General features: G+C 47.3%; 30 protein-coding genes and 1 pseudogene. 29 read left to right on the top strand and 2 right to left on the bottom strand.

Annotation, left to right across the window (positions count from 1 at the left end):
• Window positions 1–101 precede the first annotated feature (101 nt).
• The 11 genes from fabD (at window position 102) to HMPREF1548_RS23930 (ending at window position 10,456) form a co-directional block, all read left to right on the top strand.
• Window positions 102–1,007 carry an ACP S-malonyltransferase gene (gene fabD / locus HMPREF1548_RS23985; RefSeq protein WP_021639287.1) on the top strand — a complete coding sequence of 302 codons (906 nt, stop codon included), beginning with the start codon at window positions 102–104 and terminating at the stop codon, window positions 1,005–1,007.
• A gap of 66 nt (window positions 1,008–1,073) precedes the next feature.
• Window positions 1,074–1,814, top strand: coding sequence for a 3-oxoacyl-[acyl-carrier-protein] reductase (fabG, locus tag HMPREF1548_RS23980; RefSeq protein ID WP_021639286.1), 741 nt, complete (start codon window positions 1,074–1,076; stop codon window positions 1,812–1,814).
• Between the two features lie 41 nt (window positions 1,815–1,855).
• Complete coding sequence (fabF, locus tag HMPREF1548_RS23975; protein ID WP_035323730.1) at window positions 1,856–3,091, top strand: beta-ketoacyl-ACP synthase II; 1,236 nt, start codon at window positions 1,856–1,858, stop codon at window positions 3,089–3,091.
• Between the two features lie 12 nt (window positions 3,092–3,103).
• Window positions 3,104–3,544 (top strand): 3-hydroxyacyl-ACP dehydratase FabZ, encoded by a 441-nt coding sequence (gene fabZ / locus HMPREF1548_RS23970; protein WP_021639284.1) that lies wholly within the window; start codon window positions 3,104–3,106, stop codon window positions 3,542–3,544.
• A 20-nt stretch (window positions 3,545–3,564) separates the two neighbouring features.
• Window positions 3,565–4,650 carry an NAD(P)H-dependent flavin oxidoreductase gene (locus HMPREF1548_RS23965; RefSeq protein ID WP_021639283.1) on the top strand — a complete coding sequence of 362 codons (1,086 nt, stop codon included), beginning with the start codon at window positions 3,565–3,567 and terminating at the stop codon, window positions 4,648–4,650.
• A 97-nt stretch (window positions 4,651–4,747) separates the two neighbouring features.
• Window positions 4,748–5,710 carry a beta-ketoacyl-ACP synthase III gene (locus HMPREF1548_RS23960; protein ID WP_025487832.1) on the top strand — a complete coding sequence of 321 codons (963 nt, stop codon included), beginning with the start codon at window positions 4,748–4,750 and terminating at the stop codon, window positions 5,708–5,710.
• 246 nt (window positions 5,711–5,956) lie between these two features.
• Window positions 5,957–6,862: a transporter substrate-binding domain-containing protein gene (locus tag HMPREF1548_RS23950; RefSeq protein WP_021639280.1), complete on the top strand. Its 906-nt coding sequence runs from the start codon at window positions 5,957–5,959 to the stop codon at window positions 6,860–6,862.
• Window positions 6,863–7,097: 235 nt separating this feature from the next.
• Window positions 7,098–7,850 carry an amino acid ABC transporter permease gene (locus tag HMPREF1548_RS23945; RefSeq protein ID WP_021639279.1) on the top strand — a complete coding sequence of 251 codons (753 nt, stop codon included), beginning with the start codon at window positions 7,098–7,100 and terminating at the stop codon, window positions 7,848–7,850.
• Window positions 7,840–8,583: an amino acid ABC transporter ATP-binding protein gene (locus tag HMPREF1548_RS23940; RefSeq protein WP_021639278.1), complete on the top strand. Its 744-nt coding sequence runs from the start codon at window positions 7,840–7,842 to the stop codon at window positions 8,581–8,583. The genes HMPREF1548_RS23945 and HMPREF1548_RS23940 overlap by 11 nt, the downstream gene beginning before the upstream one ends.
• A gap of 248 nt (window positions 8,584–8,831) precedes the next feature.
• Window positions 8,832–9,443, top strand: a complete 612-nt coding sequence (locus tag HMPREF1548_RS23935; RefSeq protein ID WP_021639276.1) for a spore maturation protein A — start codon at window positions 8,832–8,834, stop codon at window positions 9,441–9,443.
• A 485-nt stretch (window positions 9,444–9,928) separates the two neighbouring features.
• Window positions 9,929–10,456: a spore maturation protein gene (locus tag HMPREF1548_RS23930; RefSeq protein ID WP_021639275.1), complete on the top strand. Its 528-nt coding sequence runs from the start codon at window positions 9,929–9,931 to the stop codon at window positions 10,454–10,456.
• Window positions 10,457–10,545: 89 nt separating this feature from the next.
• Here the strand turns inward: HMPREF1548_RS23930 and HMPREF1548_RS23925 are convergent, their stop codons facing one another.
• The gene (locus HMPREF1548_RS23925) at window positions 10,546–11,919 is read right to left on the bottom strand and encodes a sodium-dependent transporter (protein ID WP_021639274.1); all 1,374 of its coding nucleotides are present in this window, start codon (window positions 11,917–11,919) and stop codon (window positions 10,546–10,548) included.
• A 397-nt stretch (window positions 11,920–12,316) separates the two neighbouring features.
• On the opposite strand from HMPREF1548_RS23925, the gene HMPREF1548_RS23920 reads away from it, so the two are divergent.
• From HMPREF1548_RS23920 to HMPREF1548_RS23840, 18 genes and pseudogenes are all read left to right on the top strand, one after another.
• Complete coding sequence (locus HMPREF1548_RS23920; protein ID WP_035323717.1) at window positions 12,317–13,261, top strand: type IV pilin protein; 945 nt, start codon at window positions 12,317–12,319, stop codon at window positions 13,259–13,261.
• A pseudogene (locus HMPREF1548_RS30965) lies at window positions 13,258–13,401 on the top strand (type II secretion system protein); the annotation flags it as partial. The gene HMPREF1548_RS23920 and the pseudogene HMPREF1548_RS30965, both read left to right, overlap by 4 nt.
• A 1,818-nt stretch (window positions 13,402–15,219) precedes the next feature.
• Window positions 15,220–23,793: a hypothetical protein gene (locus tag HMPREF1548_RS23915; RefSeq protein WP_286138209.1), complete on the top strand. Its 8,574-nt coding sequence runs from the start codon at window positions 15,220–15,222 to the stop codon at window positions 23,791–23,793.
• A gap of 23 nt (window positions 23,794–23,816) precedes the next feature.
• Window positions 23,817–24,413: a hypothetical protein gene (locus HMPREF1548_RS23910; protein ID WP_021639271.1), complete on the top strand. Its 597-nt coding sequence runs from the start codon at window positions 23,817–23,819 to the stop codon at window positions 24,411–24,413.
• A 20-nt stretch (window positions 24,414–24,433) separates the two neighbouring features.
• Window positions 24,434–24,823, top strand: coding sequence for a type IV pilus modification PilV family protein (locus HMPREF1548_RS23905; RefSeq protein WP_157065732.1), 390 nt, complete (start codon window positions 24,434–24,436; stop codon window positions 24,821–24,823).
• On the top strand, window positions 24,820–25,413 hold the full coding sequence (locus tag HMPREF1548_RS23900) for a prepilin-type N-terminal cleavage/methylation domain-containing protein (RefSeq protein WP_021639269.1): 594 nt from the start codon (window positions 24,820–24,822) through the stop codon (window positions 25,411–25,413). The genes HMPREF1548_RS23905 and HMPREF1548_RS23900 overlap by 4 nt, the downstream gene beginning before the upstream one ends.
• A gap of 382 nt (window positions 25,414–25,795) precedes the next feature.
• On the top strand, window positions 25,796–26,293 hold the full coding sequence (locus HMPREF1548_RS23895) for a prepilin-type N-terminal cleavage/methylation domain-containing protein (protein ID WP_051358471.1): 498 nt from the start codon (window positions 25,796–25,798) through the stop codon (window positions 26,291–26,293).
• A gap of 24 nt (window positions 26,294–26,317) precedes the next feature.
• Window positions 26,318–26,767, top strand: a complete 450-nt coding sequence (locus HMPREF1548_RS23890; RefSeq protein WP_021639267.1) for a hypothetical protein — start codon at window positions 26,318–26,320, stop codon at window positions 26,765–26,767.
• Between the two features lie 120 nt (window positions 26,768–26,887).
• Window positions 26,888–27,586 carry a prepilin peptidase gene (locus HMPREF1548_RS23885; protein ID WP_021639266.1) on the top strand — a complete coding sequence of 233 codons (699 nt, stop codon included), beginning with the start codon at window positions 26,888–26,890 and terminating at the stop codon, window positions 27,584–27,586.
• A gap of 55 nt (window positions 27,587–27,641) precedes the next feature.
• On the top strand, window positions 27,642–28,844 hold the full coding sequence (locus tag HMPREF1548_RS23880; RefSeq protein WP_021639265.1) for a type II secretion system F family protein: 1,203 nt from the start codon (window positions 27,642–27,644) through the stop codon (window positions 28,842–28,844).
• A gap of 145 nt (window positions 28,845–28,989) precedes the next feature.
• Complete coding sequence (gene pilM, locus HMPREF1548_RS23875) at window positions 28,990–30,447, top strand: type IV pilus biogenesis protein PilM (protein ID WP_035323711.1); 1,458 nt, start codon at window positions 28,990–28,992, stop codon at window positions 30,445–30,447.
• A gap of 12 nt (window positions 30,448–30,459) precedes the next feature.
• Window positions 30,460–31,167 carry a type II secretion system protein M gene (locus tag HMPREF1548_RS23870; protein WP_035323708.1) on the top strand — a complete coding sequence of 236 codons (708 nt, stop codon included), beginning with the start codon at window positions 30,460–30,462 and terminating at the stop codon, window positions 31,165–31,167.
• Window position 31,168: 1 nt separating this feature from the next.
• The gene (locus HMPREF1548_RS23865) at window positions 31,169–32,848 is read left to right on the top strand and encodes a GspE/PulE family protein (protein WP_021639262.1); all 1,680 of its coding nucleotides are present in this window, start codon (window positions 31,169–31,171) and stop codon (window positions 32,846–32,848) included.
• A gap of 19 nt (window positions 32,849–32,867) precedes the next feature.
• Window positions 32,868–33,914 (top strand): type IV pilus twitching motility protein PilT, encoded by a 1,047-nt coding sequence (locus HMPREF1548_RS23860; RefSeq protein WP_021639261.1) that lies wholly within the window; start codon window positions 32,868–32,870, stop codon window positions 33,912–33,914.
• 115 nt (window positions 33,915–34,029) lie between these two features.
• On the top strand, window positions 34,030–34,494 hold the full coding sequence (locus tag HMPREF1548_RS23855; protein WP_021639260.1) for a restriction endonuclease: 465 nt from the start codon (window positions 34,030–34,032) through the stop codon (window positions 34,492–34,494).
• A gap of 34 nt (window positions 34,495–34,528) precedes the next feature.
• Window positions 34,529–35,230: an ABC transporter ATP-binding protein gene (locus tag HMPREF1548_RS23850; protein ID WP_021639259.1), complete on the top strand. Its 702-nt coding sequence runs from the start codon at window positions 34,529–34,531 to the stop codon at window positions 35,228–35,230.
• Complete coding sequence (locus HMPREF1548_RS23845; protein ID WP_021639258.1) at window positions 35,224–38,280, top strand: ABC transporter permease; 3,057 nt, start codon at window positions 35,224–35,226, stop codon at window positions 38,278–38,280. Before HMPREF1548_RS23850 ends, HMPREF1548_RS23845 begins: the two co-directional genes overlap by 7 nt.
• Before the next feature lie 406 nt (window positions 38,281–38,686).
• Entirely contained in the window at window positions 38,687–39,136 is a 450-nt protein-coding gene (locus HMPREF1548_RS23840; RefSeq protein WP_025487814.1) for a MarR family winged helix-turn-helix transcriptional regulator, read from the top strand.
• A 263-nt stretch (window positions 39,137–39,399) separates the two neighbouring features.
• Here HMPREF1548_RS23840 and HMPREF1548_RS23835 read toward each other — a convergent pair whose 3' ends face one another.
• Window positions 39,400–41,274 (bottom strand): DUF885 domain-containing protein, encoded by a 1,875-nt coding sequence (locus tag HMPREF1548_RS23835; protein WP_021639254.1) that lies wholly within the window; start codon window positions 41,272–41,274, stop codon window positions 39,400–39,402.
• Between the last annotated feature and the right edge of the window lie 134 nt (window positions 41,275–41,408).

Below are 41,408 nucleotides of genomic sequence, written 5' to 3'. Positions count from 1 at the left end.
ACAGCAAACCCTGCCCGGCAAGGGGACGGTTCAACAAACTCCCGAGAGGCCACCTCCCCAAGCCACCAAGAAATTCAGGCCTTCTAAGAGAGGAAGGGAATATGGGCAAGACAGCATTTATTTTTCCGGGGCAGGGTTCCCAGTATATAGGCATGGGAAAAGATTTTTATGAGCAATTCCCCGTAGCCAGAGATGTATTTCAGGCGGCTTCAGAGGCATCAGGGCTGGATGTGGCGGCTCTTTGTTTTGAAGAAAATGAACAGATTAACATTACGGAATATACACAGATCGCCATGCTAACCGTGGAGACGGCGATTCTGAAGGTACTGGAGGAGATGGGCCGCAGGCCGGATGTGGCGGCAGGCCTGAGCCTGGGAGAGTACGCGGCCCTGGCAGCAGCGGATGTGATGGACTTAAAGGATTTGTTTTACTGCGTTCGCCAAAGAGGGATTTTCATGCAGGAGGCGGTTCCTGTGGGCGGAGCCATGACAGCGGTTCTGGGGCTGGGCAGTGAAACCATAGTACAGGCTTGCGGGGAAATTGATGGCATGGTAAGCGTTGCCAATTATAACTGCCCCGGCCAGACCGTGATTACCGGAGAAGAGGCGGCCGTGAATGCGGCGGCTGAGAAGCTGAAAGCCATGGGAGCAAAGCGCTGCGTGCCCCTGAAGGTAAGCGGGCCGTTCCATTCCCCGATGCTTTCCGGCGCGGGAGAGAAGCTGGGGGAGGTTCTGGAAAAAATCACGCTGAAGAAAATTGCGGTGCCCTATCTTTCCAACGTGACAGCGGATTATGTTACGGATACGGCACAGATAAAAGAACTTTTGGTAAAGCAGGTATCAAATTCCGTCAGATGGCAGCAGTGCGTGGAACGCATGATTGCAGACGGCGTGGATACCTTTGTGGAAATCGGGCCGGGAAAATCCCTGTCGGGTTTTATGCGTAAAATCAACAGGGATGTAACCGTTATTAATATAGAGAAAAAGGAAGATCTGGAGAAGCTGTAAGGAAAATGGACAGTTCCTATCCTGATAAGCTATTGCAGTTAACTAAGAAAGACGGGGAAAAGTAGAATGCTGGAAGGAAAAACAGCGCTGGTGACCGGAGCGGGACGGGGAATCGGAAGACAGATTGCCCTGACGCTTGCGGAAGAGGGCGCAGATGTTATTGTAAACTGTAACGCAAGCTGTGAACAGGCGGAGAAAACAGCAGAAGAAATCAGAAAACTGGGAAGAAGGGCGGAGGTGCTTCAGGCTTCCGTGGCTGATTTCCAGGCCTGCGGGGATATGGTGAAGAAAGCGCTGGAGCTTTTCGGGCACATTGATATCCTGGTGAACAATGCGGGCATTACCAGGGACAATCTGGTGATAGGCATGAAGGAAGAGGATTTCGATGCGGTAATTGATACCAATTTGAAGGGAACCTTCAATACTATCCGTCATTTGTACCGTAACTTTATGAAGCAGAAGAGCGGCAGGATTATTAATCTCTCCTCGGTTTCCGGCGTGCTGGGAAATGCGGGGCAGGCAAACTATGCCGCCAGCAAGGCCGGTGTGATCGGCCTGACCAAGAGCGTTGCCAAGGAGCTGGCCAGCCGGAACGTGACGGTAAATGCGGTGGCTCCGGGATATATTGAAACGGATATGACTGCGGCAATGAGCGAGGATGCAAAAAAAGCGGTAATATCACAGATCCCTCTGAAAAGAGTGGGAAGGCCGGAGGATGTGGCGGCTTTGGTAGCTTTTCTGGCGGGAGAGGGCGGCGCTTATATTACCGGCCAGGTCATTTCCGTTGACGGGGGAATGGCGATCTGAATTATTTTTAATCCCGCGGGAGCGGGAGGATGGGAGCAGATATGAGCAGAAGAGTAGTGGTAACAGGAATGGGCGCGATTACACCCATCGGACTGTCCGTAGAGGAGTTCTGGGCAGCGGTTAAATCAGGAAAAACAGGCTTTGCACCGATTACGAAATTCGATGCATCGGAATATAAATGTAAGCTGGCGGCGGAAGTGAAGGGTTTTGACCCCAAGAATTATATGGATTTTAAGGCGGCCAAAAGAATGGAGGCTTTCTGCCAGTTTGCGGTGGCGGCATCCAAGGAAGCGATTGCGGATGCGGGACTGGATATGCAGCAGGAGGATCCCTGGCGCGTGGGCGTGGCTGTCGGCTCCGGCATCGGCTCCCTCCAGGCGATGGAGCGCGAGCACAGCAAGCTGCTGGAGAAAGGGCCTAACCGTGTGAATCCCTTTCTGGTGCCCATGATGATCAGCAATATGGCGGCTGGAAACGTATCCATCCAGTTCGGCCTGAAGGGCAAGAGCATCAATGTGGTTACGGCCTGTGCGACGGGAACCAACTGCATCGGGGAAGCATTCCGTACCATCCAGTACGGGGATGCGGACGTGATGGTGGCGGGAGGCGCGGAAAGCAGCATTTCCCCTATCGGCGTTTCCGGTTTTACGGCGCTCACAGCCCTCAGTACCTGTGAGGATCCTTCCAGATGTTCCATTCCCTTTGACAAGGAAAGAAGCGGCTTCGTTATGGGAGAGGGCGCGGGTGTTGTCATCCTGGAGGAGCTGGAGCATGCCAGGAAAAGAGGCGCCAGAATCTATGCGGAGGTAGTGGGCTACGGCTGTTCCTCCGATGCATTTCATATCACCTCACCTGCGGAGGACGGCTCCGGGGCGGCAAAGGCCATGGAATGCGCGGTGCAGGACGCAGGCGCGGCGCTTACGGATATTACCTATATCAATGCCCACGGCACAAGCACCCACCTGAACGATCTGTTTGAAACGAGGGCGATTAAGCTGGCCTTCGGGGAGCAGGCTTCCCGCATCCGCATCAACTCCACCAAATCCATGGTAGGGCATCTGCTTGGCGCGGCAGGGGCGGTTGAGTTTATTACCTGCGTGAAGGAATTGCAGGAGGGCTTTATTCATGCTACAGTAGGGTATCAGATACCGGATGAGGAATGTGACCTCAATTACTGTAAAGAGCCTGTGGAGGAAGAATTTACCTATGCGCTTACCAACTCCCTGGGCTTTGGGGGGCACAACGCGAGCCTTCTGGTGAAAAAATTCGTGGAGTAGGAGGAAAGCCTTATGCAGCTTTCAACAAAACAAATTATGGAAATCATCCCCCACAGACAGCCTTTTCTGCTTCTGGATACCATTGAGGAGCTGGAGCCGGGCGTGCGCGCGGTGGGAAAAAAATGCGTGACCTATAACGAGCCTTTTTTTGCGGGCCATTTTCCAAAGGAGCCGGTGATGCCGGGAGTGCTTATCATGGAAGCGCTGGCGCAGGCGGGGGCAGTGGCGATACTCAGCCAGCCTGAAAATAAAGGAAAACTGGTGCTGTTTGGCGGTATTGATGGCGCCCGTTTCAAAGGCAAGGTGGTTCCGGGTGACGTGCTCATGCTGGAAACAGAAATTATCAAGGTAAAAGGCCCGGTGGGCGTGGGCAGTGCAAAGGCCACTGTCAACGGAAAGCTGGTGGCAAAGGCGGAGCTGACCTTTGTTGTCACTGCGCCGGAAAAAGCCTGAGAAGGGACCGGAAAAGTAAAATGATCAAGCAATTGCAAATCGGGGATTTAACGGCGAGGTTTCCTGTGATACAGGGGGGCATGGGCGTGGGAGTCAGCCTTTCGGGGCTGGCCGGCGCAGTGGCCGCGCAGGGTGGTATCGGCATAATCTCCACGGCACAGATCGGCTATCGTGAGCCGGATTACCAGGTAAATCCCCATACCGCCAATCTGCGTGCGGTAAAAAAGGAAATCCGGAGAGCTAAGGAGCTGGCGGCCGGCGGTATTGTGGGCGTAAATATTATGGTGGCCACAAAAGGCTATGAGGATTACGTAAAGGCTGCTGCGGAAGCCGGCGCGGATCTGATTATTTCCGGCGCCGGACTGCCTGTGACGCTGCCGGAGGCCGCCTCCGGCGTACAGCGGGAGGACGGGGAAATCCGCCAGGCAAAGCTTTCTCCCATCGTCTCCAGCGTGAAGTCGGCAAATGTCATCATGAAATACTGGATGAAAAAGTACAATTACCTGCCGGATTTGGTGGTGATCGAAGGGCCTCTGGCCGGCGGCCATCTGGGTTTTGACAGGAAACAGCTTGAGGATATCGAAGGGATGCATTATGAAGAAGAGGTCATGCGTATCCTGGAGGCCGTAAAAGCCTTTGGAAGGGCCGGAAACAGGGAAATCCCGGTAGTAATGGCCGGAGGCGTCTATACGGGCGCAGAAGCCCGCAAATGGCTGGATATGGGACTTGACGGCGTCCAGATGGCCACCCGGTTTGTGACGACGGTGGAATGTGATGCCCATCCTGCCTTTAAACAGGCTTATATCAACGCGGAAAAGGAAGATATCGTGCTGGTAAAGAGCCCGGTGGGGATGCCGGGACGCGCCATCCGCAATGCATTTTTGGAAAGAACGGCAAAAGGGCCGGTTCCCCATGGCAGATGCCATGGCTGTATTAAAACCTGTAAACCGCAGGAGACGCCCTATTGTATTACGGAAGCGCTGGTGAATGCGGTAAAGGGAGATGTGGATAACGGTCTTCTTTTCTGCGGAAGCAACGCTTACAGGGCACAAAGGATAGAAAGCACGGCGGATATTTTTGCGGAGCTTGCGTCCGCTTTTGAATAAAATGGATTGACACTGTCAGGTACACTGACGGTATATCAGACAGGAATATGGCCCCTTTCGGCCGTATGCCCGCCGCGGCGGGCAGATGGGAGCAGATATGACGAGCAGAATAATAGGAACGGGAAGCTGCCTTCCGGAAACCATCATAACCAACGACTGGCTTTCCGAAAGAATGGACACCTCGGATGAGTGGATTACCAGCCGGACGGGGATACGGGAGAGACGGCTTGTCAGGGAAGAAACCACTGCGGATATGGCGGAACAGGCTTCCAGGCTGGCCCTGGAGCAGGCGGGAATTGCACCGGAGGATCTGGATTTGATTGTGGTAGGCACGATTACGGCGGATCATGTGACTCCTTCCGCGGCCTGTGAGCTGCAGGCGCGTCTGGGGGCAAAAAAAGCGATGGCTTTTGATATTAACGCTGCGTGTTCCGGATTTTTGTTTTCACTGGAAACTGCGGATGCGTTTCTTGGAACAGGGCGTTTTCAGAACGCTTTGGTCCTGGGGGCGGAAACTCTGTCAAGAATTATGGACTGGACGGACAGGAGCACCTGCGTCCTGTTCGGAGACGGCGCGGGCGCTGCGGTGCTTGCCCGGGAGGAAACAGGGATTTTAAGCTTCGATCAGGGCTGCGACGGTGTCAGGGGAAGCGCGCTGGTCTGCCGCGGCAGAGGGAATAACAACCCGCTGGTGGCAACCGGAAACGAACCGGATTATGTGCATATGGACGGCCAGGAGGTCTATAAATTTGCGGTGACCACGGTTCCGGCATCCATACATAAGGCTCTGGAACAGGCGGGACTGCAGGCGGAGGATATCAAATATTTTTTCCTGCACCAGGCGAATCTGCGGATTATCCAGTCCGTAGCGAAAAGACTTCATATTTCTGTGGATAAGTTCCCGGTAAGCCTGGATCATTGTGGAAATATCTCCGCGGCCAGCGTGCCGATCCTGCTGGATGAGATCAACAGGAAGGGATGCCTTTCCCGCGGGGATAAAATCGTGCTCTGCGGCTTCGGCGCCGGGCTTTCCTGGGGGACAGCAGTGATGGAGTGGTAAGCAGTGATGGAGTGGTAAAAAATACAGCGATGAACGCGCGGAACGGTTATAAAATTTATAACTATTCAGTTGATGCGGCGGGAAATGGAAAAGTTGAAAGAAACCTTTTCCGTTTCCTGCCTTTATTTTGTGAAAAATACCGCTTGTGTTTCAAGATAAATATGTTAATATAAATTATAATTAATGTATATTTATACAGTTTTATTTTTGTAAGGCGCGTAAAAGCGCGAGGAGGAGAGAGTAATTATGAAAAAATTTTTAGCAACAGCACTGGCTGTATGCATGACGGTATCCCTTGCCGCATGCGGAAGCAGCGCACAGGGAACTACAACTACAAGCGAAGCAGCACCTGAGGCTTCCAGCGCAGCAACAGCCACAGAGGCGGCAAGTGATGCGGCGCCGGAATCCACCGCAGCAGCGGAGACGACGGCAGCAGCAGAGGGCGCAGTGGCAAGTGTTGATGATCTTCCCGGAAAGTCCATCGGTGTCCAGCTGGGAACGACAGGCGATATTTTTGCATCCGATTACGAGGAACAGGGTTCCACAATAGAACGCTTCAACAAAGGAAACGACGCTATCCAGGCGCTTCTGCAGGGAAAGATTGACTGCGTGATGATCGATGAGCAGCCCGCAAAGGCATTCGTAGCCAATACTACAGGACTGAAGATTCTGGAAGAGCCCTTCGCAGAAGAGGATTATGCCATCTGTGTTTCCAAGGACAACGCAGAGCTGACCGCCAGCATTAACGAGGCGCTTGCGAAGCTGAAGGCCGACGGAACGCTGGATAATATTGTAAAGAACTATATCGGGGATGACACCAAGGGACAGTTCCCTTATGAATCTCCTGCTGACGTGGATCGTTCCAACGGTACTCTGGTAATGGCAACCAACGCTTATTTTGAGCCTTATGAATTCTATCAGGGAGACAAGGTGGTTGGAATTGATGCTGATATGGCACAGGCAGTATGCGACGTACTGGGCTATGAGCTGAAGATTGAAGACATGGAGTTTGACTCCATTATCAATGCAATCCAGTCCGGCAAGGCTGATATCGGGGTTGCGGGCATCACAGTTACAGAGGATCGTCTGCAGAGCGTTGACTTTACCGATTCCTATGCGAGCTCCAAGCAGGTTATTATTGTGAAAGAGTGATAATGGCATGGCGCGGTAAATGCGTTGAGTTAATGAAAATGATTTGGGAGAGGATTTTTCTCCCGGGCAGAGTGTGTATGATACAGGCGGACCCATGAAATACCATGGGCCCGTTTGTTGCGCATCAGCCAGACCTTATCAGCGTGTCTGACAACGCGTGGCTGGTGTACAAGTTAGTGCAGTTTTTTGATGGGTAGTAAAAATATACTAAGGAGAAATGGCGGAGGGTATTTAGATGCAAAATTTTTTGGATCAGTTTTATCTGAATTTCATTAAGGACGACCGTTGGAAGTATCTGACGGACGGACTGAAGACTACGCTGCTGATTACTTTTTTTGCAGTGATTCTTGGTCTGGTTCTGGGCTTTCTGGTGGCGATTGTCCGTTCCAGCGCAGTGAAGAGCGGGATAAAGAAGCCTGCGAAAATCAAGGAGAAGGGTGTTTATTTTAGGAAGCTGCTGGGCTATTATCTGTTTAAGCTTGTGGATTTTATCTGCCAGCTTTACCTGACGGTAATCCGCGGTACGCCTACGATGATTCAGCTGCTGATTATGTATTATGTAATTTTCGGAAGCGTTACCATAGATAAAAGGGTGGTGGCGATTCTGGCCTTCGGCATCAACTCCGGCGCATATGTGGCGGAAATCGTGCGTTCCGGCATTATGGCCATTGATATCGGGCAGTTTGAAGCCGGCAGAAGCCTGGGCTTTGGCTATCCGGCAACCATGTGGCATATCATTCTTCCCCAGGCGCTGAAAAATGTGCTTCCCGCGCTGGGAAATGAAATTATCGTGCTCCTCAAGGAAACCTCCATCAGCGGTTACATCGCCCTGACGGATCTGACCCACGGCGGCAATGTTATCCGGAGCCAGACTTATTCCGCATTCATGCCCCTGATTGCCGTTGCAGTGATTTACCTGGCAATCGTATCCCTGCTGGCGGCAGGTGTTTCCAAACTGGAAAGGAGGCTGCGTACAAATGAACGCTGACGGACAGATTTTATTTGAGATCAGGGACCTTTGCAAATCCTTCGGGGATATCTCGGTCCTTAAAAATATCAGCACCACCATATCCCAGGGCGAGGTAGTGGTGATTGTGGGACCCTCCGGTTCCGGCAAATCCACCTTTCTTCGCTCCCTGAACCTGCTGGAGGAGCCTACGGCAGGGCAGATTCTTTTTGAGGGAAAGGATATCACCGATCCCAAGGCCAATATTAACCTGTACCGGCAGCATATCGGTATGGTATTCCAGCATTTTAACCTGTTTCCCCACAAGACGATTCTGCAGAACATGACGCTTGCGCCCATCCAGCTGCTGAAACGTCCGAAAAAGGAAGCTGAGCAGGAGGCCATGCAGCTTCTGGATCGGGTCGGTCTGACGGAAAAGGCCAATGCCTATCCTTCTCAGTTGTCTGGCGGGCAGAAGCAGCGTATCGCCATCGTGCGTTCCCTGTGCATGCATCCGGATGTGATGTTGTTTGACGAGCCTACCAGCGCGCTTGATCCGGAAATGGTCGGAGAGGTTCTGGGAGTTATGTCGGATCTGGCAAGGGACGGCATGACTATGGTCATTGTGACGCATGAAATGGGCTTTGCCAAGGAAGTGGGAAGCCGTGTCCTGTTTATGGATGACGGTATTATCAAGGAAGAGAGCGCGCCGAAGGAATTCTTTGACAATCCGAAGAATCCAAGGCTGCGGGAGTTCCTTTCCAAGGTGTTGTAGGCAGCAGCGGGGCTCTTTGGCGGGACAGGAAGCTGTCTGGTTATGGAAAAAGCCTGGTTATGAAAATATCTGGTTATAAAAATGTCTGATTATAAAAATGTCTGTTTTTGAAAATAGGGATGCCTGTATAAGGAAATGCCGGCGGGAGGCCGGGGCCTTATGCAGGCATTTTTTATGCTTCGGGGAAATATAATGGTAGAAAAAAGGCGGCTGCGCGGACAACGGACAGCTGCGAAAAAAGGGTTTATATGCTGAATTATATTTGGGCGGTTATGATTGCCATAGGGGTTATTTACGGGGCCCTGACGGGCAATATTGAGGCGGTGGCAAACGGGGCGCTGGAGTCCGCGGGTGAGGCGGTACAGCTGTGTATAACCATGGTGGGCATTATGGCGCTTTGGGTGGGGCTGATGGAGATTGCCAAGAATTCAGGGCTGATTGCCTCCATGACAAGGGGGATTCAGCCGTTTGTCAGTTTTTTGTTTCCCAGGCTCCCTAAGAACCATGCGGCAAGGGAGTATATTTCCACCAACATTATTGCCAATATCCTGGGACTGGGCTGGGCCTGCACGCCTGCGGGGTTGAAGGCCATGGAGGAGCTGCAGAAGCTGAATGAGGAGGAGTGCAGGAAAACAGGGAAGTCGCCACATACGGCGAGCAATGAAATGTGTTCCTTTCTTATTCTGAATATTTCATCCCTGCAGCTGATTCCGGTGTCGATTATTGCATACAGGAGCCAGTACGGGAGCGTGAACCCTACGGCGGTGATCATGCCGGGACTGATTGCCACTTTATTTTCTACGATAGTGGGGGTGATTTTTATTAAGGTGATGGACCGGGGGAGGAAGGGGAGCGGGTGATTCTGCTCAAATATTTTTCAGGGATTTCAGAACCTTTAGAATTCTGTCCTGCTCTTCCGGGGGAAACTGATATTTCCGGCGGGAATCCGGTTCAGATAGCTTAGTTCAGTGTGGAGTGATATGCCGGAGAGTATAATCCGGAATCTTTAGAAATTCATGCTGAAAGCTTGTAAATATACAGATTATTTTAGAAATTAATAAAATTATAAAGTAAATTCTGAATATAATTTATAATACTTTAAAATATACTGAGAATTCTGCAAAAGAAGTATTACGATAAATGCAGATGACAGGTCTTTCATTAGTCTATAATAATATGATGTTTATTTACGATATAAGCAGGGGTTTCTGACATATGACCAGGGACTGGCTGGGAAGAGCAGACTGAAAACTGTTATAGGGACAGCAGGCATAAAACATCGAATCATGAACAGGCCGGAGGTTGCATATATTGTTTAGAGAATGACTGCTGAGGTATGCCGTCTATGATGAATGCACTGGCGAATCTGTCAAATATTATTATTCCGGCATTGATATTTTATATTGTGGCGTATGGAGTGATTCACCATACAAATGTATATGAAGATTTCATCAAAGGAGCGGAGGATGGCTTTAAGACGGTAATCCAGATTATGCCCACACTTATCGGGCTGATGATGGCGGTGGGGATCCTGCGGGCATCCGGGTTCCTGGAATTTTTCGGCGGGCTGATCGGGAAGCTTACGGAGCCGATGGGGCTGCCTGCTCCTGTTGTGCCGCTGATTTTTATCAAATTGTTTTCCTCTTCGGCTGCAACGGGACTGGTGCTGGATATTTTTAAAAATTATGGTACGGATTCTTACATAGGCATGATGACATCTATTCTGATGAGCTGCACGGAAACCTGTTTTTACACTATGAGTGTGTATTTTATGGCGGCAAAGGTTACGAAGACCAGATATACCTTGGCTGGTGCGCTGACGGCTACGGCGGCGGGAATTATTGCCAGTATTGTATTGGCAGGGATAATTTGAAAATAAGTTTTTCATTACAAAAGGAACAGGCGGCCCTGTTCCTTTTATGCTCTCAAATATAATAAACGAAATGATGTTTTAAGAAAATGTTATTTAACAAACTTCTGTACATAGCCCATGATAAAGATGAACAATACGATGGCGGGCAGGATGAAGCTTACATAAATACGCGACCACTGAGGGAATTTCACGCCTTTGCCGGAATCAGCTTCCTTAATGAAGTTCTTCCAGCCCCAGCCATAGCGGCTGGTACAGAACAGCAGGTATCCCAGGCTTCCCAGGGGAAGCAGGTTATTGGAAACGATGAAGTCTTCCAGATCCTGAATCGTGGAGCCTGCGCCCAGCGGAGCAATTGCGCTCCAGATATTAAAGCCGAAAACACAGGGCAGGGAAAGCAGAAGGATTAACACGAAGTTGACCGCAACAGCTTTTTTCCTGGTCCATCCGAATAAATCGATGGAAAAGCTTAAAATATTTTCAAATACGGCTATGATGGTGGACAGGGCAGCGAAGCTCATGAAGATGAAGAACAGGGTGCCGAAAATACGTCCGCCGGCCATCTGGTTAAAAATATTGGGCAGGGTTACGAACACCAGTCCGGGGCCTTCTCCGGGATTTACCTGGAAAGCGAAGCAGGCAGGGAAGATGATCAGCCCGGCCAGCAGGGCCACGATGGTGTCCAGCGTGCAGATACGGATGGACTCACCGGTAAGGGTGTGCTCCTTGGCAATATAGCTTCCGAAAATAGCCATGGCGCCGATGCCTAAGCTCAGGGTAAAAAATGCCTGTCCCATGGCAGCGAAGACAACCTCAAACAGGCCATATTCAGTTATTTTATGAAAGTCAGGTATCAGGTAAAAGCGGACGCCTTCGGCTGCGCCGGGCAGGGTAACGCTTCTGATACAAAGGATGATCAGGATAACAAACAGGGAGGCCATCATGAATTTGGTTACGCGTTCCACACCCTTCTGCAGGCCGAGGCTGCATACGAGGAAGCCGATGATTACCGTGACGATCATCCAGAAGGTCATGGAACCGGGCTGTCCGAGCATACCGTTAAAAACGCCGCCCACTTCATCCGGTGTGAGGCCGGTGAACTCCCCGCGTATCATTTTAATGACATAAGCGAGCATCCAGCCGCCTACGGTGGTATAGAACATCATGAGGAGATAGTTGCCTGCAATGGCAAGAATGGCCATGAAATGCCATTTGCTTCCCTTTGGCTCCAATACGTGGAAGCTGCGGGCAGCGGATTTCTGGCTGGCGCGGCCCACTGAAAATTCCATTACCATGATGGGAAGGCCGAGTATTACAAGAAAGACAAGATAGATGAGCACGAAGGCGGCTCCGCCGTATTTTCCGGTAATGTAGGGAAAACGCCATACGTTTCCCAGACCAACGGCACAACCGGCTGAAATGAGGATAAAGCCCAGCCGGGATGAGAACTTTTCTCTTTTTTCCATAAGTTAATTCCCCCTAGAAAATTGTGTGTACTTTAAACAGCATATAAGAGAAGGTGGGGGAAGTCAATAGGGAATTATATCAGTCTGGCAGTAGTTTCTTCGATTTTATTTTATCTAATATGATTACTAAAATATAATAAATCTACAGGATGCTTATTTTCATGATTGGTCTATTGTTTTTTCTATAAGATTAAAGGGATTACCGGGATATACGGCTTGTAGATGCAATCTTCATGTGATATTATTAACTAAGCTTATTTTTTTTATAATTTTTTGTATTTTCTGTATGTTGATACGTTTTGGATGGACAGTGGGAATAAGCAAAATGCATTATTATATAAGAGATTGGAAGAATGACCGTTGTTCGATTGTACATTTTATGTGGAAGGATATACACATGGATAAAAAGGGATTTACATTAATAGAGATGATTGTTGTAATAACGGTTATTGGCGTTCTGGCAGCAATAGCGGTTCCATCATTAATGGCATATATAGATAAAGGAAAAGCGTCTGACTGTGAAATTAACAGGAAGGCGCTGGTTTTGAAGCTTGAAGCAGAACGGGCGCAGTCACCCGGGGCATCGATGGAAGAAATCATTAAAAACAATCCGGAAATACAGTGCCCTGCTGGCGGAATATATACAGCGGTAGATAAGGATACAGTAAAGTGCAGTTATCCGGGGCATGGGCAGGACGGTACGTTCCATGAAGAGGGGGAAACCCAGAATATTGAAATTGGGGAAATTGTGCCTACGTTGACCGAGGAGGAGAATTCTACGGAAGACGTGCAGGAGAGTAGCTCTGCAGAGGGAACAGAAACGGAAAATAATGGGAAACCAGGTGGATTAACAGGAGATAGATGTATTTTTTTGTCACAGGGGTCACAGAAAAAGCAATCGAGTCTCCTGGTAAAAAGTATAGCAGATTTTGCTGAGGATTATCATAAAAAACATCCAAATGCGGAGAAGGTAGAAGAAGGTGACTTTACGGATAATGTATTATGGATTTATGAGGAAGAAAATATATACTATTTTAATCCGGGAAACTGTATTTCTATTACATATTCTAATTCTGAGGATGGTGGATATTCATATCAAGTCAGTATATCTGAAGGAGTGATTCCAGTTACGGCAGATTCAAAAGTTGTGACCGCAGCTGAAATTGGTAATGCGGTGAAAACAGGCGGTATTAGTATTAGTAAAGGTACAATAATTGAAATGGAGAACGAAAAAACCTATTATATTTGCGTCAATGATAAATTTATTAATAAACATAACTGGAAAGGTGAAATAAACAATGATGGAAACAATTCATTGTGTCCACTTACAAATTGTAAATGAACTTTTACCATGCAGGAAAGAGGAGTGCTATGTTTAGCAGAAATGGAAAACAGCGTAAAAAAATACTAAAGATAAATTCCAATGGTTTTACTTTAGTGGAAGTAATAGTCACAATTGTTATTTTGGGGATTTTATTAGCAGGAGGTTTTGTCAGTATTATATCCTGGCAGCACAATGCCCTGTATAACAAAAACAATGAGTACGCTCAGACGATATTTTCTGCGGCACAGTCTGCTCTGGCCCATATGGATGCGGGAGGAAATCTCGGGGAACTGGAAAATTACATAGATAATGGTGGTGAAAATTCCGGAACTGTGCCGGATAGCGCCTTTGAATTAAAAAATAGTCGTTCACTTTCCTATCTTGATATAACTATGGATATGACGGAGGACAGGCTTAAAGAGTCCCAGCTCTATCAGCTTCTGAAAAATTATGTTTATGATAAGGGGATTTTTAATGCAGCAATCCATTTGGAATTTGATGTATCTGATGGTACCGTTTATTCTGTAAGCTATTGTGATAAGGCAAATACATTTGATTATTCAGATAATACCGGTTCAGATGGCCGGACAATGGGAATTAATTTACAGGTTCGTAGAGACGAAGGACAGCGCAGAAAACAGCTTATGGGTTATTATGATACCGATCTGTCCCAGGAGGCTCCTCCCGGGGTTTTCGGTAAACCGTCTATAAGGAAGGTTATGCTGGATAACGAAGAGGCGCTTGTTCTCAGATTTTCCCTCGCTTCGAAGAACCAGCCCTTTATTCTTGATTATTCTTATAGAATAGAACTATTTGATGATAAGAACGGCGGAAAGAAAATATCCTTTATTATTAATGGGAATGATTTGGCGGATTCTGATGGGAATGCCGCAACAACCCATATGGTAAAAACCGAAATTTACAGATATTCTGATGAGGGTGCTTCGGAGGAGCCGGCAGTACTGCCTATTGAGCTTACTATTAATGAAGAAGGTGAAATCTGTATTATTTTGGATGGAGTGGATTATGAAGCGGCGGATATTCTGGATAAGTCACTTCAGAGCAGACCATTTTCCATGAGTTATGCTAATTATAAGAATACATATAGTTTTCTGCGGTTTACCTCTCAGATGACGAAGGAGGAGGACGTAAAGACAGGTATTAATATAGATACACCTTCCATATATGCTAAGGTATCGGCGTTTACCGAGTCTTATGAAGGAAAGCAGATGATATCCAACAGTGAAAATCCTTTTATGGGAAGCCGGAAGGATTCCTCTGACAAAAGGGAGGTTGACTTTACCATAAATAACGCGCGCCATCTCTATAACATAAGATACATGGAGAAGCTTTGCGAGAGAAAGGTAATAAGCTATACCCAGAAGGAAGATTTTACCTGGAGCGGAGAGGATGGTATTGTTGAAGACAGGAAATTGTTTGATACAAAGCTATTAATGCCTGGAATAACATCGGCAGTGGTAGAACCGGACGGAGGAGATTTGGTTAAAACGGATCAGGAGGAAGGGGTGGAAGTTGAGGACCCACCCAAGCCTAAGAAAAATATAGATTATGCGCCATTTCCTGCGATTCCGTATTTAGGAAAAAACAGCACTTATACTGCTGCCGGCAGCTTGTTGAGTGCGGATAAACAGATCCATAGGCTGACGCTTAGAGAGACAAAAACTGCGGGGGAAGGAGATCTTACGGCTGTAAAGCGGTACGCCCTCGGTATTTTCCGGGTTAATTACGGTGAGATAAGCAGACTAAAAATTACAGATGTAAGGGTTGACGGAAAAAGCTATACAGGAACTGTCTGCGGCTTAAACCAAGGTGTCCTTCAGAATATTTCCGTTTCAGAAAGCCAGAAGGATATCAGGGAGATGACTGGCCGCAGCTATGTGACGGGAGTAAGATATGTTGGCGGAATTGCCGGAAGTGATTTGCTTAATGTCGCCAGTGACGAAAATACGGAAGAGGTGATACTGCCGACGGAGGACTATAAGGAACTCAGCAATGCCGCACAAGTATCAGGCGGATATTGTGTTGGTGGAATTGTGGGTGCGAGCGGAGTTGGATCAGAACCGGGGGGAGGAAAAACCACACCGGATAAGGCCGGCTTTATAGACTGCAGTAATACAGGCAGAATTTTGGCCGCGGTAAAAGCTGGTGCCAATGAAAAAGCTGTCTATAAGTATTTGGGCGGTATCGTGGGCTATAAAAAAGGCGGTGCGATAACAGGCTGTACCTCTGTCATGGGGAAAGAAACCCTTGCGGATTTGGAGCATTATGGATTGGTGAATTTATATCCGGATGGGATCCAGGATGTTGAGGGGGATAGTACTTTTATTGGCGATTATATAGGCGGAATAGCCGGATACTGCGAGGATGAATGCCAGGTTTCGAAATGCGAAACCACAGGAGGCATTATTCGGGGAAACCGTTATATCGGAGGCATCATAGGGGGATGGACCTCTGAAGGAGCTCAGGAGAGTATTTTAGATGGGGATGGCAAAAGCAGCGCTGCTGTTGTGATCGGCAAACAATATGTCGGAGGCATTGTAGGATTCAATGCGGCGATTGATAAGGATGGGAAGCCGTTAGAGACAGCACAGAAGAATTTGATTATTCAAAACTGGGAAAATAAAGGCATTGCATATGCTTTCTCGGAATATGCCGGTGGTATTGCAGGCTATAATACAGGCAGTCTGCTTAATTGCTATTCAACACTGGAGATTCCTTCCACAAAATGGGAAACAATATTAAACAATATTAAGAAATGGAATGAAGAAGATGGCCTGGGAGGTAACTATACCGGAGGAATAGCCGGATACAATAACGGAATAATTAAGGCTGAGGATCAAAAGAAGGTTTCCGTTATTGTTTTAGGCAATAATTATACAGGCGGCCTTGTAGGGTATAATGATATTGATGCACAGATGGGGCTTTTATCAAATTATGTCCTGGAGGGCGGTCTGATAGAAGGAAACTGCTTTGTAGGCGGCCTGATAGGCTGTAATACATCAGCAGATATTTATGCGTTTACTCCGGAAAGTTCCGAAGCTGGAGTGATGACTGCCTCTCCGAATCTCGTTAAAGGTAATTGGTTTACAGGAGGCTGCGTTGGAGGAAATCTGATAGCAGCTGAAAAGACAGTTTATTTGCAGTGCCAGGTTTCCAATCAGTTTGGACGGATCAGCGCTTTGGATTCCACAGGGAAAAGCGGAGGTTTTGCAGGAGGCTATATCGGTTATAACCGACTGGTGAGAACTGGTGATAAGGAAAAAATAAAAGAAGAAACACAAAGGCTTTGTACAATTACAGAAATAGAGGACGGAGAGGAAAACAAATCCGGAAAGGTTTTGAAACAGCTTGAAAATGACAGCGGAGTTAATTCGGCGGGTCTTGATGAAACTGCGCCTGGTATAATAATTCTGGATACGACCAATGGATCTTATAATCGAAATTCCTATAATCAAGGCAGCGGAAAACGGATCAGCAATGTTTCGGAAATCAGCGCCGGTATAGCGGCAGGCGGTATTATAGGCGGAAATGATATCCAGTCAAAGCTTGAAATCCAATACGCTACCAATCTGTCCGCAGTACGTTCCCTTGACAGCTTTACAGGTGAAGAAAAAACTTCTTTGAAAAAAGGTGAAAATGGAGAATATGAACCTGCTAAGATAACTTATACAAGTGAAACTGATACCTATCTGAGCAGCAATGGAGAAATAGTAAAATATTCTTATACAGGAGGGATTATCGGACGCGTTTCCCAGGGAGTAACGCTCAAGTATTGCTATAATGGCGGAAGGGTTACCGCAGAGGGTGGAGCAACCTATTCCGGTGGCCTGGCGGAAATCAGCGAAGGAACGATAATAGGCAGCGCTGCACAGTCTTTGGGTGATACGGACTCTTCTTACATAGGCGGCATTGTAGGCAGAAATGAAAAGACGGGAAAAATTCTGGATTGTACTCTTGCCTCATCTGCTATTTTTACAGGAAAGGCAGCAGTTGGCGGCCTGACGGCGGAGAATTACGGGGAAATCAGTACGACAGAATCACAAAAGAAAGAAATCTCCGGGAAAATAACACTGTCAGATATCAGTGGCGGAGGGGTCGCCGGCTTTAATGCAGGGACGATAAAGGGCTTTACTCTTGTAAATCTGGCAATAGAGGGGGCCGGAGGTATCGGAACCGCATCCTACATTGGAGGTATTGCAGGTATTAATTATGGACCGGTAAACGATGTGGATATGAAGACCGGAGCTGTTGTCAGCATTAAGGGGAGAAGCTATGCGGGCGGTTTCCTGGGGTATATGAGAAATCTTACGAATGCTCCAATTTCTTTCGGTATTGTTGATGGTGGTGCTGCTGATTATCTGGTAAGCCTTGCTGAGGTAACGGTTACTGGCAGCGAAGAGAATGGCGATTATGTGGGAAATGCCGGAGGGATCATTGGTTATACGGATGGGGATGTTATTATTTCCCGATGCAGGAATCAGGGGAAGGTGGATGCCAGCAGAGGAAATGCAGGAGGAATTACTGCGTATAACAGTGGAAGGATTGTGAATTGTTATACAGATGCAGATGTATTCGCAGGAAAGGGAATCTGCGGAGGAATCGCCGCGGTTAATGCATCCGGTTCAATGATAAGCGGCGGTGGAATAGAACCTCAAAAAAATGTTACAGCGATTACAGGAGGGACCTATGCGGGAGGTGTCGCAGGAAAGAATGCAGGCCAGATAGCCTATTATATGGTAAAAAAGACCGTTGTAAAAAATCCTTCTGATAGCACAAATGCGGCCTGGCTGGGCGGAATTGCAGGTTTGAATGAAGCAGGCGGAACAATTGGAGAAACAAAGGAGAACAACAATTCCTGTTATTTTCAGGCAGGGGATGATAATGGTAATTATGTGGAGGTAATATCTGCTTCCATGAATTGCCGGGTCGGAGGAGTCGCTGGAGAAAACCAGGGGCGTATTGATGGTGTCCGGATTAATGCAAATTTGGACAAAGCGGCAGTCTATGCCAAGGTAGGTTGTAGTGACGAAGCCAAGACAGGATGGTTTGGAGGTACGGCTGGAATCAATTCGGGCACGATTTGTAATGTAAAAAGTATTGCGATCGTTAATGGTTACAAAGGCTCTAACGGAGGCTTTGGAGGAATTGCCGGACAGAATGATAATAAAATCATAAACAGCAGTTTTACAGGAACAGTACGGGCTACCGGTGACTCCAACGACATTGTAAGCGTGGGAGGAATTGCCGGAAAGAATACGGGCGGCGGAGAAATCTATGAATGTAAGATTGCAGTGGAGGATGTACCTGAATGGGCATCTTTGAAGAAGAATTACCAGGAACTGGGGCATAATTCCGATGCAAAAGATACGGTAATTACTGCCTGGGAAAAAGGGAAAACGGCCAGTTGTGGATATGTGGGAGGAATTGCGGGATTTAATGAAGGCAGTATTCATGATATAGACTGCCATGATGCCAAGGCAGTTAAAGTGGATGCTGTAACCGGTAACGTCGGTGGGATGGTAGGATATCAGGGAAGTACAGGGGAAATCTATCAATGTACAACTGGCGGAAAAGTTGGCAGTGATGGGGAGCCCTGGAACATTGAAACAATAAATTATCAGACGGATATGGCAATAGGAGGTGTTATCGGTTATAACTGCAGTGATAAGAGCGTATATAGCCTTACGAATCGTTCCTCGGTAACAAAAGGGGGAGGCAATAATGAATTCAATAATTCCGCGGGCGGTATTATGGGGCGACTTGAAAGTTCGGTCTCCTCTTCACGCAAAATATACAACTGTGTAAATGAAGGATCAATTACTGGGAATGCAAGGGTAGGAGGCATCATTGGTCAATGGAAATATAAAGGAGGAGTTCTCAGCAATTGTACCAATAAGGGCTTAATAAATGCCAATACGCTATCTGGCGGGATAGTGGGATATATACTTCAGCTGAATGATAATGAAAAGGTAGAGATATCAGAATGCCGGAATGAAGGGAATATTACTACAAACAGTGGGGGAGGAATATTATCAACTTTAGGGAAAAAATCTAATGGAATTGAGATTCGGTTGAGCCAATGTGTTAATACCGGGGATATTAAAGGAACTAATATAGCAGGTATTTGCTGGAAACAGCAGCACCACACCTTTAATCTGCTTGGCTGTCGTAATTACGGTAAAGGATATAACACAGATGGTAAAGTTAATTCATCCTTTAATGGGATCATAAATGAAGGAAATGCGATAGTTATGCAGAATTGTTATGGTGTTGCTGAAGTTAGGCATCCAGTAACTACTGCTAAGTTATTAGAAACGTCTGCGAATAATTTTTACTTTGTAAATGGACGTGCAACCGGTGACCCAATATATATGGAAGCGACAGGAATAGAAAATAAGGAGAATCCTCCTGAGCAGGCAGTGGATTTATTTAATAATACTTACTATTCAGCAAGTATGAAAAATAATTCCAACAATAATAAGCTGACAATCCGATTCAAGCAGAATGGCCAGTATATATCTGTCTCACCGCAGTATATGTTGTTGTCATGGTATGGAGCTTCAGATAAATCAAAGACACGGACATATAAGTTCAAGATTTCCGTACTAAAAGAAAAGGACGGAGAATATGAGACCCTAAAGGAAAATGGTCAAGATAAAGTATGGGAGCAGACGGTTGGATATGAAGTACGTGAGCAAGGGTATGATTTGACAAATGAAGAGTCTTCAAAACAAGCACAGAAAATAGACTTTACAAGCTTAGGAGCTATTTATGGGTTGAGAATAGAACTGGATGTGAGCAGCGGAGACGGCTACTTTGCCTTATGGGATGTTTTTGTTGATGGGGTAACACGCAGAAGGAATATTATAGATTCCACAGAACCTTTGTGTGTAGAGGCTAATGAAACGGGTAAATACAAAGCAGTCCGTTCGAACAATACGGAGTATATTCCAATCCTGGATGATAATCCGGTAAGCACGAATTTAACTGCGCAGGATCTTTGCAATAAAATAGATGCCCAATTGGAAGGTGCGGAATATCCGGTCGAGGGGTTAGCTAAACCAACAATTCTGAAGCTTGATAGAAAGGCGAATCCTTATAAGTTAAGCTGGAATAAGGTTGATTATGCATACCAATATAAAGTAAGGGTAAATATTTATAGTTCAGAGTCAGGAGGAAATCCGGATTCTACATTAGAAATTGCGGTACCTTCCGGGACCAATGTGGAAATTTTTATTGATAATTCTTGGGCAGGCAAATATTTATCAGCGGAAGTTTGTGCAATAAGCTACTATGGTGAGGATAGTAATTCCGATTGGGAAGTTACCTGCAGACAACAAGTACATCCGGCATTGCCCATACCGAAGGCTTATCTGCAGCATAGGGATGATAAATATTCTCTGTGCCTTGAAAATATTGAGGAATATAAAGATGAAGAAGGTAATTTTTATGATTGCAGCATTATCTTAAGTGCAGTAGACAACAAAAATATAAAAATATCAGAAGAAAATTTTGATAAAAATGGAATTGGAATTGGTACTTCAAACCTTTTTGAGACGAAAATAATGAATCAGGATATTTTATGGTTTCAGGCAATATCCAATATTAGTGGTAAGTTTCTTAATTCAGAAAAATACTCTGTTCAAACCTCTATCTTCAGTGAAGATAAGCTGAAAGGTGCGACTATCATTACCCCTAATATGAAAACCGGTGATTCTAAAATGCTGGCATCAGGCAGATATGAAGATGAGTTTGGGTATCGTATTGTATATACTGGAAGCGAGAATAATTTACAATATTCAACATTTTGGAGATCTGAGATTTTGTTGTATGACCCCGTTATTGGGCTGGATGTTGCAGCAGCATCCGGAGTGACCCGTGTTTCTCAGAAAACACAGATTCATTTGAATGGAGTAGCTCAGGATTTAACCGATTATCTGTTTCATACCAAGGATAAGGTTACCTCTTTTTCAGTTCGCAGTTACTTGTGGAATACACAGGGAGAAGCAGTTCGTTATGGGTATATGCTGAATAAGACGCCAATGACAGCAGAGAAAGTGAAGCAATACTCAGGAATTTATAAAACTGAGGGAGAGGCAGCAAGTGGTTTAAAGAAGGGTTACATAATAGAAAGAGCCAGTGGAGAGGGAGATTATGCGCTATATAATATTCTTTACAGCAGTATTCTGGCGAATAGTAATTATACACAGTATAGCATGGTAACATGTTCCCTGGACAGTAAGGCCAGGCAGGACATCCCTGCTATTAAAGACAGCTATGTGATCAAAGATAATAAATGTATTTTCACTTGGGATGACCAGGCATTTGGTGAGGGAGATCAATATAAAGTAAAATTGACAGGAACGACCAAGGATGGTGCGGAAAAGGAAATATATCCTACTGGTATGGAGAATGTCATCATTGGCACAAATACCTTAGCCGTTGACATGGCTAAATGGCAATACAACAAAGTAAAATTGAGTATCACTAAGCTTGGTACAATAAGAGAGACCAGTGTTCAAAGCATTAATTTGTCTGATATAGTGGATAAGTTCTGCAGCTACAGCTCTCAGGAATTTAAGGTGGCATTAAGACTGCCTCAGATAACCAGGCCCATGATTGGCCTGACTGACAACAATCAGGACGAACTGGAATATGATATCAAGTGGACCGCAGTCGGAGATGAATACAAACCTCACCTGGACAGCTATGAAATACATGCTTTGATGCCTTTCACAGATGAAAATATGCCTTCCGAAGATACAATTAAGAAATTAAAAGAAATCTATGGCGATACGCATGTCACAGGTGATTCGGAGGCAGGATATGATATTCTATTGGGGACGGTATCAGGTGATGCAGAAAAAGCAATTCTGGAAAAATGCGACTTGAACCTGTTCCAGGGACTTGATATTGAATTTTATGTCAATGCCGTTGCAAAAGAATCGGACTCTGATTATACAGATTCGGAAGAAGGGATTCATTTGTCCTTTACTGTTCCCGAGAGAATACTGATTCCCGATGATGTTATGTATTCTTTGAAATACTCAGACACTGACTCTGATTGTTTGGATACGGACATAATGAGTATAGCAGAATTCTCTGAAATGAAGCTTAATGCAGTCGTTGCCAGTTCCAAGGGCAGCCAGAAGGGTTCCTATAAGTTTGAGGTGGGAATATACGACAGTGCTACATTTGATGAAAATGGGGAACCGGAAGGAGAACTTCTATGTCCTGAAACGGTTTTGACAGAGTCACCCGGCGGAGATACGAAAGAAACAATACTACTGTTAAACGCGGGTAAAATGAATTCATGGCAGAAACAGCAGCCCGGAGATTTATCAGGTAAGTATCTGATAGTGCGTTTCAGGATTGCAGATACATCCAGCATTAGTTCGGAATGGTCTGACTATTATGTGAAGCAGTTGCCCGGCGTGAGGCTGGGGACTCCACAATGGGAGGAAATCTCCATTGAGGAAAAGAGAGGAAATTTTGTGGTAACACATCCGGGCCTTAGATGGAATGCCAATGAAGATAACCTTTCCCTGAACTATAAGCTGATGCTGGAAAATATGCTCTCAGAAAATCCGGCCGGTCTGACACTTCAGATTGACTATCTTCAGGATAAAAACAGTTTTCAGATTAAGGCATCTAACAAAGATAGTGAACCTGTAGAAATAGAGGGCGTGGATGAAAACGATGGAGTTATAAAGTACGATTTGGGCTCCTGGTCGGATAATGAATTCTATTTCGAGGTTAACAGGAACCAGACGACATGGAAGATGTCTCCTATTCTGAGGATAAAGACGGAAGTAAAGGAGAATAAACCATACTATACTTTTACACTTATGCTTCCGGATGTTGACGAGATAAGCGGTGAACAAAGGCAATATTTGTACACCTCTAATGTAACGGCAGCTAATCTGAATTTGGATAAGGAGTCCAGCTTTGCTGATTCTTATTTTGGAGTCTGGGCGAAAATTATTAAGGGTGATGATGAAACATCTTTGAATAATTGTATGCTTGAATGGGATGGAACCGGGACGCTTGAAGAGAAAATACAGAAAGAAAATCAGGGGTACAGCCTTTATAAATGTGAAAAGGTTCCCAGGCTAATAGCTGAATCGGCCCAAACCAGCAGCAACAGACTGTCTGTATCAGGAAACAGTGTGTCCGGTAATTCGGTTTCAGAAAATTCCGTATCCGGCAATTCATCATCCGACAGTGATAAAGAACATCAAAAAGAATCACAGAGCGGTGAGGAAACAGGCAGTACTGAAGAGCAGCAAAGTACCGAAGAACAACAAAGTACCGAAGAACAGCAAAGTACCGAGGAACAACACAGCACTGAAGAACAGCAAAGTACCGAAGGAACACACAGTACTGAAGAAACACAAAGCACTGAAGAAATGCACGGCTCCAGTCAGGCACAGACAGAAGAAGCGGAGCCTGCAGGAAGCAATACAATGCAGCCGACGGAAAGCACTCAGAAAAACACCGAGGAAAAAGCCGGTGAACCTGAGGCCTAAAAAATAAGGGAAGGAGTATCACTATGAAAAGGAATACAAAGGGTCAGGCAATGCTCATAGTAATAGGCGTTATGGCACTTCTGACAACTCTTTCCCTTGTTGTTCTTCTTGCGGCGTCAACAATGATGGGTTCTTCCCGGAGAAACGCAATCAGCACACGATGCCGTATGGCGGCAGTCAGCTTCAGTAATATGTTTGGAGATGCTTTAAAGGAGGATGATTTTAAGGATGGAAGTCCTGGCAAAGTTATTGCTCAGATGATTCAGGAAGATGCTGAGGGAGATGACGGAAGCAATGGGAAATTTTCTTACTGCGCAGGACGTGAAGAAGATCATTTTTCATGGCGCTATGTTCCTAAATTTGAAAAAGGACAGGAAGGTATATTAACCGGCTATAGCATTGATATTACAATGTGGTGGGGAGAAGAGGACGAGAAAACTCTGGATGAAATTAAGCTGCAGGTAAGTAACGGAGAAAATCCCTTTGACAAATACAATGGTTTATATCTTTATACGAAGGTGAGTTGCAGCAACGGAAAAGAAAGTTGGAATATTACCCAAAGCTATCCGATATATGTGGAAGAAGACACAGGTGAAAACGAGTGGGTATGGCATTTTTAATAAAAAGAAAGGAAAAGTTCATGAGAGAAACAGTACGGAATGAAGATGGCTCATCCCTGATTTCGGTAATTGTCGCTTTCGTTATATTGACGCTGGGGATATTAATGGTAACTACTGCGGTGAAGGTCTCACTGGATGTAACCAATCAGGGCCTCGCAAACCGTTCTGTGACAGAAGAGGCTCTTGAAAAATATTATGAAGGGGAAGCCGGAGTTCTGAAAGCCCAGGGGGTAGAACTGATTCCACAGAATAGTGTCAATAGCGCGGGGCAGGAAGTAAACGATAAGGGAAACGGCTTTTCATTGAATAAGGGGAAGGCATATGAGTTCCTCTATGAGCGGCAGCCAGAGAAATCAGCTAAATATAGTTTTTATTATTTTCAATACGGCTCCTCAGGAGAAAAAGAATGAATAATAAAAAAGGATATACACTCATCGAAATCATAGTTACATTTATGCTTATCAGCATGTTCCTGCTGGCCGCAACGGTTATAACCACTTCCTGTATGAAGGTCTATTTAAAGGTAAAAAGTATTTCAAATGGACAGACGGTAGCGGATTCCCTGACAGAAAAAATAAACGGAGAGCTTTCGGCCGCGCAAAAAAATACAATAGACCTGGAAACAGGTGTAAGTCTGATTATTAATGATGAATATGAATCCGGCAGCAACAGTGTTACATTCGTAAATCAAAAGGGAATCAAGGTGACGGCGGGATTGTTGGAGGATGTGGCCGGAGAGGAAACAAAAGCAGCAGAAAACGGGAATATGCTGGTATTCCACTACTATTCTGACAAGAAGGATACAGACTGGTATTATGGCAGGCCAACCTATCACGGATATGATTTGGACTCTGTTAAGTTCAGCAGACTGTCGGATACAAGCAATGTAATCCGGGTGGATATTGTGCTTAAGAATGCTAAGACGGGATATGAATTTACTACATATAAAATAATTGAGTGCTATAATTTGGGAGAAAGTGACATCAAAACTGTTACGTAGTGATATTAAAACGCACACAACATATTTGTATGTTATTTTTCTTCTTTTCTCTGTGGAGAAATAGTGTAATTTGTTGACAATCAGTTATAAAGAGACTATATTTAGAAAAGAGGATATTTCTGTATTAGAAGGTATTTTAAGTAATAGATAGATATGATTTTCATATCAGGGAATACATATTTGTCTGTTACGAGAGGCAGAACCTACAGGTTACTGTTTCAGCGGGTTTTGAAAATATGAGCAAAGGAGAAGGGAAGGATAGTAGCAGTTAATCGGTTGAAAGCTTTTTGGTAAAAGCTTTGCTGGCAGTGAGTGGGTTGTTGTGTTTGATGCTGCCGGTTTGTAACGTATTCGAGGAATGGGAAAAAGAAAGGATAGAATTATGAAATTATTACAGAATTTGAAGAAAGACAAAAAAGGATTTACTCTGGTTGAAATGATCGTTGTTATTGTTATTATTGGTATATTGTTGGCGATTTTAGTGCCTGGGATGTTTAGTTATATCTCTAAGGCGAAGGATAAACAAATCATGGTAAATGCTAGAACGGCATACATAAATATCTCGACTGCCGTCGCAGAACTGTATGGTAAAAATGGTGTTACTGCGGATATGGTAGAAACAGTTATTGAGAAGGCCACTACAATTAGTCCTTTTACTAATGCTAATAATAAATTAACTCTAACAAAAGATGGTAATGGTGTAGATGCAACTGTTACTATTGAGGCTTTTCCAAATGATCAGGGTAAAGTTTATGGAATAACGTTGGTTGTTCCAAATGAGGCTAGCAATAAGTTTGAAATTACGGCAATGACATATGAAGAAGGTACAAAGAAGGTGGTTTTGGATAAAAGTGTGTGGGGAGAAGTGGAATCAAACTAAGAGTAACTTATTAGGAGCTAAATCATGCTCAAAGAATTCTATATTCAAAATCGCAATTGTATTCGGTTAGTATTGCATATCTTGCTAATTTTAATAATTCTGATTATTGTATTATCTCCAGTGACATGGTTTTATGATAATCACATAAAGGCAAAAAGTATCTTAATGGATGCAAAGAACATCCAGCTTTCTATGCGTCTTTTGAATATACAATATTATGGAGATGATAGAAATATCTATGAGCCAGGAACTGAAAATGGGATGGCTAAGGATACACTGGAAGAAATCAAGCATCTTTCTGATACGCAGGGGGATATTATTTTAGTTTACTGGAATTGGGAAGATAATCTTCCTGGTAAGTTTTATTACGAAACAGATGATTTTTTAGCAATATATGAATATGATGCGATTAGGAGAGAACCAACCTGGGAAGTTTTTCGGCTGAATGAGATAATAGGATTCCAAACGGATTAGGGAGCAGTTCTAAGCTGAAAAAATGTAGAAATCCTGCCCGATAATTGGGCAGGATTTTTTAGTCAGATCTGATGGCTTTTTAGAATGTGAACTATTATAATAAAGGATACTAGGAAAAATATGCTGTCTTGTCTTCTTATATTTATATTAGGAGCCTGTTTTTTTTATTTAATAAATGGGTTTATTATATCCTTTTCTCAAAAGATTACTCTGAGGAAAGGGTTTCAAAGAATTTTTGTTTATAATGATAAGCATAGAGAGCATGCAACGGGAATTAAAAAAAGTTATGTGTTAAATGCTTTGTTTGGTGGTATTCTGTGTGTGTTTGTTTCTAGTTTTTATGGTTATTGGTATTCATCATTGATAGTGTGTGTATTCCTCGCTCTTTTGACAGTAGTATCTGCTGTAGATTATACTACCATGGAAATCCCTAATATTTTTGTTCTGGCGGCTTTTGTATTAGGTATTTTTTCGGTTTATACAATGCCTGGAATCAGTCTTATATCTCGTGTACTTGGTATTTTTGTGGTCAGTGTACCTCTTTTTCTTCTGACGCTTCTGATACCTGGTGCCTTTGGCGGCGGAGACATCAAACTTATGGCAGCCTGCGGCTTGTTCCTTGGAATCAAGCTGACACTGATATCTTTTGCATTTGCAGTACTTACTGGCGGCGTATATGGAAGCTGGCTTCTTGTTATGAAGAAAAAAAACGGTAAGGAACACTTTGCATTTGGCCCATTTTTATGTCTGGGCATGGCAGCAGCACTTTTCATTGGTGACAAAGTATGGAATTGGTATGCAGGTCTTCTGTATTTGTGAATATAGTAAGTTCTGTTTATTAATATACAGTTAATTATTAATAAAGGAAAAATTTATGCCTAAATATATTTATAAAGCCAAAACAGAAGAGGGAGAACAGATATCTGGCCGGATGCAGGCCATGGATGAAAATGATCTGCATCTAAAGCTTCGTCAGGAAAATAAGTATCTTATTACTGCGAAGCGGGAGGAGGATGTCCAACGGGTTCACAAGATTAAGGCAAAATATCTAGCAGACTTCTGCCGACAGATCGGGACATTATCTGCTTCTGGAGTATCTCTAGTGCGGGCGCTGAATATAATTGCACAGGACGAGTCTAATAAAAAAAATGAAAAAACAATTTATGAGAATATTTTACGTCAAGTACGTCAGGGAAAAGCGTTGTCTGAGGCAATGGAAGAGCAGGAAGAAGCATTTCCGGAATTATTAATCAATATGGTGCGTTCCGCAGAAACAGCAGGTAATTTGGATGAAACTTCTATGCGTATGGCGGATTACTATGATAAGCAGTTCCGTATGCATTCAAAAATTAGTAATGCGACGCTTTATCCGAAGATTTTGAGTTTTGTAATTGTAGTGGTAGTGATTTTTATGCTGAGTTATATTCTTCCTCAGTTTCAGGAGTTATTTGATCAGATGGAGGTGTTGCCACTGCCTACCAGGATTCTATTTGCCATGAGCGATGGAATAAGAGAACATTGGCTAATATTAATTATCCTGTCGGCAATTGTGATTCCTCTTATGATTTTTGTAGCACATGTACCGCAGGTGAAGCTACAGTTGGATCGTGTTAAGTTGCATGTGCCGGTGTTTGGAAAATTGCTCAAGATTATATACACAGCACGATTTGCCAGGACAATCAGTTCCCTTTATTCTTCGGGAATCCCTATTGTTCAGGCGCTCCAGATCGCTCGGAGGACTATTGGTAATACCTACATAGATAGTCAGTTTGATGAAGCTGTATCCAGAATACGGACGGGAGGAAACCTGTCTGATTCTCTGGATTTAGTGGATGGGTTTACAAAGAAGCTGACTTCGGCGATTCGGGTAGGTGAAGAAACAGGAAGTCTGGATACTATGCTGAACTCAATTGCGGATTCTATGGAATTTGAATCTAATATGGCAATTGATAAAATGGTAGCAGCATTGGAGCCTATATTGATTATTGTTATGGCTATTATCGTCGGATTTATCATGGTATCCGTACTGATGCCGATTTATGGTTCCTATGATGCTATCAGTAATTCAGGATACTGATGCAGGATACCGATTTCGACCTGCCGGGTAAAAAGAAGAGTACCGAAAAGAAGAATGACGGGTAGAAGAGTACCAAAAAGAGTATAGAATTACCAGGTACCACGACACAGCAAAGCGATAGATTAACAGAAAGGACAATACCGGGATGCAGACCTGTGTATATATGTCCAACCGCAGGATTCAGGCGGCAGTGGGCAATGCAAAGAAAGGCTCAATTTCAGTAAAAAGGCTGTATGAAACGCTGGCGCCGGAGGGCTGTATAATCAATGGTGTTATTACGGCGGAGGAGGAACTGGCGGCGCACCTGAAGGAGTTCTGGAAGGAAAACCACCTGGCGGTGAACAATGTATGCCTGGTGCTCCACAGCTCCCAGTTTATGTCGAAGACCTTTCAGGTTCCGGCGATGAACGTGAAGAAAACGCTGGAGTACATTCCCAGGGAGTTTCCCGGAGTGTCGGAGGCCGGCGGCAGTGTCTATGGCTATTATGAAATCGATACGGATAAGAAAAAAGGAATGCGGGAGGTTTTCGCCACCAGAATGGAGCGGGAATTCCTGGATTCCTATACTCGTTTATTCGCTTCTATAGGGGTGAAGGTAACCTGCGTGCGGGCCGCGCTGGGGAGCGTGGTTTCGGTTCTGCACAGAATGGCTTATTTTAAGGACAGGACCTGTATCCTTCAGATTCAGGATGAGGATAACCTGACGAGTATTCTGATGCATCAGGGAAAATATTGTTATTCCAGCATGAACCGGACCTTCAGTGAGCACGGTACGCCGTCCTATGGCGTGGAGGTGGCAAGGAATATCAGCGGTATTCTGCAGTTTGCTTCCGCGCAGAAGCTGGAAAATGCGGTGACGGATGTTACGTGGGCCGGTTTTTCAGAGGGGGATATCCAGGTATGCTCCGAGAGCCTTCTACAGATGGATAATACGCTGAGAGCCGGAAGCTTTATGGATGATAGTATAATCCGCAGCAAGGAGGAGGACTTCGGCAGTTACCTTTTTCCCATATGCGGGCTGATTCCGCTGGAGGATGCCGGGAATCTTTTTATCCAGTATAAGAAGACGTCGGAAAGAAGCCTGAAGCGCAAAAGCCTGATGAAGCAGATAACGCCCGTGATTCTGCTGCTGTTGGTCATGCTGGTGATTACCGGGTTTTTCGGGGTTCACTACTGGCTTACCTCGCGTAAGCTGGAGGAGGTCAGAAGCTATAACGAGAGTCCGGAGGTTCTGGAGCAGAGCGCCAGGTATGATGAGGTGGAAGCTCAGATGCAGTGGGAGCAGATGCAGAAGGCGGCTTTGACGAAGGCCGCGCGCAATATTGAGTCCTACCCTTATTTTAACAGTTCCATTACGGATGTGATAGAGAGCTGTACGATGGGGGAAGTTACTTTTTCAATCAAAAGCTTCGATGCGCAGACCGGGGTGATCAGCGTGGATACGGCGGCGCCGGATGTGGAGATTATCAATCAGTTTATAGACAGGCTGGAAGAAAAGGATATTTTCGAACGCCTTGATTATACGGGATATACCTGGTCGGACGAGAGCGGGATGTGGACGATTAATCTGGTTTGCTATCTGTCGGAAATGGCCGGGAAGTAGGGGGAAGCTGCTGTGAATATTACAATGGAAATTACGGAAAGAGATAAAAAGCTTCTTCTGTTCATGGCCTTTTTTGTGATTGTCCTTGGCTTTGGATTTTTTATAATCAGGCCTTTGTCCCAGGCGGACGCAGAGCTGAAGATAGAGCTGGAAAATCAGCAGGAGCTGATGATGGAAACACAGCAGAAGCTTGTGATGCTGCCGGCGATGGAGAGCAGCCTTGTGAAGACACAGGAGGAGCTGGAGGAAGCGGCGAAGGATTTTTATCCGGTGATGAAGAGCCAGGAGATTGACAGGCTGCTTACCGGCATTGTGGTGGGTAAGGGGCTGGAGTCCCGGCAGATGACGATTACGATGCCGCAGAGTGAGCTGAAGCTGGAGCCATATTATGCTTCTGCAGCAGCGGCGGAGGATTCCATGGCGCAGTCGGCGGCGCAGGGCGCGTCCGAGGAGGACGGGAGTACGGCGCAGGCGACGGAAACTGTTTTTACGGGGATTTACGCGGCGCAGGTACAGATGACGATCCGGGGGAACCGGGTCACCATGCAGCAGATGGTGGATGAGCTTACCAGGAATTATCCTTCCATCCGGATAACCAGCGCGGGCTGGGGAACTGAAAACAACAGCATACGCAATGCGGACGGGGAGTATATTACTTCTGTGAACGATACGCTGCAGCTTGGTCTGGAGGTCTACATGTACAGGAAGGACGAGGCATAACATGGAATTAACTTCAATTAAAAATATCCGTCTGGGCCAGGTCCTGAAGGAAGCTGGCTATGTTACGGAAGAAGATATCGGCAAGGCCATTGAATATCAGAAGCAGAATCCGGGAATGCGTATTGGTAATGCGCTGATTGCGCTGAATTATATTACCGAGGGACAGATGCTGGAGGCCCTGGCGGCGAAGCTGAACCTGAAGACAGTGGATCTGTCCGGGATATCTGTGGATATTGACGCCGTGGGCAAAATCCCGAGGCAGCTGGCGGAAAAATATCTGATGCTGGCGGTGAGCAAGACGGATGACATCCTTACGGTTGTTGTTTTTGACCCGCTGAATTATTATGGCATTGAGGATATCCGGCAGATCACGGGAATGCAGATCGAGATTCTGCTTTCAGAAAAGTATCCGCTGGAAAAGGCAATCAATTACTATTACTCGGAAGTTTCCGCTAAAATGGCAGCCAAAAAGGCCAACACCAGCACTGAGGGCATAGTGGAGGAAATCCAGATCGATGATACGGATGATGATACTCCTATCATCAATCTGCTGAACAGTCTGATAGAGAGGGCGGCCAATACCAATGCCAGTGACGTCCATATTGAGCCGTTTGAGCATAAGACAACGGTGCGTATGCGTATTGACGGTACGATAACCGAGTATGTCACGTTACAGAAGAACCTGCATCCGTCTTTGATTGCACGTATTAAGATTTTGTCAGATCTGGATATAGCGGAGCGCAGGGCGCCTCAGGACGGGCATTTCAGGACGCAGGTAAATGATGAAATGATCAACATCCGTGTTTCCGTAATTCCCACGGTTTTCGGGGAAAAGGCGGTACTGCGTCTGCTGACCAGCAATTCGTCCATTGATTATCCGGCTTCTTTTGGTATGAAGGAGGACGATTATAAGAAGTTTTCAAAGCTGCTGAACTCGCCTCACGGTATTATTTATCTGACAGGACCGACAGGAAGCGGTAAGTCCACTACTCTTTATATGGTGCTGGAGGAGCTGTCCAAAAAACAGGTGAATATTTCCACCATTGAGGATCCGGTGGAGAAAAATGTGGCGCGCATCAATCAGATGCAGGTGAACAACCTGGCGGGCGTTACCTTTGAAGCGGGGCTTCGCGCGCTGCTGCGTCAGGATCCGGATATCATCATGGTAGGAGAGACTCGTGACTCGGAAACGGCGTCTATTTCTGTCCGTGCGGCGATTACGGGTCATCTTGTATTTTCCACGCTGCACACGAACGATTCCGCATCTTCTATTATCCGTCTGGTGGATATGGGGCTGGAGCCGTATATGATCGCCAACTCGCTTGTGGGTGTGGTGGCGCAGCGTCTGATGAGAAAGGTGTGTCCGCTGTGTGCGGTGGCGGAGGAGCCTACGGAAGAAGAAAAGGAGTTCATGGAAAGGGATATTCCCAGAATCATGCGGCCCAGGGGCTGCCGGCATTGTAATAATACGGGGTATAAGGGAAGAACGGCCATCCATGAGATCCTAACCATAGACAGGACGATACGGGATATGATTTCCTCCCATGCAACGGTGGAGGAGATCAAGGACTACGCACTGGAGCATCAGGGAATGAAAACGCTGAAGGAATGCGGCGTGGATTTGGTGGAAGCGGGAGTGACGACCATGGAGGAGCTGATGAAGGTCGCTTACTATTCCTGATTTCCGGAAGGAGAAGCTGATGGACATTCATACAATCATATCCATGGGACGCCAGACGGGCTGTTCGGATATTCATATTTCCGAGGGGCTGCCCATGCTCATCAGGGTTCGGGGAGCGTTGGAATATTCCCCCATACAGCTGACGGATGAGGAAACCAGGGAAATTATTCTGCATATGCCGGACGAGCGGCAGCAGAAGGAGCTGTCTGAGGGAAGGGACGTGGATTTTGCCATCCAGTCGCCGGACGGCGGCAGGGAGCGTGTCAATATTTTCCGGCAGCAGGGGAAGCTGGCCTGTACGGTCAGGCTGCTCAATGACCGGATTCCCACGATAGAGGAGCTGCGTCTGCCGCCCATATTGAAGCAGCTGGCGGACGAGCCGAGAGGCCTGATCCTTGTTACGGGGCCGACAGGAAGTGGCAAGTCCACAACGCTGGCCTCCATGATCGATTATGTCAACGCTTCCAGGCCGGAGCATATCATTACCATAGAGGATCCGGTGGAGTACGTTTATGAAAGAAAGCAGGCTCTGATCCACCAGAGGGAGGTGGGCAGGGACGTGGATTCCTTCGCGGCAGCGCTTCGCAGCGCCCTGCGTGAGGATCCGGATATTATTCTGGTAGGGGAAATGAGGGATTATGAGACGATTTCAGCGGCTCTGACAGCGGCGGAAACCGGGCATCTGGTGCTCTCCACCCTGCATACCACGGGTGCTGCCCAGACCATTGACCGTATTATCGACGCCTGTCCTGCTTCCAGCCAGAATCAGGTGCGGATTCAGCTTTCCGGCGTATTGAAGGGGGTTGTGACCCAGTGCCTGATTCCCACGGCGGACGGCCGGGGCCGGATTGCGGCGACGGAGGTGCTGACGGGGACGGATGCGGTGATGAACCTGATCCGGGAAAGCAAGGGGCATCAGATGGCCACGCTTATGCAGTCCGGGGCCGCCAATGGAATGCATACGCTGAACGGTGATTTGTCGCGGCTTGTAGCCATGGGGGTTATTTCCGGGGAAAATGCGTTTAAATATTCCAATGATAAAAGAGATTTGACAAATTATCTCTAGGAAAATCTTATAAAAAAGAGTATGATAACTATGAGGGGAATCAGAGCCGGCGCCGGTCAGACAGCCGGTCTGGTTCCTTTTATGCGTTTAGAGAAAAAATACGGAGTTCAGGTATATGGATCAGTCATCAATAGTATTTATCAGTATTATATCAGCAGCAGGGCTGGCGGCCCTGGTTTTGGCTGCTTTTTTTGTGGCAAGGGCGTGGAAGCACAGACGGCGGAGCCTGGAAATGGACGATATGGAAGGGCATGAGTTCGAGTATTTCTGTGCGGATCTGCTGCGGGATAAGGGATTTCTGGATGTGGAGGTCACAAGGGGCAGCGGTGATTTCGGCGTGGATATCCTGGCGGAAAAGGACGGGGTAACTTATGCGGTCCAGTGCAAGTGTTATAATGCCCCCATCGGGATTAAGGCGGTGCAGGAGATTTATGCGGGCCGCGATTATTATGACCGGATGGTGGGAGTGGTAATGACGAATCAGTATTTTACCTCTGCGGCGGTGGATGCGGCGAAGAAGCTGAAAATCCTCCTTTGGGACAGAGGATACCTGGAAAGTATGATGGAAGAGCTGGATTAGGGCATGCAGGCTGGGGAAAAGGACGGTATCTGTTATGGCTTTTGTGGAATTTAAGGATGTAAAAAAAGTTTATCATATGGGCGAGGTGGATATACACGCGCTGCGGGATGTGAATTTTGAAATCGAGGAAGGGGAGTTCTGCGTGATCGTGGGAGCCTCCGGCGCCGGGAAAACAACGATTCTGAACATCCTGGGCGGGATGGATACGCTTTCGGAGGGGAAGGTCATCCTGGATGGGAAGGAAATCTCAGCCTACAATCAAAAACAGCTGACCTCCTACCGCAGGTATGATATCGGCTTTGTTTTTCAGTTTTACAATCTGATACAGAACCTGACGGCGCTGGAAAACGTGGAGCTGGCTTCCCAGATTTCCAAAAATCCGCTGGATGCGGCGGAGACGCTGAAAAAGGTGGGGCTGGAGGAGAGGATGTCCAATTTCCCTGCGCAGCTGTCTGGCGGGGAGCAGCAGAGGGTGGCGATCGCCAGGGCGCTTGCAAAGAATCCCAAGCTGCTGCTGTGCGATGAGCCTACGGGCGCGCTGGATTATAATACGGGGAAAGCGGTTTTAAAGCTTTTGCAGGATACCTGCCGGGATACGGGGATGACCGTGGTTGTTATCACCCACAATCAGGCCATCACGGCCATGGCGGACCGGATTATTCGGGTAAAGAGCGGCACGATCCGGAGTATGGAAATGAATGAGCACATTACGCCGGTGGAAGAGATTGAGTGGTAAGGAAGAGGAATGCGATGAAGTCCACCATATTCAAGACAACTGTACGGGAAATCAGGGAAAGCCTCGGACGGTACATGGCCATTTTGGCTATTGTGGCGCTGGGGGTTGGATTTTTTACGGGCCTTAAGGTGACAAAGCCGGCTATGCTGAAGGCCGGAGGGGAATACCTGGAGGAGAATAATCTGTATGACCTGCGTCTGCTGTCCACGGTGGGTTTTGATGAAAGCGATGTGAAGCAGCTGAATGAACGGGAGGGTGTGGAGATCGCGGAGGGCGCGGTTTATGTGGATTTCCTGGCCCAGGACGAGGAAGGGACAGAAAGCGTGCTGCGGGCGCATTCGCTGCTTTGGGTGCAGAACCATGTGGTGGTGCGGGCCGGGAGAATGCCGACGGCGCCGGATGAGTGCGTGGTGGACAGTCTGGTATTTACGAGAAAGGATATCGGCACTACAATCCGTGTTTCCGATAATAATGAGGAAGATACCCGGGATATGTTTTCCGGTACGGAGTATAAAATTGTGGGGATCTGTGACGCCCCTTTTTATATCAATTATGAAAGAGGGAGTACGGCGCTTGGAAACGGTAAGCTGAAGGGGTATGTTTATATTCCTGAGGCAGGATTTGATACGGAAGCTTATACGGAGGTTTTTGTCAGGCTGGAGGAGAAATATCCCCTTTACAGCCAGGAGTATAAGGATTACATCGATGAGGTCATGGACTGGGCGGAGCCTCTTTGTGAGGAAGTGGCCCAGGCACGGTATGTGAGGCTGAAGGAGGATGCCCAGTGGCAGATTGCCGACGGCGAGCGGGAACTTGATAAGAGGGTTGCCGAGGCGGAGGATAAGCTGGAGGATGCCAGGCAGGAGCTGCTGGACGGGGAACAGGAGATAGAAGATGCCAGGAAGGAGATTGCCGATGGCTGGAAGGAAATAGCGGACGGTAAGGCGGAGATCGCGGATAAGCGGCAGGAGCTGGCGGATTCCCTGACGGAGCTTCAGGATGGAAAGCAGGAGATAGAGGACGGCCTGGATCAGCTGGAGGAAAAGCGAATAGAAGCCTCCGATATGGAGGAGGGAGATGAAAAGGACGGTTATGAAACCGGCCTGAATCTGGCGGAGGCCCAGGTAAAGGGCAAAAAGGCCCAGGTGGAGTCCGGCCTTGCCCAGGCGAATATGGGAAGCAGGCAGCTGGAGGCGGCGGAGAATACCATAGCGCGCCAGGAGGAAAAGCTGCGGGATGCCCAGAAGAAGCTGGAGGATTCGGAAAAGGAGCTGGCGGACGGCTGGGAGGAGTACGAGGAGAACCGGCAGAAGCTTGCGGATGAAACGGCTGACGCCCGTAAGGAACTGGAGGATGCCAGGAAAGAGCTGGCCGATCTGAAGGAGCCGGATACCTATGTGCTGGGCAGGGATAAAAATATCGGTTACGCAAGCTTTGAAAGCGATTCTGATATCGTGGAGGGGATTGCCAATGTATTCCCGATTTTCTTCTTTCTGGTTGCAGCGCTGGTGTGTATCACTACCATGACCCGTATGGTGGAGGAGCAGAGGACGCAGATTGGTATTTTGAAGGCCCTGGGCTACAGCGAGGGCACGATTATGGGAAAATATCTGTTTTACTCGGGAAGCGCGGCGATGCTGGGCTGCGGGATTGGTTTCCTTCTGGGATCCTATATTTTTCCCACGGTTATCTGGACAGCCTACAGGATTATGTACCGTCTGGGGGATTTCCACGTGATTCTGGACTGGAAGCTGGGGGTGATTTCCCTGGTGGTGTCAATCCTGTGTTCCATGGGCACGACCATCGCTACCTGCAGGTATGAGCTGACCAGTGTGGCGGCGGAGCTGATGCGCCCGAAGGCTCCCAAAAGCGGAAAACGGATTATTCTGGAGCGGATTCCTTTCCTTTGGAACCATATGAAATTCCTGCTGAAGGTGTCTGCGAGAAATATTTTCCGGTATAAACAGAGATTCTATATGATGGTATTCGGCATCGGCGGCTGTACGGCGCTGCTGCTTACCGGCTTCGGGGTGAAGGATTCCATCAGCAGCATAACCTATAACCAGTTTGATGAAATCCAGATAAACGACATGAGCGTTATTTTCAGCGATCCGTATAAGAGTATGGACAGCAGTGAGTTTGAGGCAGTTATGGCGGACAACGCGCGCTCCTTTACGCTTGCCTTTGAGGAGAGCGGGGATTTGACGCTGGGCGACAAGACAAAGTCCCTTACGTTGGTGGCGCCGGAAAAAACGGAGGACATCGGCCTGTACCTGAATCTGCACACCACCCGGGATGAGCCGGTGGCCTATCCTGGAAAGGGAGAGGTGGTGCTTACCGAGAAGCTGGCGGATAAATGCAATGCGAAAATCGGGGATACGGTAACTATTCAGGATGATGATATGAATGAGCTGGAGCTGAAGGTTTCGGGCATCAGCGAAAACTATGTATATAATTATGCCTATATTTCCCCGGATACCTGGAAGGAACAGACAGGGAAGGAGCCGGAATATAAGAGCGCTTATGTGAATGTCCGGGAAGGCGCGGATGTGCACGAGGTTTCCGCGGCGATTATGAACTGCGACGGCGTGGCCTCCGTGACCGTAAATGACGATATGAAGGTACGTTTCAGCAGTATGATGAAGAGCCTGGATTATGTGGTGCTGCTGATTATCGGCTGTGCGGGATCCCTGGCCTTTATCGTGCTGTATAATCTGACGAATATCAACATCACGGAGCGGCTGCGGGAAATCGCAACGATTAAGGTGCTTGGATTTTACAGGCGGGAAACGGCCAGCTATGTGTTCCGTGAAAATCTGGTGCTGACGGGTATCGGCGCCGGCGTGGGGCTGATTATGGGATATTATCTGCATCGGTTTGTCATGTACAATATCGATATTGATATGATCGCCTTTGATGTGCATATCGCGCCAAGAAGCGTGCTGCTGAGCATCGTTCTCACTTTTATTTTTGCCGGGATTGTTGACTGGGTGATGAATAAGAAACTGGACGCCATCAATATGGCGGAATCCATGAAATCGGTGGAGTAAAATGCAGGCTATGGCCCGCACCGCCTATGGGTTTTCACTGCTGCGGCCCTCCCCTCCGGCCTGTTTCGTCAGCCGGTCTGTCCGAAGGTTGTTTCTTAGAGGGCACGCTTGCGCTCGATTAAAAACGCAGCGGTACTAACGCCGCAAAAAACGCGGCGTAAGGACCGGCGTTTTTAGACGACCCTTACAGAAAACAACCTTCAGACAGACCGGCTGACGAAACAGGCCGGAGGGGAGGGCCGCAGCAGTAAAAACCCATAGGCGGTGCGAGCCGTAACTGTCAAAGTTTGAGAATCAAACTATTTTTATTGAAATATAGTGCGGTGTCCTATATAATGAAAAGGAAAAGATGCAGGCCGGAGGATTTTTTACCGGGAATGGAAGGAAAACGAAGGAGGGAGCGCCGTTGGATATCAAGGATACGCTCAATGAGCTGTTGGTGAAGCTGTTCCGCAATATCAACACAATTGAAGAGCAGGCCATCCGCACGGAAGAGTATAGGGACATGACTACGAACGACATGCATGTCATCGAGGCTATCGGAACCGGCGCGGCGAAAAATATGACGTCTGTGGCGAAAACACTGGCGGTTACGACAGGGACTCTGACGATTTCGGTAAACAGCCTGGTGAAAAAAGGATATGTGGAGCGCGTCCGCAGCGAAGAGGACAGGCGTGTGGTGCTGATATCCCTGACTGCAAAGGGGAAAAAGGCCTTTGCCCATCATAAGAAATTCCATGATGATATGATTCGTAATGTGCTGGAGGGGCTGAGCGACGAGGAGCAGGTGGTGCTGCAGAAATCGCTGGGGAACCTGGTGGGATATTTCCAGGGGATTCAGAACGGGAAGAAATAGGGAAAGAATTCAGAAAAAAGGAAAAAGAACTTCGATATGCCAGGCTGGCTGCAGGGACAGCGGATCTGGGATATGCAAATATATGATTGGTTTTTAATGCCGCAGGTGGCAACGGTATCGTCCGAGTCCCTGCGGCATTTTTTTCATAGGGTATTTACTTATATTTTGTACTGCACTGTCCTGCTTTTGTGATATGCGGGAGCTTTTCGGTTACTGCACTGTTGGCTGCCACCCGGCAATAGTGCGCGGAACGGATGGGGAAATTAACCGCGGGCCAGCTTCTTTTCAGTTTCCATATAGGACAGTGTGGTTTTGACCGTTGGTGTTTCCGCCAGCTTTTTTTCCAGGCTTGTAAAGTCCGAGGGGCCTGCCTGAAGCAGGAAGGTATGGAAGCGCAGCGGTGTATAATCATCGCCCCACAGCTCTGTGGCCTTATCACGGAGGGCAAGGATTTCCAGGTAGCCAAGGTAGTATTTCAGGTAGGTGGTGGGTTCCGTGCGGATGTAGTCGTAAATGGCATCCGCCGTGTCCTGGTCCGAAATGCCGAAGGCGGCCAGGGAGCGGTAGACATCCTGGCGGCTTGCTCCATAATAATGGATGGAAAGATCAAGCAGGCAGTAGAGATTGACCTGCAGGTTGCGTTCCAGGCAGGCAATGTCCGTCAGCAGGCTGCTTGCGTTGGGAGCGCCGTTTTGCAGGAGGACATCGGAGGCGTAGCCGTAGGCGATATTTTCCACATAATAGGCCCAGCCTTCTACAAAGCCGCCGTAAAAAAGGGCGCTTCTCACCGGATTGTCTGTTTTGGAGTTTTCATAGAGCTGGCTGTAAACTGTCTGGTACAGGTGGCCGGGATAGCCCTCGTGGGCCAGCGTGGTGTAAAGCTCCAGGCCGGGGGAGGTGGAGGAGTTATTCACGTAGATGACGTTGTCGTCCATGTCGTCAATGGGCGGGGTGAGATAAAAGGCAGGGCTGGTGAAATCCTCCATGGATTCTGCCACAGATTTGGTCCGGCAGGAGGGCAGGCTGTCGGTGAGGGCGGCCAGGGAGGGAAAATCCTCCTGCATCCGGTTCTGCAAATCGTCCAGAATCTCCTGGGCATTCTGGAAAGGGAAGGCGGGGAGATCATCCAGGGTAATCGTACCGGTTCCGGTCTGTTCCCGGTAGGTCTCAACCAGCGCCTGAAGGTTCTGGTAAAGGTTCTGGAACTGATCAGATAGCAGGGACTGGATTTCCTCCGGAGTGCGGGAGCTGCCGGTATTTCTGCGCAGCAGGTAGAGGTAGTAGGCAATGCCTGAGGGCAGCTCACAGAGGCCGCCGTTGTGGGAACCGGAGCCGGAAAGGAGGAAAATGCTGTCCGCCAGTGCGGTATAGGCTGGGGATACGACGGTGGTGAGGAGGCGGTTGTTTTCAGAGATGTAAAATTCCTCCTCTTCCGGCTTCAGCTGGCCATCCTCCACCAGTCCGTCCAGGCGTTCCTGAAAGGTGGTCTGGAGGAAGTGTTCTCCGGCGGAGAGCAGGTCGGGAGCCATAATGGCATCGCACTGATCCACGATTTCCCCGGCATCGGCTTCCGTCATGAAAAGGCCTGCATTGGCTTTTTCCTTTTCATAAACAGCCAGGCTTTCCAGGTAGGCGGGGATGCTCTCCAGGATCTCCAGGTAATCCTCCATATCTGATTTGGTGCGGAAGGTGTATTCCGCAAGGAGGACGGGAAGCTGGGACTGCATGCCTGAGGAGGGAGCGAGGGGCTCCTCATAATATTCGCACCGGGCGCCCGCCAGTTCATTTTCCAGGTAGGAGGTGAGCAGGGACCAGGTGTAGCGGTCGTGGCTGTTTAATTTTTCCGGGTTGATTTCCTGCAGTACCAGGAGCTGGTTCTCCAGCAGGGCGGCGGCTTCCTTCTGGGACTCCCTGGAGTATGCGGGCAGGGTGGCGGGGGAAGGGGCCTTAAGATAGGGGGAGGGGTCGGCCAGGGTATAGTGCAGGCTCAGGCTGTCCTGACTGAGGGACTGGGCGAAGATTTCCTCCGAGAGTTTTTGGAAGCGGAGGGTGTCGTTGTTGCGGTAGAGAAAGAAAAACAGGCCGGCGAAAAGGAGGAGGGCGGCGGCTGTTATGATGAGTGGAATGCGTTTTTTCACGAGAGGAGTTCCTTGTTGTGGGGTTTTTATATATGTATGTGCCCCCCGCAGGTTTCATGTGTGGAGGGGGACGGAGATTTTGCGTGCAGGATGGTCCGGGGGGAGGGCGGTGTGTGTGGTTCTTCTTCGGGGCT

Origin of the sequence: Clostridium sp. KLE 1755, from assembly GCF_000466465.2 — a bacterium.
In the GTDB taxonomy this organism is placed as follows: Bacteria; Bacillota; Clostridia; order Lachnospirales; family Lachnospiraceae; genus Eisenbergiella; species Eisenbergiella porci.
The sequence above is the reverse complement of the archived record's forward strand: the minus strand, read 5'-3'. Positions and strand labels throughout refer to the sequence as shown.

Bases quoted from the DNA above. Each gene is read 5' to 3' on its own strand.
- fabD (WP_021639287.1), top strand. From the start codon at position 102: ATGGGCAAGACAGCATTTATTTTTCCGGGGCAGGGTTCCCAGTATATA.
- fabG (WP_021639286.1), top strand. From the start codon at position 1,074: ATGCTGGAAGGAAAAACAGCGCTGGTGACCGGAGCGGGACGGGGAATC.
- fabF (WP_035323730.1), top strand. From the start codon at position 1,856: ATGAGCAGAAGAGTAGTGGTAACAGGAATGGGCGCGATTACACCCATC.
- fabZ (WP_021639284.1), top strand. From the start codon at position 3,104: ATGCAGCTTTCAACAAAACAAATTATGGAAATCATCCCCCACAGACAG.
- HMPREF1548_RS23965 (WP_021639283.1), top strand. From the start codon at position 3,565: ATGATCAAGCAATTGCAAATCGGGGATTTAACGGCGAGGTTTCCTGTG.
- HMPREF1548_RS23960 (WP_025487832.1), top strand. From the start codon at position 4,748: ATGACGAGCAGAATAATAGGAACGGGAAGCTGCCTTCCGGAAACCATC.
- HMPREF1548_RS23950 (WP_021639280.1), top strand. From the start codon at position 5,957: ATGAAAAAATTTTTAGCAACAGCACTGGCTGTATGCATGACGGTATCC.
- HMPREF1548_RS23945 (WP_021639279.1), top strand. From the start codon at position 7,098: ATGCAAAATTTTTTGGATCAGTTTTATCTGAATTTCATTAAGGACGAC.
- HMPREF1548_RS23940 (WP_021639278.1), top strand. From the start codon at position 7,840: ATGAACGCTGACGGACAGATTTTATTTGAGATCAGGGACCTTTGCAAA.
- HMPREF1548_RS23935 (WP_021639276.1), top strand. From the start codon at position 8,832: ATGCTGAATTATATTTGGGCGGTTATGATTGCCATAGGGGTTATTTAC.
- HMPREF1548_RS23930 (WP_021639275.1), top strand. From the start codon at position 9,929: ATGATGAATGCACTGGCGAATCTGTCAAATATTATTATTCCGGCATTG.
- HMPREF1548_RS23925 (WP_021639274.1), bottom strand. From the start codon at position 11,919: ATGGAAAAAAGAGAAAAGTTCTCATCCCGGCTGGGCTTTATCCTCATT.
- HMPREF1548_RS23920 (WP_035323717.1), top strand. From the start codon at position 12,317: ATGGATAAAAAGGGATTTACATTAATAGAGATGATTGTTGTAATAACG.
- HMPREF1548_RS23910 (WP_021639271.1), top strand. From the start codon at position 23,817: ATGAAAAGGAATACAAAGGGTCAGGCAATGCTCATAGTAATAGGCGTT.
- HMPREF1548_RS23905 (WP_157065732.1), top strand. From the start codon at position 24,434: ATGAGAGAAACAGTACGGAATGAAGATGGCTCATCCCTGATTTCGGTA.
- HMPREF1548_RS23900 (WP_021639269.1), top strand. From the start codon at position 24,820: ATGAATAATAAAAAAGGATATACACTCATCGAAATCATAGTTACATTT.
- HMPREF1548_RS23895 (WP_051358471.1), top strand. From the start codon at position 25,796: ATGAAATTATTACAGAATTTGAAGAAAGACAAAAAAGGATTTACTCTG.
- HMPREF1548_RS23890 (WP_021639267.1), top strand. From the start codon at position 26,318: ATGCTCAAAGAATTCTATATTCAAAATCGCAATTGTATTCGGTTAGTA.
- HMPREF1548_RS23885 (WP_021639266.1), top strand. From the start codon at position 26,888: ATGCTGTCTTGTCTTCTTATATTTATATTAGGAGCCTGTTTTTTTTAT.
- HMPREF1548_RS23880 (WP_021639265.1), top strand. From the start codon at position 27,642: ATGCCTAAATATATTTATAAAGCCAAAACAGAAGAGGGAGAACAGATA.
- pilM (WP_035323711.1), top strand. From the start codon at position 28,990: ATGCAGACCTGTGTATATATGTCCAACCGCAGGATTCAGGCGGCAGTG.
- HMPREF1548_RS23865 (WP_021639262.1), top strand. From the start codon at position 31,169: ATGGAATTAACTTCAATTAAAAATATCCGTCTGGGCCAGGTCCTGAAG.
- HMPREF1548_RS23860 (WP_021639261.1), top strand. From the start codon at position 32,868: ATGGACATTCATACAATCATATCCATGGGACGCCAGACGGGCTGTTCG.
- HMPREF1548_RS23855 (WP_021639260.1), top strand. From the start codon at position 34,030: ATGGATCAGTCATCAATAGTATTTATCAGTATTATATCAGCAGCAGGG.
- HMPREF1548_RS23850 (WP_021639259.1), top strand. From the start codon at position 34,529: ATGGCTTTTGTGGAATTTAAGGATGTAAAAAAAGTTTATCATATGGGC.